At 66.0% G+C, this 52,106-nt stretch carries 61 protein-coding genes and 3 tRNA genes (1 of these 64 running past the window's edge); 40 read left to right on the top strand and 24 right to left on the bottom strand.

Features of this window, described 5'->3' with window-relative positions; all coding sequences use genetic code 11:
- Together AC5O77_RS02880 and AC5O77_RS02875 are read left to right on the top strand one after the other, a co-directional pair.
- A protein-coding gene (locus AC5O77_RS02880; RefSeq protein WP_494506449.1) for a hypothetical protein crosses the window boundary here: on the top strand, window positions 1-870 show its 3' end. It extends 1,188 nt beyond the left edge of the window; only the last 870 of its 2,058 coding nucleotides appear in the window; its start codon lies beyond the left edge, outside the window; the stop codon is at window positions 868-870.
- A 116-nt stretch (window positions 871-986) separates the two neighbouring features.
- The gene (locus AC5O77_RS02875) at window positions 987-2,069 is read left to right on the top strand and encodes a hypothetical protein (RefSeq protein ID WP_494506448.1); all 1,083 of its coding nucleotides are present in this window, start codon (window positions 987-989) and stop codon (window positions 2,067-2,069) included.
- A gap of 35 nt (window positions 2,070-2,104) precedes the next feature.
- Here the strand turns inward: AC5O77_RS02875 and AC5O77_RS02870 are convergent, their stop codons facing one another.
- Window positions 2,105-2,593, bottom strand: a complete 489-nt coding sequence (locus tag AC5O77_RS02870) for a hypothetical protein (RefSeq protein ID WP_494506447.1) — start codon at window positions 2,591-2,593, stop codon at window positions 2,105-2,107.
- 237 nt (window positions 2,594-2,830) lie between these two features.
- Here AC5O77_RS02870 and AC5O77_RS02865 point away from each other — a divergent pair, with 237 nt between their 5' ends.
- The 11 genes from AC5O77_RS02865 to AC5O77_RS02815 all read left to right on the top strand — a co-directional run bounded on the left by AC5O77_RS02865 (window position 2,831) and on the right by AC5O77_RS02815 (window position 14,156).
- Window positions 2,831-3,892, top strand: a complete 1,062-nt coding sequence (locus tag AC5O77_RS02865) for a phage major capsid protein (protein ID WP_494506446.1) — start codon at window positions 2,831-2,833, stop codon at window positions 3,890-3,892.
- A gap of 47 nt (window positions 3,893-3,939) precedes the next feature.
- A complete protein-coding gene (locus AC5O77_RS02860) occupies window positions 3,940-4,251 on the top strand; it encodes a hypothetical protein (RefSeq protein ID WP_249843385.1) in 312 nt (103 codons plus the stop codon).
- Window positions 4,251-4,784: a hypothetical protein gene (locus tag AC5O77_RS02855; protein WP_494506445.1), complete on the top strand. Its 534-nt coding sequence runs from the start codon at window positions 4,251-4,253 to the stop codon at window positions 4,782-4,784. Before AC5O77_RS02860 ends, AC5O77_RS02855 begins: the two co-directional genes overlap by 1 nt.
- 69 nt (window positions 4,785-4,853) lie before the next feature.
- Window positions 4,854-6,266, top strand: a complete 1,413-nt coding sequence (locus AC5O77_RS02850) for a phage adaptor protein (RefSeq protein WP_494506444.1) — start codon at window positions 4,854-4,856, stop codon at window positions 6,264-6,266.
- On the top strand, window positions 6,266-8,746 hold the full coding sequence (locus AC5O77_RS02845; protein WP_494506443.1) for a hypothetical protein: 2,481 nt from the start codon (window positions 6,266-6,268) through the stop codon (window positions 8,744-8,746). The genes AC5O77_RS02850 and AC5O77_RS02845 overlap by 1 nt, the downstream gene beginning before the upstream one ends.
- Before the next feature lie 37 nt (window positions 8,747-8,783).
- The gene (locus tag AC5O77_RS02840; RefSeq protein WP_494506442.1) at window positions 8,784-9,293 is read left to right on the top strand and encodes a hypothetical protein; all 510 of its coding nucleotides are present in this window, start codon (window positions 8,784-8,786) and stop codon (window positions 9,291-9,293) included.
- Entirely contained in the window at window positions 9,293-9,904 is a 612-nt protein-coding gene (locus AC5O77_RS02835) for a hypothetical protein (RefSeq protein WP_494506441.1), read from the top strand. Before AC5O77_RS02840 ends, AC5O77_RS02835 begins: the two co-directional genes overlap by 1 nt.
- Window positions 9,905-9,909: 5 nt before the next feature.
- The gene (locus AC5O77_RS02830; protein ID WP_494506440.1) at window positions 9,910-10,338 is read left to right on the top strand and encodes a hypothetical protein; all 429 of its coding nucleotides are present in this window, start codon (window positions 9,910-9,912) and stop codon (window positions 10,336-10,338) included.
- On the top strand, window positions 10,335-11,009 hold the full coding sequence (locus AC5O77_RS02825) for a hypothetical protein (protein WP_494506439.1): 675 nt from the start codon (window positions 10,335-10,337) through the stop codon (window positions 11,007-11,009). The genes AC5O77_RS02830 and AC5O77_RS02825 overlap by 4 nt, the downstream gene beginning before the upstream one ends.
- Before the next feature lies 1 nt (window position 11,010).
- The gene (locus AC5O77_RS02820; RefSeq protein ID WP_494506438.1) at window positions 11,011-12,045 is read left to right on the top strand and encodes a hypothetical protein; all 1,035 of its coding nucleotides are present in this window, start codon (window positions 11,011-11,013) and stop codon (window positions 12,043-12,045) included.
- Entirely contained in the window at window positions 12,045-14,156 is a 2,112-nt protein-coding gene (locus AC5O77_RS02815; RefSeq protein ID WP_494506437.1) for a hypothetical protein, read from the top strand. The genes AC5O77_RS02820 and AC5O77_RS02815 overlap by 1 nt, the downstream gene beginning before the upstream one ends.
- 163 nt (window positions 14,157-14,319) lie before the next feature.
- On the opposite strand, the gene AC5O77_RS02810 is transcribed toward AC5O77_RS02815, so the two are convergent.
- Together AC5O77_RS02810 and AC5O77_RS02805 are read right to left on the bottom strand one after the other, a co-directional pair.
- The gene (locus AC5O77_RS02810; RefSeq protein WP_494506436.1) at window positions 14,320-14,604 is read right to left on the bottom strand and encodes a hypothetical protein; all 285 of its coding nucleotides are present in this window, start codon (window positions 14,602-14,604) and stop codon (window positions 14,320-14,322) included.
- Window positions 14,605-14,864: 260 nt separating this feature from the next.
- Complete coding sequence (locus tag AC5O77_RS02805; RefSeq protein ID WP_494506435.1) at window positions 14,865-15,344, bottom strand: hypothetical protein; 480 nt, start codon at window positions 15,342-15,344, stop codon at window positions 14,865-14,867.
- 124 nt (window positions 15,345-15,468) lie between these two features.
- On the opposite strand from AC5O77_RS02805, the gene AC5O77_RS02800 reads away from it, so the two are divergent.
- The 9 genes from AC5O77_RS02800 to AC5O77_RS02760 are packed head-to-tail and all read left to right on the top strand — an operon-like array spanning window position 15,469 to window position 22,015.
- Window positions 15,469-16,179 carry an NUMOD3 domain-containing DNA-binding protein gene (locus tag AC5O77_RS02800; protein ID WP_494506434.1) on the top strand — a complete coding sequence of 237 codons (711 nt, stop codon included), beginning with the start codon at window positions 15,469-15,471 and terminating at the stop codon, window positions 16,177-16,179.
- Window positions 16,176-16,676, top strand: a complete 501-nt coding sequence (locus tag AC5O77_RS02795) for a glycoside hydrolase family 24 protein (protein ID WP_494506433.1) — start codon at window positions 16,176-16,178, stop codon at window positions 16,674-16,676. Before AC5O77_RS02800 ends, AC5O77_RS02795 begins: the two co-directional genes overlap by 4 nt.
- On the top strand, window positions 16,673-16,990 hold the full coding sequence (locus tag AC5O77_RS02790; protein ID WP_478487455.1) for a hypothetical protein: 318 nt from the start codon (window positions 16,673-16,675) through the stop codon (window positions 16,988-16,990). Before AC5O77_RS02795 ends, AC5O77_RS02790 begins: the two co-directional genes overlap by 4 nt.
- Window positions 16,987-17,211: a DUF7940 domain-containing protein gene (locus tag AC5O77_RS02785; RefSeq protein WP_478487453.1), complete on the top strand. Its 225-nt coding sequence runs from the start codon at window positions 16,987-16,989 to the stop codon at window positions 17,209-17,211. Before AC5O77_RS02790 ends, AC5O77_RS02785 begins: the two co-directional genes overlap by 4 nt.
- Window positions 17,198-17,632 carry a hypothetical protein gene (locus AC5O77_RS02780; protein ID WP_494506432.1) on the top strand — a complete coding sequence of 145 codons (435 nt, stop codon included), beginning with the start codon at window positions 17,198-17,200 and terminating at the stop codon, window positions 17,630-17,632. The genes AC5O77_RS02785 and AC5O77_RS02780 overlap by 14 nt, the downstream gene beginning before the upstream one ends.
- The gene (locus AC5O77_RS02775; RefSeq protein ID WP_494506431.1) at window positions 17,608-17,895 is read left to right on the top strand and encodes an Rz1-like lysis system protein LysC; all 288 of its coding nucleotides are present in this window, start codon (window positions 17,608-17,610) and stop codon (window positions 17,893-17,895) included. Before AC5O77_RS02780 ends, AC5O77_RS02775 begins: the two co-directional genes overlap by 25 nt.
- Window positions 17,892-18,929 (top strand): hypothetical protein, encoded by a 1,038-nt coding sequence (locus tag AC5O77_RS02770; protein WP_494506430.1) that lies wholly within the window; start codon window positions 17,892-17,894, stop codon window positions 18,927-18,929. Before AC5O77_RS02775 ends, AC5O77_RS02770 begins: the two co-directional genes overlap by 4 nt.
- A gap of 9 nt (window positions 18,930-18,938) precedes the next feature.
- Complete coding sequence (locus AC5O77_RS02765) at window positions 18,939-21,257, top strand: hypothetical protein (protein ID WP_494506429.1); 2,319 nt, start codon at window positions 18,939-18,941, stop codon at window positions 21,255-21,257.
- A gap of 5 nt (window positions 21,258-21,262) precedes the next feature.
- Window positions 21,263-22,015 (top strand): LamG-like jellyroll fold domain-containing protein, encoded by a 753-nt coding sequence (locus AC5O77_RS02760; protein ID WP_494506428.1) that lies wholly within the window; start codon window positions 21,263-21,265, stop codon window positions 22,013-22,015.
- A gap of 32 nt (window positions 22,016-22,047) precedes the next feature.
- On the opposite strand, the gene AC5O77_RS02755 is transcribed toward AC5O77_RS02760, so the two are convergent.
- A complete protein-coding gene (locus AC5O77_RS02755; protein WP_494506427.1) occupies window positions 22,048-22,713 on the bottom strand; it encodes an SOS response-associated peptidase in 666 nt (221 codons plus the stop codon).
- Between the two features lie 244 nt (window positions 22,714-22,957).
- On the opposite strand from AC5O77_RS02755, the gene AC5O77_RS02750 reads away from it, so the two are divergent.
- The 3 genes from AC5O77_RS02750 to AC5O77_RS02740 all read left to right on the top strand — a co-directional run bounded on the left by AC5O77_RS02750 (window position 22,958) and on the right by AC5O77_RS02740 (window position 24,289).
- Window positions 22,958-23,458 carry a hypothetical protein gene (locus AC5O77_RS02750; protein ID WP_494506426.1) on the top strand — a complete coding sequence of 167 codons (501 nt, stop codon included), beginning with the start codon at window positions 22,958-22,960 and terminating at the stop codon, window positions 23,456-23,458.
- 292 nt (window positions 23,459-23,750) lie between these two features.
- Window positions 23,751-23,951 (top strand): hypothetical protein, encoded by a 201-nt coding sequence (locus AC5O77_RS02745; RefSeq protein ID WP_014647847.1) that lies wholly within the window; start codon window positions 23,751-23,753, stop codon window positions 23,949-23,951.
- Window positions 23,948-24,289 carry a low molecular weight protein tyrosine phosphatase family protein gene (locus tag AC5O77_RS02740; protein WP_032128660.1) on the top strand — a complete coding sequence of 114 codons (342 nt, stop codon included), beginning with the start codon at window positions 23,948-23,950 and terminating at the stop codon, window positions 24,287-24,289. The genes AC5O77_RS02745 and AC5O77_RS02740 overlap by 4 nt, the downstream gene beginning before the upstream one ends.
- Here the strand turns inward: AC5O77_RS02740 and AC5O77_RS02735 are convergent.
- Both AC5O77_RS02735 and AC5O77_RS02730 read right to left on the bottom strand, forming a co-directional pair.
- Window positions 24,268-24,705, bottom strand: coding sequence for a GNAT family N-acetyltransferase (locus tag AC5O77_RS02735; protein ID WP_121504556.1), 438 nt, complete (start codon window positions 24,703-24,705; stop codon window positions 24,268-24,270). The two genes, AC5O77_RS02740 and AC5O77_RS02735, sit on opposite strands and share 22 nt — an antisense overlap.
- Before the next feature lie 85 nt (window positions 24,706-24,790).
- On the bottom strand, window positions 24,791-25,300 hold the full coding sequence (locus AC5O77_RS02730; RefSeq protein WP_032128662.1) for a DUF3011 domain-containing protein: 510 nt from the start codon (window positions 25,298-25,300) through the stop codon (window positions 24,791-24,793).
- 240 nt (window positions 25,301-25,540) lie between these two features.
- Here AC5O77_RS02730 and AC5O77_RS02725 point away from each other — a divergent pair, with 240 nt between their 5' ends.
- The gene (locus AC5O77_RS02725) at window positions 25,541-25,936 is read left to right on the top strand and encodes a hypothetical protein (RefSeq protein WP_012511691.1); all 396 of its coding nucleotides are present in this window, start codon (window positions 25,541-25,543) and stop codon (window positions 25,934-25,936) included.
- 24 nt (window positions 25,937-25,960) lie between these two features.
- Here AC5O77_RS02725 and AC5O77_RS02720 read toward each other — a convergent pair whose 3' ends face one another.
- Window positions 25,961-26,653 (bottom strand): aspartate/glutamate racemase family protein, encoded by a 693-nt coding sequence (locus AC5O77_RS02720; protein WP_494506425.1) that lies wholly within the window; start codon window positions 26,651-26,653, stop codon window positions 25,961-25,963.
- Between the two features lie 86 nt (window positions 26,654-26,739).
- Between AC5O77_RS02720 and AC5O77_RS02715 the strand changes: the two genes are divergently transcribed.
- From AC5O77_RS02715 to AC5O77_RS02695, 5 genes are all read left to right on the top strand, one after another.
- Window positions 26,740-27,051, top strand: coding sequence for an ArsR/SmtB family transcription factor (locus tag AC5O77_RS02715; RefSeq protein ID WP_042358872.1), 312 nt, complete (start codon window positions 26,740-26,742; stop codon window positions 27,049-27,051).
- The gene (locus AC5O77_RS02710) at window positions 27,051-27,401 is read left to right on the top strand and encodes an SRPBCC family protein (RefSeq protein WP_049423870.1); all 351 of its coding nucleotides are present in this window, start codon (window positions 27,051-27,053) and stop codon (window positions 27,399-27,401) included. The genes AC5O77_RS02715 and AC5O77_RS02710 overlap by 1 nt, the downstream gene beginning before the upstream one ends.
- Window positions 27,402-27,438: 37 nt before the next feature.
- A complete protein-coding gene (locus AC5O77_RS02705; RefSeq protein WP_032128666.1) occupies window positions 27,439-28,047 on the top strand; it encodes an ATP-dependent Clp protease proteolytic subunit in 609 nt (202 codons plus the stop codon).
- Between the two features lie 98 nt (window positions 28,048-28,145).
- Window positions 28,146-28,787, top strand: a complete 642-nt coding sequence (locus AC5O77_RS02700) for a LysE family translocator (protein WP_032128667.1) — start codon at window positions 28,146-28,148, stop codon at window positions 28,785-28,787.
- 94 nt (window positions 28,788-28,881) lie between these two features.
- Window positions 28,882-29,055 carry a DUF1328 domain-containing protein gene (locus AC5O77_RS02695; RefSeq protein ID WP_006380555.1) on the top strand — a complete coding sequence of 58 codons (174 nt, stop codon included), beginning with the start codon at window positions 28,882-28,884 and terminating at the stop codon, window positions 29,053-29,055.
- A 22-nt stretch (window positions 29,056-29,077) separates the two neighbouring features.
- Here AC5O77_RS02695 and AC5O77_RS02690 read toward each other — a convergent pair whose 3' ends face one another.
- From AC5O77_RS02690 to AC5O77_RS02675, 4 genes are all read right to left on the bottom strand, one after another.
- The gene (locus tag AC5O77_RS02690) at window positions 29,078-29,410 is read right to left on the bottom strand and encodes an SMR family transporter (RefSeq protein WP_005410423.1); all 333 of its coding nucleotides are present in this window, start codon (window positions 29,408-29,410) and stop codon (window positions 29,078-29,080) included.
- Between the two features lie 13 nt (window positions 29,411-29,423).
- A complete protein-coding gene (locus AC5O77_RS02685) occupies window positions 29,424-29,996 on the bottom strand; it encodes a TetR/AcrR family transcriptional regulator (RefSeq protein WP_049401207.1) in 573 nt (190 codons plus the stop codon).
- Window positions 29,997-30,082: 86 nt separating this feature from the next.
- Complete coding sequence (locus AC5O77_RS02680) at window positions 30,083-30,316, bottom strand: DUF1653 domain-containing protein (RefSeq protein WP_049423874.1); 234 nt, start codon at window positions 30,314-30,316, stop codon at window positions 30,083-30,085.
- A 12-nt stretch (window positions 30,317-30,328) separates the two neighbouring features.
- Window positions 30,329-30,613, bottom strand: a complete 285-nt coding sequence (locus AC5O77_RS02675) for a hypothetical protein (RefSeq protein WP_253144734.1) — start codon at window positions 30,611-30,613, stop codon at window positions 30,329-30,331.
- A gap of 404 nt (window positions 30,614-31,017) precedes the next feature.
- Between AC5O77_RS02675 and AC5O77_RS02670 the strand changes: the two genes are divergently transcribed.
- The 3 genes from AC5O77_RS02670 to AC5O77_RS02660 all read left to right on the top strand — a co-directional run bounded on the left by AC5O77_RS02670 (window position 31,018) and on the right by AC5O77_RS02660 (window position 32,291).
- Window positions 31,018-31,224 carry a hypothetical protein gene (locus AC5O77_RS02670; RefSeq protein WP_478056977.1) on the top strand — a complete coding sequence of 69 codons (207 nt, stop codon included), beginning with the start codon at window positions 31,018-31,020 and terminating at the stop codon, window positions 31,222-31,224.
- A gap of 132 nt (window positions 31,225-31,356) precedes the next feature.
- Complete coding sequence (locus tag AC5O77_RS02665; RefSeq protein ID WP_049401711.1) at window positions 31,357-31,920, top strand: DUF3011 domain-containing protein; 564 nt, start codon at window positions 31,357-31,359, stop codon at window positions 31,918-31,920.
- A 167-nt stretch (window positions 31,921-32,087) separates the two neighbouring features.
- Window positions 32,088-32,291: a hypothetical protein gene (locus tag AC5O77_RS02660; protein WP_005417823.1), complete on the top strand. Its 204-nt coding sequence runs from the start codon at window positions 32,088-32,090 to the stop codon at window positions 32,289-32,291.
- Between the two features lie 152 nt (window positions 32,292-32,443).
- Here the strand turns inward: AC5O77_RS02660 and dxs are convergent, their stop codons facing one another.
- The 8 genes from dxs to AC5O77_RS02620 form a co-directional block, all read right to left on the bottom strand.
- Window positions 32,444-34,351, bottom strand: a complete 1,908-nt coding sequence (dxs, locus tag AC5O77_RS02655; protein ID WP_032130306.1) for a 1-deoxy-D-xylulose-5-phosphate synthase — start codon at window positions 34,349-34,351, stop codon at window positions 32,444-32,446.
- A 105-nt stretch (window positions 34,352-34,456) separates the two neighbouring features.
- Window positions 34,457-35,122, bottom strand: a complete 666-nt coding sequence (locus AC5O77_RS02650; protein ID WP_019336875.1) for an HNH endonuclease — start codon at window positions 35,120-35,122, stop codon at window positions 34,457-34,459.
- 521 nt (window positions 35,123-35,643) lie between these two features.
- Window positions 35,644-37,434 (bottom strand): acyl-CoA dehydrogenase C-terminal domain-containing protein, encoded by a 1,791-nt coding sequence (locus tag AC5O77_RS02645; RefSeq protein WP_317218287.1) that lies wholly within the window; start codon window positions 37,432-37,434, stop codon window positions 35,644-35,646.
- Window positions 37,435-37,499: 65 nt separating this feature from the next.
- A complete protein-coding gene (locus AC5O77_RS02640; protein WP_121504553.1) occupies window positions 37,500-37,976 on the bottom strand; it encodes an LEA/WHy family protein in 477 nt (158 codons plus the stop codon).
- 162 nt (window positions 37,977-38,138) lie between these two features.
- A complete protein-coding gene (locus tag AC5O77_RS02635) occupies window positions 38,139-38,690 on the bottom strand; it encodes a lipocalin family protein (RefSeq protein ID WP_032130303.1) in 552 nt (183 codons plus the stop codon).
- 96 nt (window positions 38,691-38,786) lie between these two features.
- Complete coding sequence (locus tag AC5O77_RS02630; protein WP_494506424.1) at window positions 38,787-39,362, bottom strand: hypothetical protein; 576 nt, start codon at window positions 39,360-39,362, stop codon at window positions 38,787-38,789.
- A 100-nt stretch (window positions 39,363-39,462) separates the two neighbouring features.
- Window positions 39,463-39,538 (bottom strand) — tRNA-Phe (locus AC5O77_RS02625).
- A 73-nt stretch (window positions 39,539-39,611) separates the two neighbouring features.
- Window positions 39,612-39,687: transfer RNA gene (locus AC5O77_RS02620), tRNA-Phe, on the bottom strand.
- Window positions 39,688-40,021: 334 nt separating this feature from the next.
- Between AC5O77_RS02620 and curA the strand changes: the two genes are divergently transcribed.
- Window positions 40,022-41,047, top strand: a complete 1,026-nt coding sequence (curA, locus tag AC5O77_RS02615; protein ID WP_032130302.1) for an NADPH-dependent curcumin/dihydrocurcumin reductase — start codon at window positions 40,022-40,024, stop codon at window positions 41,045-41,047.
- 79 nt (window positions 41,048-41,126) lie between these two features.
- On the opposite strand, the gene AC5O77_RS02610 is transcribed toward curA, so the two are convergent.
- Entirely contained in the window at window positions 41,127-41,969 is an 843-nt protein-coding gene (locus AC5O77_RS02610; RefSeq protein WP_285302357.1) for a bifunctional transcriptional activator/DNA repair enzyme AdaA, read from the bottom strand.
- A 132-nt stretch (window positions 41,970-42,101) separates the two neighbouring features.
- Here AC5O77_RS02610 and AC5O77_RS02605 point away from each other — a divergent pair, with 132 nt between their 5' ends.
- Window positions 42,102-42,863, top strand: coding sequence for an SDR family oxidoreductase (locus AC5O77_RS02605; RefSeq protein ID WP_285302358.1), 762 nt, complete (start codon window positions 42,102-42,104; stop codon window positions 42,861-42,863).
- 6 nt (window positions 42,864-42,869) lie between these two features.
- Here AC5O77_RS02605 and AC5O77_RS02600 read toward each other — a convergent pair whose 3' ends face one another.
- Complete coding sequence (locus tag AC5O77_RS02600; RefSeq protein ID WP_478057016.1) at window positions 42,870-43,355, bottom strand: hypothetical protein; 486 nt, start codon at window positions 43,353-43,355, stop codon at window positions 42,870-42,872.
- Window positions 43,356-43,516: 161 nt separating this feature from the next.
- On the opposite strand from AC5O77_RS02600, the gene AC5O77_RS02595 reads away from it, so the two are divergent.
- Window positions 43,517-43,687, top strand: coding sequence for a hypothetical protein (locus AC5O77_RS02595; RefSeq protein ID WP_165929940.1), 171 nt, complete (start codon window positions 43,517-43,519; stop codon window positions 43,685-43,687).
- 62 nt (window positions 43,688-43,749) lie between these two features.
- Here the strand turns inward: AC5O77_RS02595 and AC5O77_RS02590 are convergent.
- Window positions 43,750-43,825: transfer RNA gene (locus AC5O77_RS02590), tRNA-Ala, on the bottom strand.
- Between the two features lie 237 nt (window positions 43,826-44,062).
- On the opposite strand from AC5O77_RS02590, the gene AC5O77_RS02585 reads away from it, so the two are divergent.
- Window positions 44,063-46,393, top strand: a complete 2,331-nt coding sequence (locus AC5O77_RS02585; RefSeq protein WP_494506423.1) for a TonB-dependent receptor — start codon at window positions 44,063-44,065, stop codon at window positions 46,391-46,393.
- Window positions 46,394-46,468: 75 nt separating this feature from the next.
- Here AC5O77_RS02585 and AC5O77_RS02580 read toward each other — a convergent pair whose 3' ends face one another.
- Entirely contained in the window at window positions 46,469-47,542 is a 1,074-nt protein-coding gene (locus tag AC5O77_RS02580; protein WP_032130293.1) for a hypothetical protein, read from the bottom strand.
- A gap of 90 nt (window positions 47,543-47,632) precedes the next feature.
- Window positions 47,633-48,712, bottom strand: a complete 1,080-nt coding sequence (gene rnd, locus AC5O77_RS02575) for a ribonuclease D (RefSeq protein WP_032130292.1) — start codon at window positions 48,710-48,712, stop codon at window positions 47,633-47,635.
- A gap of 84 nt (window positions 48,713-48,796) precedes the next feature.
- On the opposite strand from rnd, the gene AC5O77_RS02570 reads away from it, so the two are divergent.
- Both AC5O77_RS02570 and AC5O77_RS02565 read left to right on the top strand, forming a co-directional pair.
- On the top strand, window positions 48,797-50,683 hold the full coding sequence (locus AC5O77_RS02570; protein WP_317218563.1) for a formylglycine-generating enzyme family protein: 1,887 nt from the start codon (window positions 48,797-48,799) through the stop codon (window positions 50,681-50,683).
- A gap of 89 nt (window positions 50,684-50,772) precedes the next feature.
- Window positions 50,773-51,669, top strand: a complete 897-nt coding sequence (locus AC5O77_RS02565; protein WP_032130290.1) for a M48 family metallopeptidase — start codon at window positions 50,773-50,775, stop codon at window positions 51,667-51,669.
- Window positions 51,670-52,106 lie beyond the last annotated feature (437 nt).

The raw sequence follows: 52,106 nt of genomic DNA, 5'->3' as shown, positions 1-52,106 counted from the left end.
ACCAACTACCGCGAGCATCGCCGCCGCGCGATCCCGAAGCTAGGCTTCGACCGTGGCGCTGTCGAGCCGGACGACGCAGCGAAGTTGGAGGGCGCTGCAGTCGGCGAAATGGTCGGGCTGGACCTGAAGGGCTTGCCCACCACCAGCGTGCTGTTCCCTATCCAGTACAACCAGATCGACGCCGCGCTGTACGACACAGCACCTATCCGCGCCGAACTTGAACTGATCTGGGGCATCCAGGAGGCGCTGTCCTCCAGCATCCAGACCGCGAAGACGGCCACTGAGGCCGACATCCAGCAGCAGGGCACCGAATCCCGCCTGGGCTACAGCCGCGACAGCCTGGACGATGTGCTGGGCGAGGTCGCGCAGTACACCGCCGAGGAAGCCATGTCACCCGCGGGCCTGTCGCCGGAAGAGGTCAGCGACATCGCCGGGCCTGAAGCCCTGTGGTTCAACGCACCGCTGCCTGAGCTGGTCACCGCGCTTTTGAATGTCGCCATCCGCGCTGGTAGCTCGGGCCGCCCGGCTTCCAATCTCCGCCGGCAGCAATGGGCGACCATTCTTCCTCAGATGCAGCAGGCCGCGATGACCATCGGCCAGCTGCGTGGAGCTTCACCATTCGAGATCGCGGACCGGCTGGAGCAGATGCTCGTCGAGTCCGTGGAGCGTTTGGGCGATCCATCGATCGATGCGTACTCGTTCATTCCCCAGACGCCCGAAGCACCCGCCATGGGCATGCCAGGCGTGCCAGGCGCCGCACCTTTGCTACCCGGCCCCCCTGGTGCCGACCCGATGCAAGCCCTTCCGCCGGCCGAAGCGCCGGTACCCACCGCAGCACCCGTGGGCGGCGTTGTCGCGCCGCCTCTCTGACACAGGAGCAGACCATGCGCCGCCACCCCCTGACTCTGGCCATCTGGCGCGCGATCGCCAGCATGGCCCGCTGATCACCAGCACCACGCCATCCCGCCGCCAACTGAGGTTCCACCATGCACATCGAAGACCCGAACACCCCGGCCACGCCGGATGCCACCCCGACCGACGTACAGCCGGGCGACACCGGCGCGCCGCCGGTTGCCGATGGCGGCGATGCGCCGCAGCCGCCTGCTACTGAGCTGGATGCGTTCTCCGCTGGCGTTGAAGCTGCGCGCGAGCAGGAAGCACGCGAGGATGCACTGCCCGGCGACGCCCCGGCAGCAGACGGCCAGCCGCCGCAGGACGGCGCACCGGCCACGCCGGCCGCGACCGACCCGAACGCACCGCCCGCCGGCGAGCAGCCGCCGGCACCGCCCGCGCAGCCGCAGCAGCCGACCGTTGATGACGAGGTCAAGCAGCTGGGCCTGAAGGAACGCGCGGCTGAGCGCTTCCAGGAGCTGCACACGCAGGCCCGCGACGCCCGCGAGCGAGTCAGCCAGTGGGAGGAAACGGTCCAGAGCACTGGCGCCACGCCGGAGCAGTTCGGCGGTGCACTGCGCTACCTGTCCGACATCAACTCCGGCGACCCGAGGCGCATGGCAGACGCCTACGAGCGCATGCAGGGGGAACTGCAGTGGCTGGGCCGGGAGCTGGGCCGCGAGGCACCGGGCTTCGATCCGCTCAGCGCGCACCCGGACCTGGCCGGCCGCGTGAACTCAGGCGACATCACCCGCGACGTGGCGCTGGAACTGGCCCAGCACCGGCAGACCGGCCAGCTGCAGCAGAACCACACCCAGGCGCAGCAGGATCGCCAGCAGCAGGATCTGCAGTACCAGCAGGGGCTCGCGTCGGTGCAGCAGCTGGGCACGCAGCTCCGTGCTGGTGATGCGCAGTTCGACCAGAAAATGGTGCTGCTGACGCCGACGATCGACATTATCCAGCGCACGCTGCCACCGGCGCAGTGGCAGACCGAGATCCACCGCGCCTACCTGGCCCTACCGGCCACCGCGGTCGCCGCGCCAGCTGCAGCGGCACCTGTCGCCCGCAGCGCCCCCAATCCGATCAGGGCGAACTCTGCCGCGCCGGTGGCGCCAAAAATCACTCCCGAGAACGCGTTCGACATTGGTGTGCAAGCAGCCCGGGCACGCGGGCAATAACGGAGAAGGGGCCTTTCGGCCCCTTCTTTTCTGGATCAGTAGATTCGCGGGACCGAAACTACTTCGAACAATGGCTGGTCGCCGATGTCATCACCATCAGGTCCGACCATCCATCCAGACCACTGGGTGAAGCGGCGGCGCGAATCGCTGAGACCACTTCCATCCGACTGGATACCGTCCAGCCCAAAGAATCTGTCGCTTTGGCCGTACTGCGCATAGAGGTAGGGCTTGTCGCCCAGCACCAATGCGGCGTTCCAGTTTTCGCGTTGACCATCGACGGCGTCAGAAATCCATTCGACGCGCGCCTCCACGGTCCATCCGCCGCCGATGTAGGTCGTCACGCCGGCCGGGTTGGGGAGAAACACACCTACTAAATCGCCAGTGAGCTGCACTGCCGACATGTATCCGCCTTGGCCCTGATTTGCATCAACTGAGAGAAACCATTCGCCGTCCTTTAAATAGAAATGACCGGCGGGAACCTCGCGTGCTTCAGCAGCGAAGAATGCTTCTACGGGAAAAATCATTCCATTGCCCCTGTTTGAGATAGCCGGCTTGCCCCGGCTCGCCGAGTGTACCTTCAGCGCCCATTGACGCGCCCACCAGCGCTGGCATCTTGACCACCGAGCGGCACACCAGCCGCCCCGCGTGTGACGTAAGCCGGGTTCGCCGCCGGTAGCGCTGTAACGAGCCTCGCGCCCTCGGAACGCGGAAAGACCCTCAGCCCCTGCGGGCTGGCCATCTTTCCTTCCGAGGCCATTCCTATGCCGCTTACCGCTGCGCAGATGGTGTCTGGTGCAAACACCCAGCTCCAGACCTATGCGACCAACGACCCGATCGATCAGTTCACCACCCAGCGACCGCTGGCCAACTGGCTGATCCAGAACCGCCAGGACTCGATCTTCGGCAACGGTGTCTTCAACGAGAAGATCCGCTACACGAACGACTCGAACTACCAGAACTACACCGGTGACGACCAGGTCACCTACAACCGCAAGAAGACCGTGCGTCTGGCGCCATTCCAGGCGTATGAGGCATTCGACGGCTTCACCCTCAACGAAACCGAGCTGGCCAACAACGGCATCATCCTCACCGATGACCGCAATGCGGTGATGACCGAAGCCGAGAAGATCCAGATCGTCAACATCCTCCAGGAGAACTGGACCACCCTGAAGGATGGTTTCCAGGAGAACTGGGACATCGAAGTGCACCTGGACGGCGCGACCAATCCGAAGGCTGTTCCGGGTCTGGACGCGCTGGTCAGCACTACCCCGACCGTGGGTACCGTCGGCGGCATCGATCGCGCGGCCACCCCGTACTGGCGCAATTGGGCCGACATCGGCATCAGCACCGCCACCGCCGGCAACCTGATCTCGCACCTGGAAACCCTGTGGCGTAAGTCCATCGCCTACGGCAAGTTGGGTGCGCCTGACTTCATCGTGGTCGGCTCGGACATGTACGACGCCATCCAGGCGGACGCGCTGAAGGTCATGAGCCGCCAGATCACGATGGGCACCTCGGCCACCGGTGGCGTCACCTTGGACCCGTCCACCAAGGCCCTGGCCTTCAAGGGCGTGCCGGTGGTATGGGATCCGACCTTCGACGCCCTGGACGACCTGCTGGGCGCCATCGCGGTGCCGTGGAAGAAGCGCGGCTACTTCCTCAACAGCAAGTCGCTGAAGCTGCGCCCGGTGAAGGGCCGCTGGATGGTCCGCCGCACGCCGCCGCGCGTGTACGACCGCCACACCCACTACTTCGGCATGACGGCGCACTACGGCCTGACGCTGAAGAAGGGCAACAGCAACGCGGTCTTCTCGATCGCCTGACCCCACGCAACGCCGGCGGGGGCATGCCTCGCCGGCAGGAGAACGAAATGCCGAACGTGAAGACGCTCCCGACCGGGGGCACCATCGTCAAGCTCAACAAGACCCCGCTGCTGGGCGGCTGGGGCCGCGAAGGCCTGGCCAACCTGGGTGACAACACCACCGTGACCACCGGCGTTCTGCTGCAGGGACATGAAGCGCCGGCCGACGGCAGCACCCCGGCCGCTGGCAGCTCGGGCTGGTTCACCCTGCTGAGCGCAGCCGCCAACCTGGCGCCGGTGGTCGAGATCGCCGACCTGCCGGACTTCATCCGCACCGGTACCGCCGCGACGGCGCCGATTACCCTGGAGGGCGTGCAGTAATGGCCAAGACCGTATCCCTGCTGTTGCTGACGCTGGTCATCGACCGCGACGCGACCACCAAGCTGCCGGTGCAGATCTTCGACTACGAGCTGCCGATCGTGGAAGAGCTGTATCCGCCGGAATCCATAAGCGAGTCGAAGCGCGAGGCTATCGAGGTCAAGGACTTCGACGTGTCGGAAGTCTACGCCGGCCTGCAGAACAAGTACGGCCGCACCGCGGAAGGTGCTGAGGCGCTGAAGCACGCCTACCGCAACGACCGCGAGTTCGCCAAGGCTGTGCAGGCCAGCATCGCCGCGGCGAAGGACGAAGCCGAGCAGGTCGACCAGGACGACGAGGAAGAAGACGACCAGCCGACCGAGCTGGAAGCCCTCGCCGGCAAGACCGTCGCCGAGATCGAGGCGGCGCTGGACAACCTGACCGACGAGGACCTGCACGAGCTGGCGGCGATCGAGAACGCCCGCGAGAAGCCGCGCAAGGGCGTGCTGGATGCCATTGCTGCGGCACTGGGCGACCAGGGCAGCGAAACCGTTTAAGTCCGCTGGCGGCGGGCTGGCGGCCGGCCGGGGCGACTCGGTCGGCCGTTTTTCTTTCTGGAGAACGATATGGGCGGCAACAACGCACCGATCATGGTCAACGGCGGCAACGTCTACGACAGCCCGCTGGGGTATGACGCGCCGATCAACTACGACACCGGCCAGGTGAACCTGTCATCGCTGGGCGTGGAATGGTCCCTGAAGAAGGCACGGCAGGAGGTTATCCGCCGCCTCGGCTTCGTGGTCGAGCCGGTGAAGGTGCAGCGCACGTTCGACCAGCTGCGGCAGACGGTATCGACGGCGCTTGGCTTCACCTACGTGGGCACTCCTGCACCGCGCACGATGGCATCGCTGCGGCTGGACCTGCTGCGCCGGCTTGGATTCTCCGCGCAGGCCACTGCCGATGCCTGGGCACCTGGCGTCAAGGAGCTGCTGACCAACTTCCTTTCCGAAGCGCAGGTGGCGCTGCAGCACCAGTACCGGCTGAGCGTCAGCACGCCGCTGGCACCGTTCCATGACGACGCCGACGTGACCACGCTCGATCCGTGGGCCGTCTTCCTGCTGGCGCTGGCCAACGGCAAGGCCCACCACGGCCAGCAGGACGCGAAGGCCTACTACGACCAGCTGGGCGGCTACATCACCACCGTGGCGAAGTCTGCGGACGTGAACCAGATCATCAACACCGCGCAGGACTCGCTGCTGCAGCGGTATGCAATGGACCGCTACGGCGACGGGAAGGCGCCGCTGGTCGAAGGCGACGACAAGACCCTGATCGACGGCGTGGCCGTGGAAATGCAGGCGATCGCCGATGCGAAGGCAAAGTACGGCCAGAAGGATGCCGAGGCCTACTACAGCCGCCTGCAGGAGATGGCACGGCGTCGGCCGTTCGACCTCGACGCGATGGTCGACAGCTTCATTCGTGACGCGCAGGACCAGCTGTATCAGCAGTACAAGGAACTGCGCACCGAGCGGTGGTGGACCATCCAGTGCGTGCCCGGCGCCAACCTGTACGACGTGCCGCTGGATCTGGATCAGTACCTGGACTTCCGGCGTATCACCTGGGCGGGGATCCAGGACGACGTGCAGTGGACGCCCCTGATCGACGGCATCGACCCTGTGCTGTACACCAGCACCTCGCTGAGCAAGCCGGCGTATTACCGGATCACCGGCTGTATCGAGATCTTCCCGGCACCCGACCGCGCGTACACGATCAAGATCCGCGGCCACCTTGGCCTGAAGTGGCTCACCGGTGACGACGACCTGCTGACGGTCAACAGCCGCGCGGTGTTCCTGCATGCTCTGGCGAACGCGAAGGCGCACTACAAGCAGCCCGACGCCGGCAACTACATGCAGCAGGCCCAGGCCTATGTGCGGCAGCTGATCGCCGGCTCCCACGGCACCCGGCGCTACATCCCCGGCACGCGGCAGATTCCGCCGGCGCGGCGCCCGATTCCCGTTGGCGGCTGGCCGGAGGGCAACTGATGCGCGCCACCTACCTGACCGCCGTAAAGGCCGGCATCACCCGCCTGCGCGACAAGGGCGGCGCGTCGGAGGATGCGCTGTTCGATCTGCTCAACGGCTACGTGACCGCGGCCCGCACCATCCGCATGCGCCAGGCCGCGCGCATCCAGCTGGACCTGCCGCCCGGCACGATCGGCCTGACCTCTTTCAAGGGCGCGTTCGTCGTCTATGCCGACCAGGTGATGCCGGCTGGCCCCGGCTACTCGGTGGTGGTTCTGAAACACCCGAGCAACGGCGCGGCCACGCTGAAGGAGATCCACTACTCGCTGCCGTATCTGGGGTTCCTGTACGTGGTGGCCGAGTTTTCCGATGGGTCGACCTATCACTACTGGCTGGAAGAGGGGAAACCCTGGTCACCCAACACCACGTACCTGCCCGGTGCGCTGGTCAGCCCCACGGCGCCCAACGGCTTGGCCTATACCCTGGTGGATACGGGTGGTGGCCACGCAACATGGGAGGCCTACGCAGCACGCACGGTGGGTAACGTGGTGGTGCCGTCGGCCAACAACGGCTTCAAGTACACGGTCAGCTCGGTGAGCGGTGCCAACGCGCGCTCCGGCGACACCGAACCGCAGTGGCCGGCAACAGCCGGCGGCACCGTGAACGAGGACGTTCCGCTGGAGAACCCGCTGGGGAATGCGGGCAGCGGCACGGCGGGCGGCTCGGTCCCGCAGTGGACTGCTGCCAAGCAGGCGGCAAAGGGCGACCTGATCAGGCCGGTGAACCTGCCCAGTCCCACGGCAACAGCCCCAATCAACGGCGACTTCACTGCGGGTAACACCGGCTGGGATCTGGAAGGCGGTGCGCACATCGTGTCGGGCAAGCTGGAACTGCCCGGGCGCATCAGCGATGGCGCGGCGGTGAATCAGGCGCGCTTTGTGGTCGCCGATGGGGGATCGCTCACGGCGAACTGCCTGATCGAGCAAGGTCCGGCCAAGGCCGGCGCCACGCGCGGCTGGGTGGAGGTCCGGTGGTACGACAAGGACGACGTGATGATCAGCTACACGCAGGGGAACATCGTCAGCAGCGATGCGGCGATCTCCACTGCAGTTTCGCCGAAGCCGGCCGGCGCGTCGTATGCCCGGGGCGTCATCGCTCTGTGGTCGGTTGGAGACCATGACCACGTGACCGGTGCCGATAACCTCTCTGTCAGCGGTGCCGTGAATGGCCTCCCTGCAGGCCTGGTATACCGCGCCGTGCAGGACGTGGTGGCGCATACCGGTGCCACAGAACCGGCGTGGCCGAACATCCTCGGTAAGCGCGTGGTCGATGGCGGGGTGACCTGGGAAGCTGTGGCGATCACCCGCGTCACCTGGACAGCATCCCCGCTGTACGTGAGCGGCGGCAGCGAGCCGGCGTGGCCAACCAACGTGGGCGGCACCGTGGTGGATGGCAGCGTGACCTGGCAGGCCGTGAGCCGCCGGGTAGAGGACCCGAACTGCCCCAACAGCAAGGTAGTGCTGATCGGCGCCTCGAAGGTCTTCGCCGGCAATGGCGACACCGTTCCGTATAGCGCCACCGTGGCGCCGAAGGACTGGAGCAGCGCCAACGATGCCGGGTTCCTGCCCACGGGCCTGCAGAACTACGGCGCAAATCCGGTGGCGGCCATGGGCCTCTACCGCGGCAACCTGACCGTGTTCAATGCCGAGGCATTCCAGCTGTGGCAGATCGATGAAGATCCGGCCAGCATGTCGCTGCTCGACGCGCTGCCGGTTGGCAGCACCCAGCACCGCGCCATTGCGGCAGTGGGCAACGATCTGCTGTTCCTGGCCAGCCAGGGCGTGCGAAGCGTCGGCATCGCTGCCAGCAGCACGAACTTCCAGGCTGGCGACGTAGGCATGCCGATCGACCCGCTGGTGCAGGCATGGCTGGCGCAGCCTTCGGTGGTGCCGCGCGGCCTGTACTTCCCGGCCGCTGGCCAGTACTGGCTGATGTTCGCGAAGGACGGCCAGACAGAGGTTTTCGTTTACACCATGACGCAGATTGGACAGGTGGGCGCCTGGTCGCGGTACGTCTTCCCGTTCGAGGTGCACACCTGGGCGATCCAGGGCGACGCGCTCTACCTGCGTTCGGCCAACCGCATCTATCGCATGGTCGATGGCGCGATCGGGGACGAGCTCTCACCGGGCGTGTTCACCCCGTTTCAAGGTGTCATCCAGTGGCCGTGGCTGGATTTCGGCCCGGCCGGCGTCACGAAGATGCTGTACGGGTTCGAGGTGGTGGGACGGGGCAAGGTCGGTATACAGGTCGGCTTCGACCAGACCAATGGCGGGGCGTTTACCCCTGCATACAAGGTGGACCCGGACACGCTCACCGGTGGCCCGGTGCCAATGTCGATGGCGGCGCCGACGTTCGCTGTGCGGCTGGTGTACGACGGCACCGAGGCGTGGCAATGGAACGCCTTCGGTCTGTATGTGCAGGACTTCCGCCCCATGGCGTGACCATTGATCAAGGGGGGTAGGAAGTCAGCATTTCGGCATGATTTCCCCACGTCTCCCGCGCAATGTTGTTCCCTGTCGGCCACTCCACCTGGTGGTGCTGGCCGACATTCTTCGGCACGAAGAGCAACGACAGTTCCTAGCCGTCCTTGGCGGCAACGCCTACAGCCCTGATACCACCGCGCACGCGTTGGTGAACGCCTGGGCCACTTCTTCCCCGTATGCGCTCACCGTGCTGCGCGCTGATGGGACGCCCGCTGCTGCTGGCGGATTCGAGCCGGTCGGACCGGGCATCTGGCAATCGTGGATGGTCGGCACTGAACAGGGCTGGGCCGAGCAGTGGCGCGCGATGACGAAGGCCAGCCGATGGCTGATCGACCAGCTGTTTGCAGCCGGCGCGCGGCGCCTGCAGGTCAATGCTCTGGCTGACCGCTTGGCGGCCATCGAGTGGTTCGAACGGTCGCTGGGAATGCAGGACGACGGTGTCTGGAGCAGGCAGGGCGCCAACGGCGAGGACATCGCTCACTTTTCACGTATGCGAGGTGCCTGATGGGCGGCAGTAGCGGAAGCAAGGCGGCAAATGCCGCGGCACAGACCGAGGCCTGGCGAACCTCGAACATCAATCGCGCCACAGACCAGGTGAATCGGCTCTACAGCGCACCCTCGCGCCAAGCCGGCTACGACGACTTCCTGGGCGCCACTCGGGATTTCTACGGTGGCGAGCTGGGGCGACAGAAGGAGCAGGCAGACCGAAGCCTGAAGTTCGCCATGGCCCGCAGCGGCCTCGCAGGCGGATCCGCAGCTGTAGACGCCAACCGTCGCCTCGGCGAGGACTATCAGCGCGGCGTGCTGGATGCCGAGCGCCTGGCGCAGGGCGCACTGGCCGACCTGAGGGCATCGGACGAGACCTCGCGCCAGAACCTGCTGTCGCAGGTCGCCGGTGGCATGAGCCTGACCAGCGGCGCAACGCAGTCCGCTCAGGCGCTGCAGGGCAACCTACAGGCCGCGCAGGGCCGACTGCGGGCAGAGAACCTGGGCGACATCTTTAGCGGATTCGCAGACCTGTACAGCCGCAGCCGAGAGGCGGCGCAGGAGCGGCGCGGTGCACGCGACTTCAACACCTTGTTCCAGCCGGGCTTCGGCTATGGCGGTCGCCAATGAACGCGATGCCCGACGTGATCAGCACCATGGCTCGGCTGGTGAGCCAGCCATCGCTTGCTGACATCGTGCAGCTGCAGGACCTGTGCGCGCAGCTGCCGCAGGCGGACATGCCGGTGGAGCACACCTTCCTTCCGGGCCAGTACCTGCGCCGCATGTCGATGCCGGCCGGTGCACTGGTCGTGGGCAAGCGTCACCGCTTCCGGCATGCCCTGATTGTCTCTGGCCACGTCACCCTGCGCACCGCCGACGGCATGGTGGAGCTGCAGGGATTCCACGTCATCGACTCGCCGCCGGGGATGAAGCGGGCCATCTACGCGCACGCACCGAGCGAGCTGGTAACCGTCCACCTCACGGACGAAACGGATCTGGAGCGGATCGAGGCGCTGGTGATCATGCCCGACGACGAGCCGCTGGAATTGGAGGCACAGCCATGACGTGGGTCGCAACGGCCATCGCGGTGATCGGCGCCGCAACGCAGCAGTACACGCAGCACCAAGCTGCCAAGAAGGCCGACAACCAAGCGGCGAACCGCATCTACCAGCAGGCGGCCAACCAGGAGCGCGCCGACTACGCGGTGAACCAGCTGCTGACACAGCGTGCGACGGATGACGGCAGTACCGAGCGTGCAAGCACCGCGCGCAGCATGATGGACCAGTCACGCGCCGCACAGGCCGCTGCCAGTCGTGGCCTCAATCAGGCGGGCGCCGTCAGCGACAGCTATCGCACTGCGTCCAACGACGCCGCCCTGGGCATCAGCGACTACGGCCAACGTGCCGCCAACCTGATGGCTCGGATCGACGCGCCTCAACAGCAGCGCAGGCGCGAGGTGCTGCAGAGTGGGAACCTGGCATCGCAGCTGGGCCTGATCGGCCGAGAGGCGGCCAGCGATGACTTCCTGGCGAAAATGCGCATGCAGGGTATCCAGCCCGATCCGTGGCTGATGGCGGCCGGCCAGCTGGCGCAGGTTGGCGCGCGCGCCTACTCGGCGAACCAGGCGAACAAAGACGCTCCCACCCTTGCTGGCTTGATGGGGAAGGGCTCGAACCGGGGCTTCGGCAACGAGGCGACCAGCTGGTTCAACAATCAATCCCTGTGGGGGCAGTGACATGGCGAACGGATGGGAAAGGCTGGGCGAGGTGTTCGCCGGCACCGCGGCTGGGGGCAACGACTCCTACACGCGCGGTGTTTCGAAGCAAGCCCAGTTGGCACAACTTTTGGCTGGCGCTCAAATCAAGCAAGACGAAGCGATTGCACGCGATGAACTGTTGGGATCGATGATCGCCAACGGCACTGCTCGTCCCGAAGCCGCGATGCTCTCGACAATGCTGCGCATGGGCGCTGATCCCACGAAGATCAGCGGATACCACGGCGACGTGCAGACGCAGGGGTTCCAATCCGAGGCGATGGACGCAGCGCGCAGCGGGAACGTGCCGCTGCTCAACGACATCATGACTGCGATCTCTGGCAAACCTCGCCAAACGGCCACCATGAGCGAAGGGACGCTCTTCGACCCTTATGGCGCCGTCGGCCAGTCCGTAAACGTCACTCCTGTCGGCCAGTCCGCCATCGGACAGCGCAACGCCTCGGCCGCATCCAGCTATGCGACTGCTGCGCGGACAAGGCAGGCGCAGCAGATCGACCTGATGAAGGAAATGCGTGCCGGCGCAGGCGGAACCGCCGCCCCAGGTCAGCCTAAGCCTGCCAGCGCAGCCGACATGAAGGCACAGCAGGCAGTCACCACGAAGGCGGCGCAGTTGGGCAACGTTACGCGCGGGCTTGATCGTATCCAAAGCGCCTTGGGGGGACTATCGGGGGCGCTATTTGATACTGGGCCGCTGGACCAATACGTGATGCGGAACACGCCCGCCGGCCAGGAGCTGGATGCCGCTGTGGGTGCGATCCAGAACTCGATGCTGGCACTGACTCGCGTTCCAGGCGTTGGTTCGCAGTCCGACCTAGAAGCACGCATCGCCGCGTTGCAGTACCCGAGTCTCGGTGTCGCGCCAGAGGTGAACGCGCGAACCATGCGCCAGCTGCGCGACTTCGTGACCGAACTCCAGGGCGTCAGCATTGCCCCAAACGCAGCTCCGCCCGCTGGCGGCGGTGTTGATGACCTTCTCGGCAAGTATGGGGTTCGCTGATGGCCACTCTGGAACAGCTCGAACAGGCCCTGCGCGCCGCCGATGCCGCCGGCAACACTGAGGATGCCCGCCGGCTGGCGCAGGCCTACAAGGCCCAGCGCGATGCGGAGCAAGGTCCCCAAGCGCCAGCTGCCCACCCACCGATCACGGATCTACCAGCTGTGCAGGCCGTGGCGCCTGACGGCTGGGAGTACGGCATGGGGCGTGATGCGGCCTTCGGCCTGCGCTCGATTCTCCAAGGCGGCGGCAGCCTGCTGGGCGCGCTCGGTGGCGATGCCCTGGGCGCGTTGGAAACCAAACTCACCGGACGGCCCGTAGCCAGCTTCCGGGACAACGCTGCGCGGCTGGCCGACGTGCTTGGCCTGCCGCAGGCGCAGACCGCCGGCGACCGCGTGCTGGGCGATGTCGGCGAAGCGCTGACCGGTACCGCACTAACCCTTGGCGGCGGTGCGGCCCTCAATGCGGGGCGTGCAGTGGCGCCCACGCTGACTACAGCTGCCCGTGCACCCACTGCTGTTCCTGGCGTTGCCGAGCGCGCTGGAGAGTTCCTCACTGCACAGCCGGTGCTGCAGGCGATCAGCACGATCGGCAGTTCTGGCGCGGCCGGGCTGGCTCGGGAGAGCGGTGCAGGTCCTGTTGGCCAGCTGGCGGCCGCACTCGCTGGCGGCATCGGCCCGGCGGCTATCATGCAGGGCGGAGCGGCAGCAGTGCGTGGCGCCGTGCGCGGCCGCTCCGGCGAGGCCATGCGGAACACCATTGCCGATTTCGAGGCGTTGGGCACTACCCCATCCGTCGGCCAGGCATCGGGCAACACCAACCTGCAGGGAGTGGAGAACCTGCTGGCGGGGGCGCCGACCAGCTCGGGCGTGATGCGCCGTTTTGCCGAAGGGCAGGGCAGCGACATCGCCAAGAACCTCGGGGAGCGGTCTCGCGCACTGGCGGCAGACCCCACCCGGCAGAACGCTGGCATGGCCATCGAAAAGGGCGTCGCTGCCTTCAAGGGCGACGTCACTGCGCGCCGCCGGGCGTTGTATGACGCCGTCGACCAGCTGGTGCCGTCGGATACTCCAGTGCGCTTGGACCGGACCAATGCCGAGCTGGCGCGGCTGACCGCGGTTGATCCAGGCGCGCCAGCGTCCGCCGCGTCGATGATCCCTGACGAGGTCACGCAGCTGGCGCGCAACATCGCTTCCGACCTGGGCGAAGGTGGCACCGCGCTGCCCTATCAGACCTTCAAGGATCTGCGGTCGAACCTGGGCAACGGCCTGTTCGACTTCACCCTCACACCTGACCGGGCCACCTCGCAGCTGCGCGGCGTATACCGCGCAATGGGCGACGACATCGAAGCTGCTGTGCAGGCGCAGGGTGGCAAGGCCCCCGAGGCTCTGGCGCGGGCGAATGCCTACTTCAAGTCCACGCAGGAACAGCTGAAGCAGCTGGAGCGTGTGGTGAACAAGGCTGGCGGCCCGGAGAAGGTCTACAACGCGGTGATGGCTGGCGCTGGTGAGGGCGGCACCACGCTGAAGCGCGTGATGGAGGCTCTGCCGGATGATGGCAAGAAGTCGCTGACGGCTGCCGTGCTGAACCGGATGGGCCGCCCGACGCCGGGCCAGGCCGGACTGCCGGCCGAGCAATTTAGCCCCGGCACGTTCATGACGAACTGGAGCAAGCTTTCCGATGAGGCGCGGCGGGAGCTGTTCGGCCACTACGGCCCGGGCTTCGCCAAGGATATGGACCAGATCGCCCGGGTGGCCGACAACATCAAGAGCGGGTCGCAGGTGTTCGCCAATCCCAGCGGTACGGGGAATCGCGCTGCAGCGTACACCTATGGCGCCGCGCTGGTGGCGTCGCTGATGGACGTCACCGGGACCACGACCGCCCAGCTGATCGGAGCAGGCTTAGGCGCAAATGGTGGAGCGAGGCTGTTGACCAACCCGCGCTTCGTGAAATGGTTGTCTCGGGCCACTACCGCGCCAGTGGGATCCGTTACCGGTTCGCTGGCTTCGCTCCGAAACATCGCGTTGAGCACTGGGGACCCAGAGCTAAAGGAAATTGCTGAGGAGCTTGGGAAGGCCGAGCAGGAATCCGCCGGCGCAAACGACGACCAGTAGGGCGCATGCAATCAATGCCAGCGCCATCCAACCGCCACCACGGGAGCCGGCTTCGTGCTTGCGCTCCCAGTCCTTGCGCCGGATCTCGCTCCAGGCCTTCTCCGGGTGGAACTGCCCGGCATCCTTGAATCGATCGTCTGTCATGGGGGCCTCGGACTGAACCTCAGTCGGCTCGGTTAACACAGCGGAAGTGGAGGGTAGCGTCGGGCCAGCCGCCGAACGCGCGGGCCTGCTTGGAGTCAGCATTGACGGTTTCCATCACCTTGCCCTTCTGCTGGCAGAAGGCTGCAGCCTGTTGGTAGTTCGCCTGCTGCATCTTCCCGGATGACGAGAATCCGGTACGTCCTCGCGCAGCGATGTGGTAGCCATCGGGGCCATCCGGGACGATGCCGGAGCTGGCAACGCAGCCAGCGAGTGCGGCGCAAGCAGCGATCACAACGAATTTCATATTCCCTCGCATATCGGTCCATCTGGCGGCAGGTTGGTGAGCGGCATCCTACCACCAGCGCCGCCCAGCCCTGCGCCCATTGAAGGGCCGGGGGCCGGGGGTAGGGTGGCCCATACCGATCAGCCCAGAGGCCGCCATGCTGTCAGCCGCCATCGTCGTCACCGGGGAAGGCATGTTCATCGAGTGGCCGGACTGTCCCGGCGACGAGTTCACCGTTCCGCTGCATGCCGATGCCGTCATCTTGTTCCAGCGGGTGGCGTCTAACCCAGCATGTTTTGCAGCAGTGGAAGTGCTCTCTGCCAGTTGTCCAGACCAGCATCCACCAACTTCAGTACAAGGTGTTTGGTGGTCTCGCCGGGCAGCTCTCGAAGCTGATCGAGGAATCGCTGCTTATCGGGCGGAGGCAGATCCGAGCTGAGCACCTTGGCCTCGATGAGTGCCTTCAGCTGGTCATCGTGAAGCTTGATCGTGACGACGCCGAGGATTGCGCCCAGGCCGCCATCGTCAGCCAGGAAGTCCATGCCCTTGGCAGTGATTTTTGCCTGCATCAGCGGGTTTCCCCGATGTGCTGGGCCAAACCATTCGCCCCACAGCAGTTCATGCTCGTGTAGATAGGCGATGTTGACGCCCGCCTTAGCGAATTCCCCCGCCATCAGGGTGCCGGCATCAACTGACTGGGGATAGCTTTCGGCCAGTGTCAGGAGCAGTTGCCGCTGGTATGCCCTGTCAAGTAGTTCCATCTGTCCGTCTCCGGTAGCGGTTGGGTTGGTTGGCGCCGCCAACTCTACCGGAGTACGGATTTCTCCCATTGATCGCCTCCCCCCAGAAGGCACCGTAGGCCCATCAATTCCAAGGGGGCCGACAGTGGCACGAATCACAGCACAGGAGGCGGGCGGCGTAATCTACGCCCTGACCGAGCCAGGCGGCGGGGCCGTCAGGTACGTTGGCCATACCACGAAGCCGTTGGCTGAGCGGCTTGGCGGTCACATCTCGGCAGCAAAGACGGGCACGAGTCGCCCGGTGTGCCTGTGGATCGTCGGGCTGCTCGATGGTGACGAAAGGCCTGGCATCCGAGTGCTGGAAAAGCTCTCCGCGTCCGATGACTGGCAGGAAAGGGAACGGGCATGGATCAGCCAATACAGAAGTGGCGAGTCCCTCCTGAACCTCACCGCCGGCGGCCTTGGCTGGCTGGGCCATAGTCATTCCGCTGAAGAGCGCGCGAAGATCGGAGCAGCGCACCGTGGGAAGACCATCTCGCTACGCCAGCGGCAAAAGCAGTCCGCAGCGATGGTCGGCCGGCACCTGTCCATGGAGACGCGCCAGAAGATCTCGGATGCGATGGCCGGGCGCGAGTTTTCCGCAGAGACCAGAGCGCGCATTAGCACTGCGAAGTTGGGTCGTCCTGTCCCGAGCGCCTCGGGCGCATTGAATCATCGGGCAATCCTCACCGCTGAGGCCGTTAAGGCCATCCGGCTGGGCGAAATCGGACTCCGAGACGCAAAGCAGATGTGGGGCATCTCCAAGTCCCAGTTCTACCGCGTGAAGCGCGGCGAGCAATGGAGGTCGGCAGCATGACGAGCAAGCCTGAAATCTCGCCCCAGGAAGCTGGCGGAGCGAACGTCTGCGCGTTCCTTTCGATGATCGCTTGGTCGGAAGGTACGGACAACGGCCGTCAGCCGACCAGGGACCGCGGCTATGACGTCCTGGTGGGCGGCGGCCTGTTCTCCGACCTCAGCAAGCACCCCGAGAGGCTGGTGCGGCTGAATTCCACGCTCAGCTCCACCGCTGCCGGCCGGTACCAGTTCCTGAAGCGGACTTGGGCCACCTTGCAGGCTCGGCTAAAGCTGCCGGATTTCAGCCCGCTGAGCCAGGACAAGGGCTGCATCGAGCTGATCCGAGGCCGCCGCGCGCTCGATGCGGTGAAGGCCGGCCAGTTCGACCGCGCTGTGGCGCTGTGCGCCAAGGAGTGGGCCAGCCTGCCGGGCGCCAACTACGGCCAGCACGAACAGAGCCTGGAGAAGCTGCGGCAGATCTACAAGAAGGCCGGCGGCACTCTGGGTGGGGGCGTATGAGCATGGAAGCCCAGCCGAGCCAGGACGGCCGCACCCGCATTTCGCTCGGCCCCGTCGAGAAATGGATCGTCGGGGCCTTCGCCGGCTTCATGGTCGCCGGTGGGTACTGGCTGATCAGCTCGATGCAGGCGGTGCTGACCCAGCAGCAGGTCACGAACCAGCAGATGGCCACCGTGCAGCAGCAGCTGCAGACCTTCAACACGCAGCTGGCCGATGTGCCGGCGCTGAAACTCGAACTGGCCAAGCTGGCCGTGCAGGTCGAGCAGAACAAGGCCGACATCAAGGAGCTGAAGCAGCTCAGGGGGCTGAAATGAAGGTCGAGCTGATCGACGGGTGGCGCCGCGCCTGGAAGCTGGCCTCGGTGTGGGTGTTCGGCCTGGTGTGCCTGTTCCCGGACATGTACGACGCGATCGCCGCTATGGGCTGGATGGACGAGCTGCCTGAGCCGGCGAAGTGGTCGATCCGCGCGCTCGGCGCGGTCGGCGTAGTGGCCCGCGTGCTGAAGGCCCGGAGACGCTCCGATGCAAATCCCTGACCCGATCCGGCCGTATGCAGACCTGATCCGCTGGGGCCTTGCGGCGCTGCTGGCTGGCGGTCTGTTCGTGGCCGGCTGCCAGCGAGGCGAGGACCGTCAGGCTGCACAGGACCGGGAGCAGATCGAAGCCGTGCAGCGGCAGCTCGACGGCGCGCGCGCCGAGGCTGCGGAGAACCTGCGTGCGGCCAACGCCGCTGGCGAGCTGCTGCAGGAAGTGAATCGGCAGACCCAGGCATCCATCGATGCGGCCGAGGCAGCCCGAAAGGCCTCCGATGCTGCGGCCCGCCGTGCCGAAAAGGCAGCGGCTGAGGGTCAGCGACGCGCCACTGCCGCGGAGAAGGCCCTGGAGGCCGCCAAGAACACACCGGCTTGCCGGTCCCAACTGGAGATGGCCCTGTGCGATTCCATTCCTTTGCTCTGATCCTGCTGCTGCCTCTGTGTGGCTTCGGCACATGCTCGAAGAAGCCCCAGCGGCCGAACCTGCCGGACACTGTCTACGTTCCGGTGGAGAAGCAGGTGCCCGTCGACTCGCGCCTGACCAAGCCATGCCCGGCCAAGCGCGCCACGTCCCGCACGATTGAGGCTGTGGTGGCCGCCTACAACGCCAACCTGATCGTGCTGCAGGACTGCGACACCCGCATGGGCGAGATCCGCAGCCTGGGCGAGGGGAAGACCCAGCCGTGAGCAAGGTCAAGCTTCAGGACAACCTCGGCCGTGTGGTGAACATCAACCCTGATGCCACCAAGGGCGCGATCGTGGGCGTCAACCTGTACGCGGCCGACGGCAAGACACTGATCGATCCGGCCCAACTCGGCGGTGGCTCCGGCAGCAGCAGCAGCGTGGCGTGGGATAAGGTCACCAACGTTCCGAAGAACCTGGACGCGTTCGCCAAGCTGTCGGGCATGGGGTACCCGGTGCTGGTTGGCCCGGGCGACTGGCGCATGCGCACCTTCCGCTCCGGTGGAGGCATCAACGTCGTCAACGGCAACGGCCGTGAAGGCGATACCGTGGTGCGGCTGGAAGAAGTCGGGAACACCGAAGACGGCCAGGCGCTATTGAAGATCACCCGCGACGTGTACGGCCGCGTCATCGCCACCGCGGCAGCAAGCACCGACGACCTGGCCGAGGGCGGGAGCAATCTGTACTTCACCGCCGCGCGTGCTGATGCTCGGGCCGATGCGCGCATCGCCGCGCAGAAGGGTGCAGCCAACGGCCTGGCGCCGCTCGACGCGGCCAGCAAGATCCCCACGCAGTACCTGCCGGCGCTGGCGATCACGTCCACCTTCGTGGTGAACAGCCAGGCCGCGCAGCTTGCGCTGGATGCGCAGGAGGGCGATGTCGCCGTGCGCACGGACCAGAGCCGCACGTACATCCAGAACGGCGGCAGCGCTGGCACGATGGCCGACTGGACGCTGCTGCAGACGCCGCCCGACCTGGTGCAATCCGTGAACGGTCAGACCGGCACCGTCTCGCTGGACGCCGCAGACGTGGACGCCACCCGTTCCGTGGTGGGCCTGCAGGGCGACGTGACCGCGACCGACATCGCCGACGCCCTCGGCCTCGGCACTGCCGCCACGCGCGCCGCCACCGACTTCGTGGCCATCGCTTCGCTGACCACCCTTCCCAACGCCGTTGATGACGCCGCAGCCGCAACCGCTGGTGTGGCCGTCGGTGCGATGTACCGCAACGGTTCCGTCCTCTGCGTTCGCATCTCCTGAGGTAGCCCGATGACCACGAAATTTCCTGCCGACATCGACCAGTTCGAGAACCCGCGGCCGAACGACAGTCAAGCGCAGGCGCGCACGCACTCAGATCAGCATGGCGACGCAAACGACGCCATCGAGGCTGTGCAGCGCAAGCTGGGAGTGAATGAGTCCGATGACGTCGATTCCATCGACTTTAAGGTGGGAGCGCTGGAAAACCTGACCGAAAGTCTTGGCAGCGCGGCATTCGAACCGACAGATGCTTTCGCATCAGCCGCCCAGGGCAGCCTTGCCGCCAGCGCTGTACAGCCTGCGGTACTGGACGCCTCGGTTGCGGTGATCAATGCGAAGATCGACACGACCAACGCCGCAACCAATGTACGTGTGGACAACTTGGAGGCGGCGCAGTCGAGCGACGCTATCTACACTGCCACTTGGGCCGAGCTGGCAGCATCGTCTGGCACCTTCGCGGGGCAGGGTGCGTTCGTCACCAGCGACAACGGCAACCATACTGACCCTGTTAGTGGCCAGCCGGTGAGCAACTCGGGGCAGTACAAGTGGACCGGCACGGCCTGGCAATGGCTGCGCGCCGATATTCTTGCGCAGAAAGCGGACAAGTCTGCGTTGGAGCCGGTAGCGGCGACCGCACGGGGCCTCGCGGTCGCCCAGCAAGGGGAAGCGCTGCGAAACCTGGAGCGCGATGGAATCACCGGCTTTTCGTTCCCGATTCAAGCGCGCGACGGTCGTGTGGTCGGGTTCAATTCGAAAGGTGGCGTAAACGTTGCAGACGTGGTGGTGCCTGGCACCAACACCGTCCCGTCGCGAGACGGCCCGCGGATGATCGGGGTAGTCGCATCGTCGGTAGATGGGAAAGTGGGTATCGGGTTCGATCCCAGCACCGGCCTCACCTATGTGCTGCCGGACGCAGCCTCCCTCACCTACATCGGCGAGAACATTGCCGGCGCGCCGCCATCACTGCGCGGGGACTGGGGTAGCAACGTCTACAACGTTCGTCACTACGCAAATGCGGCGTACAACACGGCGACGGTGTCAGACCGCGCCGCGCGCACCTACGACGCGCGTCAGCTGATTGCGGGGGCACAGCCCACGCTGATGATGGCCGCACCGTCGAGCCAGCGAATGAAGGTGGTGTTCGTCTACGGCCAGTCCAACGCTGGCCTGGGTGGATCCACCGGTCGGATCGTGTCCGATGCACCTTGGCCGCATTCCACCGTGGGCTTTGCCGGCGTCAACGGCTCTAGTCAGCAGGGCACCGTGCACATGTCGGCGGCGACGCTGAGCGACTTCGTGGCGGCGCTGGATTTCGACCTTGCACAGACGCCTGCGATCTGTTCAAGCTACGGCATCACCCAGTACAACGCATGGGCAGGTCGGCAGGATCCCGGCTACATCGCTGCGACGGCATGGCATGGGTCTCAGCCGATCACCAGCTTCTATCCGAACGCCATCAGCGGATTCTGGAACTACGAGAATGCTGTGACCTTCCTGCAGCGTTCCGTCGCTCTGGCGGCAACCTATGCCCGGACCGCTGAGCTGGACGTGATGCAGTGGATCCAGGGCGAGGCAGGGCCATCCGGGAGGGAGAACTATGCGACCCAGCTCAATGACCTGTTAAATACCGTTCTGCCTGGATTCAAGGCCGCAACCGGCCAGGCCCCAGACGTGAAGGTGGCTATCTGGCAGACGAACATGAGCAAGGCAAGTTCGGGCGAGAATTACGCGAGCCAGGGCCAGTGGGATGTTGCAAATTCGCGCGCCGACTCTTTCCTGGCCGGCCCCATGTACCAGTTCAAGCTTGGGGATGAATCCACAGGGCCCAGCACGGTGCACACCGGACCGGAAGGGCGGCTGATGCTGGGCGAGACCTATGCGGACGTGTATGCGTCGATCGTCGACAAGGGCGCGTGGAAGCCTATCCAGCCTGTTTTGGCGGTGCGCTCGGGGAACATCATCGATGTGACGTTCGAGGGCACCATGCTGGATCGCCCTGGTGCGGCTCTGGCCATCGACGCCGATTGGGTGCCGGCGACGCCCAATCATGGGTTCAGCTACACCGATGATGCCTCGCCGCCAGTAATCACTGCTGTGACGCTGCAAGGCCCGCGAACTGTGCGGATCACCCTCGCGACGGCACCCACCGGCAGCGGCAAGACGCTCCGATATGCGATCGACGCTTTCAGTGACGTTCCCTACTGGCCTACCCGCCGCGGCAATCTGATGGTGAGGACAGACCGCGCGAGCTGGTGGCGCCAGCGGGGAATTGATGTCCCGTCTCATGTGCGCCACTACGCCATCCGCTTTGAAATCCCCGTTACGGAGTAACCCTCATGTCTGGATTCACCTATCCCCAGCCGTTCAATAATCCCGGTATCCCGGTGTACCCGAGCCATGCAAGCGCTCTGCTGGCTGATGCAAGGGTCTCTCACTGGTTCCAAGCGGATGCGCGCTTCACCGAGACCGATACCAGCGGGATTTCCGCTTTCATCAACCGGAAGAACGCCAGCTCGAAGTTCAACAGAAACGGTGCTGCCAACTCGCCGGACCTTTCCCCCAACCAGTTCGCGGGATACAGCGGGGCGGTCTTCAACCCAGCGGATCCCGACTACTGCATCCTTGGCGAGTCAGTGGACCTCACCCAGCCATATACCTGGGCAGGTATTGCCCGGCTCGACAACAACGCGGCGACTGGAAACCTGCTGGCAGTTTTCACGAATAGCAGCACGCGCAGCATTCTCAACGTGAGTGCTGGAACGAGCGTCCTCCGATTCCAGCGAGGGACGTCGACAGCGCAGCTGCCAGTGCAGGTAGGAGTGCCGTTCGCGTTCATCGCGAGCTATGACGGTACCAACATTGCTTTGGCGATCGGGGGGCAGGTGAATACCGCAGCGGCCTCCGGCGCCCCCGGAACTACCAACATTGCCTTGGGCGCGCTGCCCGGCGGGTCTCAGTTCTGGAACGGTGCAATCAGCGACGTGATTTTCTGCAACGGGCTGGGTGCGCTCGATGGCAGCGCCGCAGGGAACGAGGTAGCAGCCAAGTTGCGGAACTACTTCCAGAACGTGTACGGCTTGACTGCTTGACACCTGGCAGGGTCGGGCCAAGCTCGACCCTCTCAGGCAACCGGCTGCAGCAGATCCTCGCGGTTGTTCCGTGGCGTGTTCACCGCGCGGGTGACCCGATAGGCCTCCATCGCCGGCGTCTCGCTGGCCAGCAGCATCGCCATGGCATCGTCCGGGCCAGCTGCCATCCACTCATCGAGCTGGCCGGCCTGCAGCCAGACCGGCATGCGGTCGTGGATGTCGGCCGAGACGCCGCTGCTGTCGCCGGTGATGATGGTGAAGGTGCCCAGGTTGCCGTCGGGCAGCAGGGGGCTGGCATCCTCCCACAGGCCAGCGGCCAGCAGCGGCCCGGCGGCGTGGATGAACCACGGGTCCTTCTTCTCGTCGATCGGGCTGACCGACCACTCGTAGTAGCCAGCCATCGGGATCACGCAGCGGCGCTTTTTGAACGCCGCCCGGAAGGCGGGCTTGGTGGCCACCGTCTCGATGCGGGCGTTGATCGTCGATCCCTGCAGGCCCTTGGCCTTGGCCCAGAACGGCAGCAGGCCCCAGGCCAGACGCGTGACCTGCCGGCCTTCGCCGCGGTCCAGGATCACCGATGCGCGCTGCGTCGGCGCCAGGTTGTAGCTGGGCTGGATCTCGGCCAGGCCGGGGGCAAGGTCAGCCAGCCCCGGCTGGCCGAAGTCGATCACGGGGAGCTGGACGAATCGGCCGCACATGGCCGGAGGGTAGCCCGGCCGGCCGTGCCCGGGGCGTGTAGGGACAGCCCGACCCGACAGGGCGAGGTTGCCCGATGGTATCGACCAGCCAAGGCGGGCATCCTGACCTTGCCGGATCCGGGGCCGCAGGCAGCTCAACCCGGGGGCGCTTGAGCAGCGCCGCGCCGGCACCGATTCCGAACGATTCAGCCACGTGGTCCCCGCGTTCGCAGGATCTGCGACAGCCGGTCGTATCCTTCCGGCCATGCGTTCTTCCCATGGCTTCCGCACCGCCCCAATTCCATCTGGCTGGGTCCAGACCGGTGAGCGCTGGGCGCTCTGGTACAACGCTCGCGAGACGGCCAGCGTCACGCCCGATGGCGGTCCCGGGGTCCGCCTATGGATGGAAGGCCAGAAGATGTGGCACACCAAGGAAGCGCGCGCCGCCAACGTCCGGCAGGCGAAGCGCTATGCCGAGCGCTGGTGCGCGGCGAGGCTGTATCCCGATCTGCCCCTTCGTGAGGCCGTTGCCCGGCTGACCGACAGCACGCCGATCCAGCCGCCGCCGCCACTACCCGGACTGCCGCCGACCCGCGAGCAGCAGCAACAGGCCCGGCGCCTAGCCGAGGCCGGCGCGAAGGAGGTCGAGCGGATCAAGGCAGCGTTGGAGCCGCGCAGGCCGCCGGCCGAGACGAAGCCCCGCCCGAAGGACGCCCGCAAGGCATGGGTGAGGGCAGGGCTGCAGCAGATGCGGCGGGGTGTATAGGCGTGGCGGTCTGCACCCTATCCACGCGTAAGTGATTGATTGGATTGGGGCGCGATCTGCACTTTTGGGAAGGCGTCACTGCACCTTATTCCCTTACGGATCAACAGGATGGGCCTATCTGTAACGATGCCTGGGGGGCAGAGGGTCGTCGGTTCGAATCCGGCCGTCCCGACCACTGTGATGAATCAAGAAGCCTGCGCAGCGATGCGTGGGCTTTTTTGTGCGTGCGGTGTATGCTGCGCGCCACTCGTACTACCGCGGCTGCTGAACCCGGTACTCACGAGAACACATCATGGACTCTGCAAGAAACCGTGCCTGGCGTCGCAGCCAGGCGCGCAACCGTGGTGGCGACCGCGCCACGACCGCCTACAGCTACAAGCCCGAGAAGAACTGGAAGCTGCTGTACACGCGCGATGCCAAGCTCGCGCGCGCACGCCAGCTGGGCTTCACCTATCCGGTGCTCAGCGCCCGCCAATTGCAGGAACAGGAATGATCAACCTGCTGTTCGTCTGCAGCCGCAACCAGCTGCGCAGCCCAACCGCCGAAGCCATGTGGCGACGGCGGCCCGGCTTCACTGCGCTGTCGGCCGGCACCAGCCCGCATGCACGACGCCCCATCGGCCCGGCGGACATCCGCTGGGCCGATGTCATCTTCGTGATGGAGGCCAAGCATCAGCATCGCCTGCAGGCCGCATACGCGCGCCTGCTGGAACACAAGCGCCTGCATTGCCTGGATATCCCGGACGACTATCGCTGCATGGATCCCGTGCTGATGGATCTGCTGGACACCAAGGTGACCGCGTATCTCGATCAGCTGCCGGCAAAGCGGTAGATCAGCTCCGGGTCGCCGTCATCCAGTCCATGCACGATGCCGCTGTCGATGAAGCCCGATGCAACGAGCAGGCGCTGCATGGCGATGTTGGAGGCATTGGTCGAGGTGAACAGCTTGCGCTGTCCACGCTGTGCGATCGCGTGCCGCAGCAGTGCGGCGCCGACGCCCTGGCTGCGCCGCTCGCGCGCGACCATCAGCATTTCGACGAAGCCTTCGCCGAAGAAGTGCTCATGGAGGGTCATGTAGCCAACGATCTCGCGCTCCTGCTCGGCAACATGCACGTTGCCCCGCGCCAACCACTCGCCAATCTGTTCCGCCCGTCGAGGGTCGCTTGCCGCCACGCTGTCGAGTGCGATCAGCGCAGAGGCATCGGCGGGCGTCGCGTCGCGGACGCGCGGCGCAGTCGCAGCGGGCATGGTCGGGCTCCTGACAGGAGGGCTCAGTCTATCGGCTCTGCCGCAGGCGCAGCCGCACCCGCCGCAGCCAGCGCGTGCTCGGCAGTCAATACACGCGGAACTCGGCCCGGCAGCCGTCGCTGACCCACACGCCGCGGCGGTCCCAGCCCCAGTTCTGGTCCTCGATGCAGGCCGTCACCGACTTCTGCTTGATCAGGCGCACCTCGTGGCGCACACGGATACGGCATTCCTTGTCCTTCTTTTCGTAGGACTCGCAGACCAGGCGCTCGCCATCATCGTCACGGTCCCTGCCGCGGCCCGGCCAGCGTCCGCGCCCATAGCCGTCGGCGACGAACTCGGCGCGGCAGCCGTCGGTCACCCACAACGTGCGGCGGCTCTGGCCCCAGTTCTGGTTCTCCACGCACCGGGTCACCGACAGCTGCCTGGCCAGGCGCATGGGGCCTTCGATCGGGCATTGCGCGGTCTTGTTGAACTGCGATTCGCAGCGCAGCGCCGGAATGTGATCGGTGTCGTAGTCCTGTGCGGCCACGGTGGTGGCGGCCAGCAGCAGGGCAAGGGAGGTGCCGGTGATCGTCAGCAGCAGGCGATGGGACATGTGCAGGCTCGGTGGGGATGGGGCGGCAAGAATGGCCCAGTCCGGGGCTGCCGGAACGCTTCGTTCCGAAGATGGCTCAGTGGCGGTTTAGTAGTACGCGCGGGCCCATGCAGAGGCTTACATCCCGTATCATCGCTGCACATCCGATCGCATCGGTTTACACCCTCTTACATGTCTCCCACGCCGGTCGGCACAGCCTGTGGCTGTTGTCACTGGCATGCGGCCGGCGCGTGGAGGAGGATGCGCGGACCACGACGACCACAGGGGGTTGCGTTGATCAGCAGTACCGTCATTCATCGCTCGGCCGACGCAGGTGGCGCCGAGGTGCGGGTCCTGGACACCACGTTCAAGGGCAAGCATGTGTTCATTGCCTGGGGCCTGCGCGGGCCGGAACTGACCCGCAGCGCGGACCCGGCTGCCACCGTGGCCGCACGCAAGGCGCTGCACGCGGTTGCCGGCCACAGCGAGGGGCCGCGCAGCCCGGAAGTGTTCATCGCCAACCAGTCGGCGGTGGCGATCACGGTCTATCGCCTGCTTACCGAGGCGCGCTCCGGCGATGCCATCTTCTTCCTGTGCGATTCACAGGCGGTGGTCGAGTGGCTCATCACCGCGCTGGAAGTGCAGGGCGCGGACTGATTCCGCGCTCCGGCGCGCATCGATTCACGCCAGCGCCGCGTCCACCGCAGCCCGTGCGTGCAGTGCAGTGGTATCGAACAGCGGCACTGCGCTGTCTTCCGGTCGTACCAGCAGCATGATCTCGGTACAGCCCAGGATGATGGCTTCGGCACCGCGCGCCACCAGTCTCGCGATCACGCCGGCGTAGACCTGTCGTGAGTGCTCGCTGACCACACCGGCGATCAGTTCCTGGTAGATGATGTCGTGCACGCTGCGACGATCATTGGCTTCGGGAACCAGCACCTCCAATCCGAAGCGATCCTGCAGCCGGCCGCGGTAGAAGTCCTGTTCCATGGTGAAGGCGGTACCGAGCAGGCCCACCTTGCGTGCGCCTGCCTGCACGATGGCCTGGGCGGTGGGATCGGCGATATGCAGCAGCGGCAGTGGGCAGACCGCCTCGATGCGGTCGGCCAGCTTGTGCATGGTGTTGGTGCAGATCAACAGCAGATCGGCGCCACCGGCCTGCAGGCGCCGTGCAGCGTCGGCCATATGGTCGCCCAGCGCACTCCAGTCGCCGTCATGCTGCAGCTGCTTGATGCCGGCGAAATCCACCGACCACAGCAGCAGCTGCGCCGAATGTGCGCCACCGAGGCGCTGCCGCACGTCCTCGTTGATGAGCCGGTAATACTGCGCCGAGCTTTCCCAGCTCATGCCGCCGATCAGGCCAAGGGTCTTCATGCACAGCTCCATGCCGGGGAGCCGTCATTGCAGCACAGCCGATGTGGGAGTTGCACTACACATTAGTGGTTGCTAATGTGTTGGTCATGATCGAGAACGCCCTCTTCAAAGCGCTGGCCGACCCCACCCGCCGCCACATCTTCGAAAAGCTGGCCGAGGGCGGGCAGCATGCCAGCGCGCTGCGCGAGGGCATGGCGATCAGCCAGTCTGCGATGTCCCAGCACCTGGCGGTGCTGCGCGATGCCGGGCTGGTGAGCGAACAGCGCCAAGGCCGTTTCGTCCACTACGAGGTCGATCCGCGCGGGCTGGCGCACATCGGCAACTGGCTGCAGCGCTACCGGGCCTACTGGCCCGCGCGGATGGATGCCTTGCAGGATCTGCTGAAGGAGATGGACTGATGGACGATGTTCTGAACGAAGCGGCTCCCGCGTTGGTGATGGAGCAGTGGCTACCAGCGCCACCGGAACGGGTCTGGCGCGCACTGTTCGATCCGGCGCTGCGTGAGCGCTGGTTGCCTGCGGCCGATCTTGCCGATCCGCAGCCTTGCCTGTGCGAGGAGGGGCGGGAACTGGGGTTCCACCTGCGCGATGCGCAGCCCCCGCATCTGCACAGCCTGGTGTGTTTCCGGCTGCGCGCGGATGACGGCGGGGGGACGGTGCTGACCATCGTGCATCGGCTCACCGACCTGCGCGCGCTGCTGCCGTTGGCCGCCAACGACGATCATCGCACCATGATGCGCGCGGCCTGAGGCGGCGCCTGGATCGAACGCTACAGGGAGCAGGCACATGCGGGACAGAATGCAGCTGATACCAATGGTGGTGGAACGCAGCGAGCGCGGTGAGCGCTCCCATGACATCTACTCGCGGCTCCTGCGCGAGCGCATCATCTTTCTCAACGGCGAAGTCGATGACACTGTGTCGGCGCTGGTCTGCGCGCAGCTGCTGTTCCTGGAATCGGAAAACCCGGAGAAGCCGATCCATCTGTACATCAACTCGCCGGGTGGGGTGATCTCCAGCGGCCTGGCGATGTACGACACCATGCAATACATCTCGGCCCCGGTGCATACGCTGTGCATGGGCACCGCGCGGTCGATGGGTTCGTTCCTGCTGATGGCCGGCGAGCCCGGTCACCGTGCGGCGTTGGCCAATGCCAGCCTGCATGTGCATCAGCCGCTGGGCGGGGTGCAGGGCCAGGCGTCGGACATCTTCATCCACGCCGAGGAAATGCAGCGCACCAAGCAGCGCATCACCCGGCTGTATGCGCAGCATTGCGGACGCAGTGTCGAGGAGGTCGAGCAGACCCTGGACCGCGATCGTTTCATGAGTGCCGAGCAGGCATGCGAATGGGGCTTGATCGACCAGGTACTGGTACGGCGCGACGCGCTCGCGGCCTGAGCCTGCCTCTGTAACCACCGCATCCATGCTGCGCTGTGTGTGCCGCGCCAGGCCGGCGCACTCTATGCTGGTGGGATCTTCTGAAGTGGATGTCCGATATGGCGCTGCATACCTGGTGGTGGTTCCTCGCCACGGTGTTCGTTCTGTGTGGTACGCCGGGGCCGAACATGCTGCATATCCTCGGTCGCAGCGTCGGGCTCGGCTTTCGCGGTAGCGTGCCGGCGATGGCTGGCTGCCTGCTGGCGATGCTGCTGGTGCTGGCGGCCTCCGCAGCAGGCCTGAGTGCGCTGCTGCATTCCTCGCCGATGCTGTTTGAGGTGCTGCGCTATCTGGGCGTGGCCTATCTGGCCTGGCTGGGCCTGAAGGCATGGCGTGACAGTTGCCGGCCGGCACCACCGGTGACGGTCGATGCCGCGCTGCCGGTTGCGGCGTCGCTGGGCGCGTGGAAGGTGTTCCGTGGTGGCCTTCTGGTGGGCCTGAGCAATCCCAAGCTGCTGCTGTTCGCTGCGGCGTTCCTGCCGCAATTCGTCGACCCGTCGCGTGGCCAGGCGCTGCAGTACAGCGTGCTGGTCGCCACCTTCGCCGGCTGCGAACTGTTCTGGTACGTGATGTATGCCGCCGGTGGCCATGGCCTGCGCCGATGGTTGGCCAAACCCTTCGCGCGGCGCTGGTTCGAGCGGCTGGTGGGTAGCGTGTTCCTGGCCTTCGCGGTGGCCCTGCTGCGTTTCCGCCCGCGCTGATTCACGCCGCGCACGCGGCCTGTTCACGACTGCCGCATCGGCTACGGCCTAGCCTGATCATCCAGTACGCAGTCCCCACGGGGAAAGGTTTGACATGATCAAGTGGGCCATCATCTTCGCCATCATCGGTGTCATTGCGGGCGTGCTCGGCTTCGGCGGCATTGCCGGCGCCGCGGTCGGCATCGCCAAGTTCCTGTTCTGGGCCGGCATCATCATCGCCGTGGTGCTGTTCCTGCTCGGCATGACCGTAGCGAAGAAGGTCAGCTAGCGTTGATCGCGCAGCAGCGTACTCAGTGTGCGCTGCTGCGCGAGAACAGATTGATCACCAGTACGCCAGCACAGATCAGGCCGATGCCGATCAACGCCGGTGCATCCAGGCGCTGCTTGAACACCACCAGCCCGATCAGCGAGATCAGCACGATGCCGACGCCGGACCAGATCGCGTAGGCGATGCCGGTCGGGATCGACTTCATGGTCATCGACAGCAGGTAGAAGCACAGTCCATAGCCGACCAGCGCGCCCAGTGTCGGCGCCAGCCGGCTCATGCCGTCGGATGCCTTCAGCAGCGACGTGGCAATTACTTCCAGCACGATGGCAGCGGCAAGGTAGAGATAGGGATTCATTGAGCGCTCCTGCTCACTGCGGGTCGCATAGTTTCAGGGCCTGTTCGGCCATCGCCAATGCGTTGGCGCGTTCTTCCTCGTCCAGCGGACGCCCATAGGCCGTGGCCCAGTAGCCATCGGCAGCGCAGCGCGCCGCATACAGTCGGGGATCGTTGGCTTCGCCGGCGAACTCGGCCAGCATCGCACGCTTCCAGGTACGCCAATGCGCGAGCAGGGCTGGTTCCATCAGGTTGCCCAGGGTCAGGCCGATGTCGTTGTCCTGTTCCTGCTGCAGCAGATGCTCGAAATTGGCCTGCACATAGGCGCGGCTGAAACGACCATGCCCTTCGGGGTTTTCCTGCAGCAGGGCACGTACCCGCGCTTCGAATTCGCCGATGAGCGCTCCGATGGCTTCATCCACCAGTGCCTGCTTGCTGCTGAAATGATGGAACAGCGCACCCTTGCTGACACCGGCGGCCTGCGCGACGTCCTGCACGGTCAGCGCGGCCAGGCCATTACGGCCGATCACTTCAATGGTGGCCTGCAGCAGTGACTGACGCACGCTGTCGGGCGCCTTGCGGCGCGAACGGGAGGGGGATGCGGACATGGCGGGAAGAAACCGACTGGACGGTACGATTGTAACGCAGGCGCGTGGTGTCACCGCGCTGCCGGCCAGGGCCGGCAGCGGAACCGTCATGCGTCGATGCGGGCGAAACGCGGCTGCGGTCCGTGTTCGCCCGGTACCTGTTCGACGAACATGGCATACGGGCGCACCCACAGGCCGCCTTCGCCATAGAGCGCGCGATACAGCACCAATGGCTCCAGCGTCTCGCTGCTGCGGACGATATCGAGCACTTCGTACTCGCCGCCCTTGAAGTGGCGGTAGCGACCCGGGGCCAGGGTGGGTAGCGGGCTCAGCTCAGCCATGGGGTGCGCGCCTCACTTGCGTGCCGGGCTGGCCGGCTTCGCGCAGTAGGCATCGATGGCCTCGGCGGTATTGGCCAGGCCCTGTGCCTGTGCCAGTTCCCACGGGCGTTCGCAACGCTGGCTGCGCTCGCACCACTGGTAGCCGGCCGAACCAATGCATCCGTGGGCATCGCGATCGCCGCCCACCTTCGGTATCGCAGACGAGGTGGTCGCCGCATCGGCACGTGCGGCGGCGTCGTGCTGGTTGGCGCACGCGGTCAGCACCAGCAGGGCTGGAATCAGAAGAAGCGCTTTCATCGGGCGGGCTCCGTGCCTAAAGCGACAGTGTCTGTCGCAAATAGCCCTCCAGCAAGCGCTCAGTGCATGGCGGCGCGGATCAGCTCTTCAATCAGCACCAGATAGCTGGCGACGAAATAGAACTTCAGCAGCGTCCAGCGCTGCTGCGAGAAGAAGGTGCGCATGTGGAAGGGGCCCCTGTTGGTGACGGTAGTGTGAAGCTCCGTCAACTCCGTGACAAGGGTCACGGAACGCCTTCACTAAACAGCCTCAGGGATGTGAGGGTTGGGAAGCGCCCGACCGAATCCTGAGGCATTTTCGTACAAATCTGATGGGCCATCTCCGACGCGATCGATAGCCTGAGGGTGTACTGGCACGTGGCCCTGCCGCCTGTCACCGCCTCTTTCCTTCCGCAGGAGCTTCTCATGATCTTTACTGTCCAATGCACTGCCCGGCACTGGTCCGTGTTGCATCCGAAGGCGGGTGACGCCACCCGTTACGCCCGCGGTGCCGATGCCTTCGACGCGGCCGCTGCGCTGGCCCTCGAGCACCATCGTCGCACCGGCCAGCGCAGCACGGTCCGGGTCGAGGCGCTCGGCAGCACCGTGGATGCGCTCCATATCGGGGAGTGACGCCACCGGCCGAGGCGCAGTCAGCCACGGTTGAGTTGTTTGAATGGGGAAAAAACCGCCGTGGTGCGCCCCCCTGTGCGCCGCGCCACGAATCCCGGATGCTTGCGCCATCGTATTCATCCGGAGATTCCGATGGGCAAGGCACTCACCTGGCGCACCCTGGCCTGCACGCTGCTGCCGATGCTGGCGGCCGCAGGCGGCGCGCAGGCGCAGAGCTATGGCTACGGTTATGACGACGATCGCTATGGCGGTCGTGATGGCGGCGGCATCGTCCGCTGCGAATCGATCAAGAACCGCAGCAATGAATGCCGCCTGGAAGGCCGTGCCCGGATGATCCGCCAGTTGTCCGGTTCGCCTTGCGTGGAAGGCGAGACCTGGGGGCAATCGCGCTACGGTGTGTGGGTCACCCAGGGCTGCCGTGCCGAGTTCGTTGGCGAGTACCGCCGTGGCGGTGGCTGGGGTGGTGGCCATGGCAACGGCTGGGGCAACGGTGGCAATGGCTGGGGCGGGGGTGAGGTGATCACCTGCCATTCCAACGGCCACCGCCAGGAGTACTGTGATGCCCGCATCCGTCGTGGTGTGCGCCTGGTGCGTCAGGATTCACGCAGCGCCTGCATCGAGGGCCAGACCTGGGGCTGGAACCGTCGTGGCATCTGGGTCAGCGACGGCTGCCGGGCGCAGTTCCAGGTGAATTGAGCTCGCCCATCGAAAATCAGAATAATCTGATACAGCTCACATTTTGAACGTCGTATCTTCTGTGATCAGGGCACCCCTGCGTGCCCCTGATCCGTCGCGATGAAGTCTGCCGTAACCGGCACGCCCGTCCCGCCACCGTCGATACGCTGCCTCAAGGAGTGAGCTGCATGTTGATCCGCCTGCAATGCGAGCAACGCCAATGGCGCGTGCTGCACCCGGACCGGCCGGAACCGATCGAGTTCCGCGATGGTGCCCGGGCCTACGATTTCGCTGAAACCCTTGCACGCCTCCACTTCGTCGACACCGGGCAGCGCGCTGCGGTGCGGGTGGAGGCCAGCGGCGCGTTCGTGGAAGCGGTCAGCTACGGCTGAGGGTTGGGGTTTCCGGCCAGATCATCGTTCCGGAGCCCGCTGTCCACGCACGGCGTGGATCTACTTTGCATCTGTCTCCACGCATGGCGTGGATCGACCCCTGTTCCGCAGTAGATCCACGCCATGCGTGGATCTACTGATGGTGACCGGCCTCAGCCTGCTGCGCTGAGCGGCGGGGTCCCGGCAGCCAGCTGCGGCCAGCGCTTGAGCACCGCCGCGCGGATGCCCGCTGCATCGATACCGGCTTCGGCCAGCAGGTCCTCACGGCTTGCGTGGTGCTGGTAACTGTCTGGCAGGCCCAGGTGCAGGATCGGGCGCAATACGCCTTCGGCGTTGAGCAGTTCGCCGACGCCGGAGCCGGCGCCGCCGGCCACCACATTGTCTTCGATTGTGACCAGGCCCTCGTGCTGGGCGGCCACGGCCAGCACCAGCTCGCGGTCCAGCGGCTTGATGAAGCGCATGTTGACCACGCTCAGACCCAGTTCGCGGCCGACCTGCTCAGCGGCGGCCACGGTGCTGCCGAAGGCGAGCAGCGCGACGCGGCTGCCCTGCAGGCGCAGCTCGCCCTTGCCGATTGGCAGGGTGGACAGGTCGGTACCGGCGGCAACGCCGGTGCCGGTGCCGCGCGGATAGCGCACGGCAGCCGGGCCCGGATGCTGCAGGCCAGTGCTTAGCATCTGCCGGCACTCGGCTTCATTGGACGGAGCCATCACCACCATGTTCGGCACGCAGCGCAGGAAACTCAGGTCGAGGTTGCCGGCATGGGTGGCGCCGTCCGGGCCGACCACGCCGGCGCGGTCGATCGCGAACAGCACGTCCAGGTCCTGGATGGCCACGTCATGCACCAGCTGGTCGTACGCGCGCTGCAGGAAAGTGGAATAGATCGCCACCACCGGCTTGCCGCCCTGGGTGGCCATGCCGGCGGCGAGGGTGACCGCGTGCTGCTCGGCAATTGCCACGTCGAAATAGCGCTGCGGGTATTCCTTGCTGAAACGCACCAGGCCGGAGCCTTCGCGCATCGCCGGGGTGATGCCGTACAGGCGTGGCTCGGCAGCGGCGGCATCGCACAGCCAGTCGCTGAACACATCGGTGTAGGTCGGCTTCTTGGCACCGGCCTTGGCCACCAGGCCCTTGTCCGGATCGAACGGGCCGACGGCGTGGTAACCGATCTGGTCGCCTTCGGCCGGCTCGTAGCCCTTGCCCTTCGTGGTCATCACGTGCAGCAGCTTCGGGCCCTTGGAGGCGCGCAGCGTCTTCAGCGTGGACAGCAGGGCCGGCATGTCGTGGCCGTCGATCGGGCCGGTGTAGTGGAAGCCCATTTCCTCGAACATCGTGGACGGCACGAACATGCCCTTCCAGTGTTCTTCCCAGCGCTTCACGAAGCGCGCCGGGTTGTTCTTCTTGTCGCCGAGGATCTTCTTGCCGCCTTCGCGCAGCGCATTGAGCGTGCGGCTGCCGGTGGCGCGGCCGAGCATCTTGGTCAGACCGCCGACCGCCTCGGAGATCGACATGTTGTTGTCGTTGAGGATCACCAGCAGGTTCGGCTCGGGCTCCATGCCACCGGCGTGCATCAGCGCTTCGAACGCCATGCCGGCGGTCATTGCGCCATCACCGATCACTGCAACGACCTGGCGGTTGTCGCCTTCGGACTGGCGGGCGATGGCCATGCCGAGTGCGGCCGAGATCGAGGTCGAGGAGTGGCCGACGCCGAAGGTGTCGTACTCGCTCTCTTCGCGCTTCGGGAACGGCGCGACGCCGTCCTTCTGCTTGACGGTGTGGATCTCGTCGCGGCGACCGGTCAGGATCTTGTGCGGGTAGGTCTGGTGACCGACGTCCCAGACCAGCTGGTCCTGCGGAGTCTGGTACAGGTAGTGCAGGGCCACGGTGAGTTCGATCACGCCCAGGCCGGCGGCGAAGTGGCCGCCGCTCTTGCCCACCGACTCGATGAGGTAGGCGCGCAGTTCGTCGGCGACCGCCCTCAATTCGGATTCGTCGAACGTGCGCAGGTCATCCGGTGTCTGGATGCGCGCGAGGCGGGGATAGCGGGCAGAGTCGATCATCATGTTCGCACTTGTTCTGAACGCCCATTTTCGCCCTCAAACGGGGGTGGGGCAAGCAAACGCCGCCGCCCGTGACAGGACGGTGAGGGTTGCATTTTCAGCGATTCAGGTGCTCAGTTTTGACCGCTTGGGCAATTGCGCCTTCAGGAAGGCCATCTGGTCGGCCAGGATGTTGCGGTTGGACAGGATCAGGTGCTCGATCCAGCTGGGCCGGTAAGGCACCGCCAGCAACGGCATTCCGGCCTGTTGGGGGGTGCGGTCGCTCTTGCGCGAGTTGCAGTGGAAGCAGGCGGTGACCACGTTTTCCCAGCAGTCCAGGCCACCCTTGGACAGCGGCATGACGTGGTCGCGGGTGAGCGTGGGGCGGTTGAACTGCTGGCCGCAGTACATGCATAGGTGCGCGTCGCGGGCGAACAGGGCCGGGTTGGTCAGGTTCGGCGTGGGGTCGATCGCGCGGGAGCGGGCGTGGCCGCGGGCGGCGATGATCGGGTGCAGGTCCATGCCGCTCTGCAGGCCGCTGAAGCGGTTGGTGCCGCCGTGGATGTGCAGGCAGGGATCGCCGAGTGTCCAGGCGACGGCTTCGCGGGCGTAGAGGCACGCCGCATCCTGCCAGGTGATCCAGTCCAGTACGCGTCCGTGGGCATCAAGCGAGAGCAGCCGGACCGAACCGGGGCGATGCAGCGTCGTGGCGTTGGGCGATGCTTCGGCGCCCGGAGCAGAAAACGGAGCTCCGGCTTCGATCAGACCCAAGCGTGTAGTGTCTGTCTCCATCGGGAGAACAGCTTATACCTGAATCATTGCGATTTGGGTATCGCCCCGAGGGCGATGCCCAAATCGCAATGATTCAGGTCCACGCATTCCTCCTATCCCCCGCACCTGTCGGTGCGCCCCCCCTTAGCAACCCAGCCCGCCGTTGGCGCGCTGGGTTGCCCGCGCATTCTTCCTAATCCCCGCGCCTGTCGGCGCGCCCCCTTTAACAAAAGGGGGCTTTTCTCCAGATGGATTTCGGTGGTTTCCATCCACGCATGGCGTGGATCTACGGTGTCGACCAAGGTCGACACCTACCAGCAGCAGAAATCTGTCGAGGGCGGGGTGGGTCCGGTTGCGGGGGCGTGAGCGCCATGGATGGCGCGACCGAGGCTACAGGGACGTACTTGCGCCGTCCCCCGCAATTGGACCCACCTCGCCACCCCGCAGGAAGCCAGCTCTTGCCGTTGCCGTTGCCGTTGCTGTTGCTGTTGCGGGTGCCGGCCAGCGGCCGGCACTACCGCGGGTGCCGGGCGCCGCCCGGCTCAGGCGCCGAAGCGCTCGTCGTCCATCGCCATCAGCGGGGCGGCGCCGGCCTGGATCGCGGCGGCGTGGGCGAGGGTGCGCGGCAGCACGCGGGCGAAGTAGAACCGTGCGGTCTCGCGCTTGCCCTGCGCGAAAGCGGCGCCGTGCGCGCTGGCATCGGCGGCCGCCACGCTGCGGGCCCACCAGTAAGCCAGCACCACGTAACCCGAATAGAACAGGTAGTCGTAGCTGGCTGCGCCGAGTTCGTCCGGATTGGCGGCCGAACGCTGCAGCACATCCATGGTCAGCTTGCCCCATTCGGCGGCCTTGGCGCGCAGCGGGCCGATGAACTCGGCCAGCGCTTCGTTGCCTTCGTTGGCCTTGGCGAACGCCTCGATCTCGGCCAGCATCAGCTTCAGGCCGGCGCCCTGGCTGGACGCGGTCTTGCGGCCGATCAGGTCCAGCGCCTGGATGCCGGTGGTGCCTTCATACAGCGTGGTGATGCGCGCATCGCGGGCCAGCTGCTCCATGCCGTGTTCGCGGATGTAGCCGTGGCCGCCGAAGCACTGCAGGGCGTTGTAGGTGTTCTCGATACCCCATTCGGTCTGGCAGGCCTTGGAGATCGGGGTCAGGAAGCTCACCAGGGTGTCGGCGCGCTCGCGCTCGGCGGCATCCTCGGCGTGGTGGGCGACGTCGATCAGGGTGGCGGCGTGCAGGGCCAGCAGGCGGCTGCCTTCGACCAGCGACTTCACCGTCAGCAGCATGCGGCGCACATCCGGGTGGACCAGGATCGGGTCGGCCGGCTTGTCCGGGAACTTGGCGCCGCTCAGGGCGCGCGACTGCAGGCGCTCACGGCTGTACTTCAGTGCGTTCTGGTAGGCGCGCTCGGACAGGCCGATGCCCTGCAGGCCGACGCCCAGGCGTGCGGTGTTCATCATGGTGAACATGGCCTGCAGGCCCTTGTGCGGCTGGCCGACCAGGTAGCCCTGCGCACCATCGAAGTTCATCACGCAGGTGACCGACCCCTTGATGCCCATCTTGTGCTCGATCGAGCCGCAGCGCAGCGCGTTGCGCTCGCCGACGTTGCCATCGCGGTCGACCTTGAACTTCGGGGTGACGAACAGCGAGATGCCCTTGGCACCCGGGGGCGCGTCAGGCAGCTTGGCCAGCACCAGGTGCACGATGTTGCCGGTCAGGTCGTGCTCGCCGGCAGTGATGAAGATCTTGGTGCCGGTGATCGAGTAGCTGCCATCGGCATTCGGCTCGGCCTTGGTCTTGAGCAGGCCCAGGTCGGTGCCGCAGTGCGGCTCGGTCAGGCACATGGTGCCGGTCCAACGGCCCTCGATCAGCGGCTTCAGGAAGGCCTCGTGCTGCCAGGCCTCGCCGTGCTGCTTCAGCGCTTCGATGGCGCCGTGCGAGAGCAGCGGGAAGTTGCCCCAGGCCAGGTTGGCGGCGTTGATCATCTCGTTGAGCGGCACGCCCAGGGTGTGCGGCAGGCCCTGGCCGCCCAGCTCCGGCGAGGCGGTCAGGCCGGTCCAGCCGCCATCGACGAACTGGTCGTAGGCCTGCTTGAAGCCGGGCGGGGTGGTCACTTCACCGGTGGCCTGGTCGAGCACGCAGCCGATCTCGTCGCCGACGCTGTTGAGCGGGGCCAGCACGGTGGCGCTGAAGCGGCCGGCTTCTTCCAGCACGGCATCGACCACGTCGGCGGTGGCGTCGGTGAAGCCCAGGCGGGCGAACAGGGGTTCGACCTTGAGCACATCGTGCAGGGCGAAACGGAGGTCGGAAAGCGGGGCGGTGTAGCTGCTCATCGGTACGTCTCGATTTGATCAGGGACAGGGGGAGCGGCGCCGGGCGCCGCGGCGGAAAGCGGGAGTCAGCGCAGCACGCCCGGGAGGCCCGGGGCCTGGTTGAGGGTGCTGCGGCTGCTGATGTCGAAACTGCGCTGCTTCTTTTCCTGCGGCGTGGCTGCCACCGTTCCCTTCAGGCCATAGGCCAGGGTGCGGTTGCTGGCCAGCGCATCGGCCACTACCAGGCGTGCGGCCGAGCTGGGCACCAGATTGACCTGGATGACGTCGGCCGAGGTGCCGCCGATGGAAATGCCCGGCGTGGCCTGCAGGGTGCCGGCGTCGCTGTCGCCGACGGTCAGCGCCAGCGCGACGTCATCGAAGGTCATGGGCATGGAGCTGTAGTTCTGCAGGCGCAGGGCTACGGTCCAGTTGCCGTCGGCGCGCACGGTCAGCTGCTGCAGGCTGGCCGCCGGTTCCGAAACACGCTTGACGATGCCGTTGTTGCAGGCAACAAGGGCGAGGGTGCACAGGACGATCAAGGCGATACGGAAGCGGTGGAGCATGGGCGCAGGTCCTCTGGAGGGGTGCGTTGGATAAGCATACTACGGCGTATGGTCGTTTGGATCGCCTGTGGCGACCCGTCGCAGAGGGTAGCGCGTGAAGATGGCGGCCGGGCGTGCGCGGCGCCGGATGGCGCGCGCGTGGTGCGCCGGATGCGGCGCGGTTCAGTCGGCGGGCGTGTCGCGAATCGGAGCCATCAGGCGCAGTGGGCCGAGGTCGTAGCCCATCGTCTCGGCTTTCTCTTTCAACTGTTCGAACCGGGCGCGATCCATTTCCGGCAGGCGCGAGAGGATCCACAGGTACTTACGGTCCGGCTCACCGACCAACGCCCACTGATAGTCCGGGTCCAGTGCCAGGACCCAGTAGTCCGCCCAGACCAGTGGCACCCAGCTCAGCCAGTCCGGCACGAAGCGCACCTGCAACTGGCCGGGATGGCCGGCAACCGGGCGTGCCACGCCTTCAGCAACCACGCGTTCTCCGTCGCCGTTGCGGCAGGCATTGGTGACACTGATGCGGCCATCGCGGCGCAGCCCGTAGTTGGCGGTGATCTCGCCGACGCACTGCTTCTGGAACGACACCGGAAGATGCGCGATCTCGTGCCACTGGCCTGCGTAGCGGTCGATGTCCAGCGTGTCGACTGCGCGCACCGGTTCGGCGGCGATCACCGGGGAGGCGGCCAGCAGCAGGCAGGCAAGCAGGGTGGGGCGCAGAGGCATCGGCAGGCTCCAGGCAGGAGTCCTGAGCTTAGGCGAGCGGCCACGGGCGCGTGTAAAGGTTCCATGCGCCGGCACCATTGCCGTCGTCAGTTGCGGCTACTGCTCGAACGGGCGTTGACTGCGCTCGTCGCCGTCAAAGGTAAGTGTCCGCGTATGCAACGTGCCGCTGCCCATATCCCATTTGAAGGTGTCCAGCCCTCCGCCGCCAGTTCCCTTGGAATGCAGGCGTACTGTGCCGCGGGTCAGATTGTCGGTCAGCAGCAGTTGCGCGGAGCCGTCGGCGTCCACACGGAGTCCGGCCCGGTCCCGCCACCGGTCCTCGCCCTGTCGCTTCGGGGCGTCCAGAGCAAGAGCGACGCTGTTGTCCTCGAACGTGCTCAGGCCGCCTCGCTCGGCGCCGGAAGCGTCGAAAATCAGGATGCCGGCAGCGCGGCTTCGTCGCCCTTCTTCTACGCTGTCCTGGCCAATCTCCACCCTTACCACGCCGTGCTCGTCGAGTACCTGCAGCTGCCGCGTGCTCAAATGATCGACGTGTAATGGGGCATTGCGCTGCGAAAGCAGCCAAGCCGTGACTGCGGCCAAGCCAAGCAACAATACGGACAGCCCGGCAACCAGCCATTGCAGGCGTCGCAGCGATTGCTGTAGTTGGGACAGGGAAGGGGTGTCATCCATGTCATCAGTGCTCCATGCAGTGAACCAAGAACGGTACTACAGAGACGGCAGGCACGGTCGCGCAAAAAAAAAGACCTGCATTTCTGCAGGTCTCTGAAGATGGTGGCCGAAGACGGAATCGAACCGCCGACACGGGGATTTTCAATCCCCTGCTCTACCAACTGAGCTACTCGGCCAAATTGTGTGGCAACCGTGATCAAACCCGGTTTCCGGAAAAAAAAGACCCGCATTTCTGCAGGCCTTCGAAAGTGGTGGCCGAAGACGGAATCGAACCGCCGACACGGGGATTTTCAATCCCCTGCTCTACCAACTGAGCTACTCGGCCACATGTTTCGTTGCAGCGAGGTCGCTGCCAAGGACGCGTATATTACGGAGGTCGGCTGCCTTCGGCAAGCGTTTTGCCAAGATTTCTTCACATTGCCGTCTGCGCGCTCGCAAGTGCTTGATCCTCCGTTCTGGGGCGGGGCGTGGCCAGTCGATCATCGTCTGCGGTGGAAATCAGCAGATCGCCGCGATCGCCAAAGCTGAAAGGGCAAGGGCTGCGCCGGACCCGCGCCTGTCCGGGTGATGGAACGCTGTTTTCGTGGCCGCCATCGGGGATGGCTGCGGCGTAGTGTCGGCACTCCTTTCCTGATGCTGGCAACAGCAGAGACCTGGCCATGTCCGATCCCTCGACCACCTCCCGCATCGTGCTTGCGTCGCGTCCGCAGGGGGCGCCAAGTGCAGCCAACTTCCGCCTGGAACAGGTTGCGTTGCCGTCATTGGCCGATGGCGAGGTGCTGCTGCGCAACCGCTACCTGTCGCTGGACCCGTACATGCGTGGGCGCATGGACGAGGGCCCCTCGTATGCCGCGCCGGTGGCGGTGGGCGCGGTGATGGAAGGGCAGACCGTGGCCGAGGTGCTGCAGTCCAACGCCGAGGGCGTAGCCGCAGGTGAGCTGGTGCTGGCGCCGGGTGGCTGGCAGACCCACGCGGTGCTGCCGGCCAGGGCACTGGGGCGCCGCCTGGACCCGGCCGGACTGCCGCTGAGTACCGCGCTGGGCGTGTATGGCATGCCCGGCTTCACCGCCTATTCCAGCCTGCATGAAATCGCCCGTTTGAAGCCGGGCGAGACGCTGGTGGTGGCTGCCGCGACCGGGCCGGTGGGCGCGACCGTGGCCCAGCTGGCCAAGCTGCAGGGCGCGCGCGTGGTCGCCATCGCCGGCGGCGAAGCCAAGCGTGCCTATCTTCAGACGCTGGGCGTGGACGTGGCGCTGGATCATCGCGCCGCTGATTTCGCCGCGCAGCTGCGCGCGGCGGTGCCCAGGGGTATCGACGTGTATTTCGAGAACGTGGGCGGGCATGTGCTGGATGCAGTGCTGCCGCTGCTCAACGACTTCGCCCGCATTCCGGTGTGCGGCACCATCGCGACCTACAACGAGCGGGGCGTCGAGCAGCCCGGCCCGGACCGGTTGCCCGCACTGTTCAGCCAGATCCTGCGCCAGCGCCTGACCGTGCGCGGTTTCATCGTGCACGACTTCAACCACCTGTGGCCGGAGTTCGAACGCGAGATGCCGCAGTGGCTGCGCGACGGCCGCATCCAGTACCGCGAGGATGTGGTGGAAGGGCTGGAGAATGCACCGGAGGCGTTCTTCGGGCTGTTGCAGGGGCGCAACTTCGGAAAGCTGGTGGTGAAGCTGGATTGAGCGTTCGCCGGGATTCGCCGGGCATGGCCCGGCGCTACCGCGCGGTGTGCCGACCAAGGTCGGCAGCTACCGGGTTGCATCAGCCGTTGGCTGCCTTTTCCCGGCGCAGCAGTTCGCGCTTGCGCGCTACGCCCCAGGCATAGCCGGACAGGTCGCCATCGCGGCGCACCACGCGGTGGCAGGGCACGGCCACCGCCAACGGATTGCTTGCGCATGCGCGTGCGACGGCACGGCTTGAGCGCGGCGCGCCGATACGCGCGGCGATATCCGCATACGAGGCAGTCTGCCCGCGCGGAATCTGCTGCAGTGCCTGCCACACCCGTTGCTGGAACGCGGTGCCACGGATATCCAGCGGCAGCGTGGCGCCTCGCGAAGGATCCTCGACCAGGCCTACGACCTGCGCCACCAGTTGCTCGTAGCCCTGGTCGGCGCCGACCAGTTCGGCTTGGCGGAAGCGTTGCTGCAACGACTGCAGCAGTGTCTCCGGATCGTCGCCGAGCAGGATCGCGACCACGCCGGTCCCGCTGCTGGCCACCAGCACGCTGCCCAGTGAGCTTTCGGCAAGCGCGAAGTGGATGACTTCGCCGCGCCCCCCTGCGCGCCATTGCTTGGGCGTCATGCCCAGCAATTTCGGTGCGTTCTCGTAGAAGCGTCCACTGGAACCGAAGCCAGCATCGTGGAAGGCGTCGGTGATGCGTTCCTGTTGTTCCAGCCCAGTGCGCAGGCGGTCGGCGCGCAGCGCGGCGGCGTACTGCTTGGGGGTCAGCCCGGTGGACTGCTTGAACAGGCGATGCAGGCGCGTCGGGCTGCAGCCAGCGATATCGGCCAGTTGCTGCAGCGAGGGTTCGTCGAGGCTGGCCTGCAGGTGCCGGCAGACCCGTTCGATGCGGTCATCGAGGGCGGTGGTGGCGGTACTGTCCATGGCCGGATTCTGGCACGTGCCGGTGCTGCGGAAACTCCGTTTCCTGCACTCACCTGTGAGGCCCGGAAACGGAGTGTTGGCGGGCCGAAGGCACGGCATCGTGGCGGCCACTTCACAACCGGTACCACGACCATGCGCCTGAACAACAAGATCGCTCTCATCACCGGTGCCAGCGCCGGTATCGGCCGCGCCAGCGCGCTGCGCTTCGCCGCCGAAGGAGCAAAGCTGGTGCTCAACGCACGGAGGCCGGAGCCGCTGCAGGCGCTGGCCGAGCAGATTCGCGCTGCCGGTGGCGAAGCCGTGGTGCATGCCGCCGACGTGGCCAACCCGGGCACGGCGCAGGCGCTGGTCGATCTGGCCCAGCAGTCATTCGGCGGCCTGGACATCGCGCTCAACAATGCCGGCATGCTCGGCCCGGGCGTGCCGGCGGCGGAGTTTCCGGTGGATGCCTGGCGCGAGGTGATGGCCACCAATCTCGACGCCGCCTTCCATGCGGCACGCGCGCAGCTGCCGGCACTGCTGGCGCGCGGCGGCGGCTCGCTGGTGTTCGTCGGTACCTTCGTCGGCCACACCGTGGGATTCCCGGGCATGGCGGCCTATGCGTCAAGCAAGGCCGGGGTGATCGGCCTGAGCCAGGTGATCGCTGCCGAATACGGTGCGCGCGGTGTGCGCAGCAACGTACTGCTGCCCGGTGGCACCGATACGGAGATGGGCCGGCAGGCCGCACCGACCGGCGATGCCCGCGACTTCGTGCGCTCGCTGCACGCACTCAAGCGCCTCGCCGAGCCGGAGGAAATCGCCAATGCGGCGCTGTTCCTGGCCAGCGATGAGAGCAGTTTCGTTACGGGTACCGCGATGCGCGTGGAGGGTGGGGTGTCGATCACCCGTACCTGAGCGCGGTCACGTGCGTGGTGAGTAGCGAATGCCGCTGCTGGCCATGAAGCCTTTCGGATCGAAACGGGCCCAGGCTTCGCCCCAGTTGAACCGGGCGCAGCCGCCGGCCAGTTTTCGCCCCAATGCCGTGGCCAAGGTGCGGCGCATGAACGCGACTTCGGCATCGATCGCTGCCTGGGTTGGCCAGCCGTCTTCCAGTGTTGCACCGGGTAGATCGACGCCCATCGTCACCATGTCGAGCTGTTGCCCGTGGAAGCACAGGCTGATGCCAGCGGGCGCACCGCCCAGGCTGAGCCGGTGCAGGCTGAGCCAGTGATAGCCGGTGCCGACATCACGCTCCCCACTTACCAAAGCGGTAAAGGCGATGCGCGCTTCATCCAGTGAGAGCGTGGAGCAGATCAAGGCCGGCAGATTGCCGAGCTGGATGCTGCCGTCGGTCGCATCGAGGCGCATCGGCACGGCGTGTGCTGCGTGCTGGACAGAAGAGGGCATGGCATACCGGTGGGCGTGGTGCCTCGGATTCTGGCTGCACGGGGGCCGCAGCGGCAAGCCAGTGCCTGCACATGACGTTGGCACAGGACTGACCTGTGGCTTACCCGGCAACCTCTAGCGTGATGGGCAACGTTGGCGTTCCGCCGGCGAGGGAGATTTCAATGAACGAGCGAGGCAAGGATCAGGACCCGAAGCAGGGCATCCAGGAAAGCCGCCAGGACAGGAAGCAGGACGACGTGGCCAAGCAGCGGCCGGGGCAGCGCGATCAACAGGTGCGCGATACGCACTCGCGCAGCCCGCAGCGCAAGGACGGCGGCGAGGAGCCGGCCTGAGCCGCGGGCGCTGAAAAGAAAAAACCCGCAGATCACGGAGATCTACGGGTTCTTCTGAATAGTGGTGGAGCCAAGGAGGATCGAACTCCTGACCTCGTCATTGCGAACGACGCGCTCTCCCAGCTGAGCTATGGCCCCACGGCAGGGCTTCAGTCTAGCCAAGCGCCTGCCGCTTGCCAAGCCGATCAAAGGAATTCCATGTCGAGACGCGAGGCACATCAGCGGGTGACTGTGCCGAAACCGCTTGTTTCACCGGGTTTGGGTGCTGCGCAACGAAATCGTAACAATTTGGGGGATAATGGCGGCTTGCGCAGTTATCCTCCTTTTTGCCGCCCGGCTCGCGCAGGCCGCACGGACGCCTCCTCAGAGCATTTCATGCCCTCCCATTCCGATTCCCGCCGCCTGTCGGGTATGTCGTCTTCCTTTGTTTCCTTCCGCCGCCATCCGCTGGCCCTGGCCTGTGCCGGCCTGGCCCTGGTCGGCAGCTTCGGCGCCGCCGCACAGGACAGCGCGCCGACCCCGACCGGCCTGGACACGATCACCGTGACCGCCGAACACCGTGAGCAGAACCTGCAGGAAGTGCCGGTCTCGGTGGGCGTGGTGCAGGGCGAGCGCATGCGCGACTTCACCGCCGGCGGCGACGACACCCTGCTGGCGCTGTCCGGCCGCGTGCCGAGCCTGTATGCGGAAACCACCACTGGCCGCATCTTCCCGCGCTTCTACATCCGTGGCCTGGGCAACATCGACTTCTACCTCGGTGCCTCGCAGCCGGTGTCGATCATCCAGGACGACGTGGTGCTGGAACACGTGGTGCTGAAGTCCAACCCGGTCTATGACGTGGACCAGGTGGAAGTGCTGCGCGGCCCGCAGGGCTCGCTGTTCGGCCGCAACACCACCGCGGGCATCATCAAGTTCGACACGCTGAAGCCGACCCAGGACTACACCGGCCGTGTCAGCGCCAGCTACGCGTCCTACAACAGCGTGTCGATCGACGGCGGCTTTGGCGGCCCGATCAACGACATCGCCTCGTTCCGCGTGTCGGCCCTGTACCAGCACCGCGACGACTATGTAGACAACACCTACAAGGGCCCGAGTGCCGACGGCACGGTCAGCCCGAAGAAGAACGCCATGGGCGGCTTCGATGACCGCAACGTGCGCGCGCAGCTGCTGCTGACCCCGAGCGACCAGTTCTCGATCCTGGCCTCGGCCCACGCCCGTGACTACGAAGGCACCTCGACCCTGTTCCTGCGCGGTGCGCTGACCAAGGGCTCGAACAAGACCGACGTGCCGCGCGACAAGGTCGCCTACGACGAAGCCGACAACAACCCGCAGGCCTACAAGACCTACGGCGGTTCGGTGAAGGCGCGTTACGACTTCGGTGCGATCGACTTCACTTCGATCACCGCCTACGAAACCACCTCCGGCTACAGCCGTGGCGACACCGACGGCGGCGCCGCGGTGAACTTCCCGGTCAACGGCGTGCCGAACGGCTACGGCCAGTCGATGGGCCGCATCCGTGACCTGGACCAGTGGACCCAGGAATTCCGCCTGGCCAGCCATGACGACAGCGCCCTGCAGTGGCAGGCCGGTGCGTTCTACTTCAACGGCAGCGACACCACCGACTTCTACCAGCGCGCCTGGTTCCTGCAGGGCGCGGCCCGCAACCCGAACAACTGGGTGCGCCTGCGTAACAAGAACACCTCGTGGGCCGGTTTCGGCCAGCTGAGCTACGCCTTCAGCGACAAGTTCACCGTCACCGCCGGCCTGCGCCAGACCAAGGACGAGAAGCACACCCGCCTGCTGAAGACCGCGGACACCGCTGCCGGCGTGGTCACCTACAAGGGCCGCACCGACGTCAAGATGTCTGACACCACGCCGAGCTGGGATCTGAGCGCGATGTATCAGATCACGCCGGACGTGAGCGTCTACGCCAAGGTTGCGCGTGGCTTCCGCGGCCCGACCATCCAGGGCCGTTCGGCGGTGTTCAATGCCGATTTCACCACCGCCGATTCCGAGACCATCCTGTCCTGGGAAGCGGGCGTGAAGAGCAGCCTGTGGGACAACCGCCTGCGCCTGAACGCCACCGCGTTCACCTACACCGTCAACGACATCCAGCTCAACGGCAACGATTCGGACGGCAATGGCGTGCTGTTCAACGCCGACAAGGCCAAGGCCTACGGTTTCGAAGCGGACATGGAACTGCGCCCGATCCCGAACCTGACCCTGAGCGCCGGCCTGAGCCTGCTGCACAGCGAGATCAAGGACAAGCGCGTGTACGCGCAGGTCTGCGGCCTCAACGGCCAGGTGGTGTGCACCGTCGGCGACCCGACCATCAAGGTCGGTGCCAACACCTTCGCGCAGATCGACGGCAACCCGCTGCCGAACGCGCCGAAGTACAACGTCAACCTGGCGGCCCGCTACGACTTCCCGGTCAGCGACGCTGGCACCATGTTCGTGTCCACCGACTGGAACAAGCAGGGTTACACCAGCTTCGTGCTGTACGACAGCAAGGAGTTCAACTCCAAGGGTGACTTCGAGGGTGGCCTGAAGATCGGCTACTCTGGCAACTACGGTGCCTACGAAGTGGCGCTGTTCGCGCGCAACATCACCAACGAGAAGAACCTCAAGGGTGTGATCGAGAACTACATGGCCGCGGTCTACAACGAGCCGCGCACCGTGGGTGTCTCGCTGAACATGAACTGGTAAGCCTTACCCCGTCGTGTAACGGAAACGGCGCTCATCGAGCGCCGTTTTTCGTTGCTGGCCAGGCATCATCCGTGCTCAAGGCGTGGCGCTGACGCCCTTGCCCAGCGCTGCATCGGACGGCGCACTGGGGCCCAGCACCTGCAGCTGCATCGCCTCCATCCGCTCCAGTACCTTGCGCTGCTTGCCGTTGAGGCCGCGCGAGGTGATTGCGATGTGCTTGCGTGCAGCGTCCAACGGCGCGGGTTGGTAGTGCACCCTGAAGCGGCGCAGGGCGCAGCCCGTCAGCTTGTCGACCGGTGCGCAGTCGTTCGCGTTGAAATCGATATCGCCGTCGGCGGCAACAATGAAGGGGCTGAGCAGGATCTGCCCTTCGTGGGCAGTGAAGGCCAGTGGCGCGTGGGCCTTGGCGATGACCGCCTGGATGCGTACGGCAGGGATGTCTTCAGGGACGATCCTGTCATCCCAGTAGCCTTCGGTCGGGCGCGAGGTTTCGTAGTTCTGGGTGCCCCATGCCACGCAGTTGCCGGAAGCCACGTGCACCGAGATGCAGACCTGCTGGGAGTGCTGATCGGTCAGGACGCCCGGTGGTACCCAGACCTTCTTCCAGGAATAGAAACGGTAATCGACGTCGGCAAGGCGGGTGGCGCCGATGTCCTTCGATACTTCGTCCATCGTCCCCAGCGGCTTCAGCTTGGCCACGCGGGTGTTCAGGCGGTAGTTCTCCGCACCGTTCAGCAGATAGGTGCCCGGCGGAATCAGATGCACCTCGAACACGTCCATCAACACCGTCCGCTGCGGGCCGGTTTCCAGTTCGTTGGTGTTGAACAGCTGCACATAGCCCTGGGAGGGAATGTCCTTGTGCTGGAAGGACACCCGCGTCGAGAACCCGGGCAGGTCGGTCGAGCGGTTGCCCAGATGAAAGCCGGGGACCGGAGAGCCGACGCCTGGCCCGCCGTTGTGCACGACATACGGGGCCGGCACCAGCACGGCAACCAGACCATCGCGGGTGGCACCGTCAATGATGTCCACCAGCTTGGCTGTGTTCTCCTTTTCCTGTGCATAGGAAAGCGGTGCGGCCTGCCCAGCGCATGCCAGGACCAACGGGGTTAGCAGCAGTGCGCAGGCGGTCGCGATCTTGAGGGTCTGCATCGACGTCTCCTTGTCAGTACCGGCAAACCCTAGCACGGCCCCAGCAGGCCTGAGGTGCACGGCGCCGACGTGGTCCGGCGCCTTGTGCCATCAACGTGCCGGCAGCAGCGCCTGCAACCGCGATTCCAGTTCCTGCTGGCGCCAGCCGGCCAGTGCTGCCGGCCATTGGCGGCGTTCCAGATAGCTTTCCAGATGCTTGCGGGAGGCCAGCACGCCATCCGGCAGGCCCAGCTCGCGGCTGCGCTCGGCCACCGCGTCTTGAAGCTTCTTCACCGCCTGCTTGTTGCTGTCGTTGGCGGGTAGTGCCAGCGGTGCCCCGGCCTCATCGGCCAGCGGTGTGGACAGCGCCTGCCAGACCGCGCCGGCCAGCTTGCGCGGTGCCTTCGGGAACTGCTCGAACAGCTTGCCCAGCGCAGCCTCGTCGGCCGGTGGCGTGCGCGCCAGGGTGGCGGCCAGTTCGTTGTCCAGGATCCAGCTTCGCGGGCGGTCGCTGTTGCGTGCCTGTACATCACGCCAGCGCAGCAGGCGCAGCAGGCGGTGCTGTGCGGCCGCGTCGAGGAACTGCGCCGAGCGCATCGCCAGATGCGGCCAGCGGTCTTCGTCATTGGCGACGCTGGCCAGCAGGCGCTCGCCATCGTCGTGCAGCCACTGCTGGCGGCCGAGCGCCTGCAGCTTGGCATCAATGGCGTCATGCAGTGCGAACAGGTGCTCGACATCGTCGGCGGCATACTGCAGCTGCGACTCCGAAAGCGGGCGGCGCATCCAGTCCGAACGGGTTTCGCCCTTGGCCAGGGCGACGCCGGTGATTTCCGCCACCAGCTTCTGGTAGCCCATGCCGCCGCCGATGCCGGCCAGCGCAGCACCGATCTGGGTGTCGAACAGTGGTCGCGGCAGCACGCCGCACGCCCACTTGAAGGCGACCAGGTCTTCGCTGGCGCTGTGCATCACCTTGGTGATGGATTCATCGGCCAGCCACGGCGCCAGCGCCTCGGTCATGCCGGGAATCAGCGGGTCGATCAGCAGGATGTCCTGCCCGACCGCCATCTGCACCAAGGCCAGCTGCGGCCAGAAGGTGCGCTCACGGATGAATTCGGTATCCAGGCCGATGCGGGTCGGGCGCTGCTGGAAGTACGCATCCAGCTCGGCGGGGGTGGTGATCCAGGTTGCCACGGGTCAGGGCCTACTACTCGGGTTTGCTCAGGCAGGGGAGAATAGCCTAACGTCGGTGCGCGTCCGTGCCGAAGGAGGCTCTGCTTGCGTTTTTCGTTGTCGCCCGTGCTGTGCACCGTCCTGGCCTTGGCCCTGGCCGGCTGCACGCCGTCGCCCCCCACGGCAACGGACCGGAGTGCCGGGGAACAGGCGCGCCCGTCCGCGGACGCAGACAGCGACGAGCGCCCGCAGGCCGGGCAGGGCAGCGTGACCATCGCCGGTGAGGATGCCGCCGAGGATGTACAGCAGTGGACGCCGCCGCGGGTGGACCGCCAGGGCCGCAGCCTGGCCCAGTTGCGACGCGCCGCCGAGCAGGCGTTCGCCGAAGGACGGCTCTATGAGGATGCCGATGCCGCCATCCCGCTGTGGCTGGCGGTACAGGAAGAGGATCCGGATGACCGCCAGGCCCGCCAAGGCCTGCAGCGCGCCCGCGAGCGCCTGCAGCAGCAGGCGGATGCGTTGCTGGTGCGGCCGCTGAAGCAGCGCGAGGCGCTGGCCGAGGCCAGCCGCCAGGCGCTGGTGCTGCTGACCCTGGCGCCGAAGGACGAGAAGGTGCGTGCGCTGCAGGGACGGGTGGAGCTTGCCCAGCGGGTCGTGGCCTATAACCGCGCCGGCGAAGAGGACCTGCGCTCGGACCGGATCGGTGAAGATGGGGATGGGGCCATCGGCAACTTCCGTGAGGCACTGGCACTGGATGAGGACAACAGCCGCGCACGGCAGGGACTGGCCGCGGCCGAAAGTGGACTGATCCGCCGCGCCGAAGACGCGGCACGCACGCGTGATTTCGCCAGCGCCGGCACTTGGCTGGCCGAAGCGAGCAAGGTGCGCGACTCGTCGCCCACCATCGCCGACGCGTTCGAGCGCATCGAGCAGATCCGTGCGGCGGCATTGCTGCAGCTGCGCGATGACGGCCTGCGCGACCTGTCCACGCCGCAGGGCCTGAAGCCGGCGCGCGAGAAACTGGCCGAGGCCCTGCGCATCGCCCTGCCGGGAGACGCGGTGGTGGCCCAGCTGCGTGAGCGTATCGACCTGGCCACCCACTACGGCAGCTTCCGCCCTGGACAGGTGTTCAGCGACGCCATGCGCGATGGCGGACGCGGGCCGCAGATGGTGGTGGTGCCGCATGGCGGTTTCCAGATGGGCGCCGGCGATGCCGAGCCGGGCTCGAGCGATGCCGAGCGACCATCGCACTATGTGCGCTTTGATCGAGGCTTTGCGATGGCGATCACCGAGGTCACGGTCAGCGATTTCCAGCGCTACGTGAAGGCGACCAATGCGCGCCCACGGGCGACGCGGCGCGGCCATTCGGTGGTCTATGACGAACGCAGCGGCAACTTCATCCGCCGCAGCGGCGTGGACTGGCGCTCGGATTACGACGGTGGCCGCGCGATGGCCAATTCGCCGGTGATGCACGTCAGCATCCGCGATGCCGAAAACTATGCGGCGTGGTTGTCCGAGCAGACCGGGCGCAGCTACCGGTTGCCCAGTGAAGCAGAGTTCGAGTACGCGCTGCGCGGTGGCAGCAGTGGTCGCTACCCCTGGGGCGATGCCGGCACGCCGCCGCCGGGCAGCGGCAATTTCACCGGCAGCAAGGACGTGTCGCCGTCCGGGCGGCATTGGCACAACGCCTTCATCGGCTATGGCGATGGCTGGTGGGGGCCAGCACCGGTAGGGAGTTTCCAGGCCAATGCCTTCGGCCTGCACGACATGGGCGGCAATCTCAGCGAATGGGTGGCCGATTGCTGGCATGCCAGCTACCGGCGCGCGCCCTCCGATGGCGCCGCCTGGTTCAACCCGGGCTGCCGCGCACGGGTGATCCGGGGTGGCAACTGGGCCAATGCGCCGGAGCAGACCCGTGCCGCCTGGCGGCAATCCCAGGACTCGGATACCACCAACGCGCGCATCGGCTTCCGCCTGGTGCGCGGCATCTGATCGGCGGCCGGCTTCACCCGCTGCTGGCATCGGCGCACTAAGATTGCGCCGTGCCCGCCGGCCGGCGGGGCCCGCTGGAAGCCGACCCGATGCGCAATGATCCCTTCTCCCGCTCGCCGCAAGGCCCGCAACGGCGTGGCCTGTTCGGCAACATCCGCTGGTGGGTGCTGTTGCTGGCCGCCGGCTATGCGGTCTTCTACTGGTTTTCCAACCGCACGGTGGATCCGTATACCGGCGAGAAGGTGATGATCGACAGCAGCCTGGATGCGCGGCAGGAGACCGCTTTGGGGCTGCAGGCCTACCAGCAGATCCTGTCGCAGGAACGGCCGATGGATCCCAATGCGCCGATCGCGCGCGATGTGCGTGACATCGCCCAGCGGCTGATTGCCAAGGTCGATGTGGTGGAGACCGCGCTGGCCCAGGAGCACGGCGTGCAGCCGGCGCATTTCGCGCGGGATTTCCAGTGGGAAGTGAATGTGATCCCGTCCGAGCAGGCCAATGCGTTCTGCCTCCCGGGCGGCAAGATGGCGGTCTACACCGGGCTGGTGCCGGTGGCGCGCACCCGCGATGCGATGGCGGTGGTGATGGGCCATGAGATTGCCCATGCGCTGCTGCGCCACGGTGCACAGCGGATGGCCCAGCAGAAGCTGACCCAGATCGGGCAGGTGGCCGGTGCCGCCAGCGGCATGGATGCGCAGCAGCAACAGATGATGATGTCGGCGATGGGTTATGGGTATCTGCTGCCGTATGCGCGCAGCCACGAGACGCAGGCCGATGAAGTGGGGCTGATGCTGGCCGCAGCGGCGTGCTTCGATCCACGCGAGGCGGTGCCGCTGTGGCAGCGCATGGGCCAGGCCAGCGGTGGCCAGGCGCCGCCGGAATTCTCCTCGACCCATCCCAACCCGGGTACCCGCATCCAGAACCTGCAGGCGCTGATGCCGAAGGCACTCGAATACCGGCAGAAGTTCTGCGAGCAGGCAAAGTAGAGGGTTGTTCGGCAGGGCTGCGCCCTGCACCTGCCGAAGCAACAGCAACAGCGTGCATTCCGTGGGATGGCGGGGTGGGTCCGGTTGCGGGGGCCGCTGCAAGTACGTCCATGTAAGCTCGGTCGCCGCATCCATGCCGCGGACACTCCCGCAACCGGACCCACCCCGCCTTCGACAGATTCTCGCGACCTGCAGTAGATCCACGCCATGCGTGGATGCTCTTCGATCTCAATTCGAAATATTCGACTCCGATGGAGATCCATCCACGCATGGGGTGGATATACCGTGTCGACCAAGGTCGACAACTACCAACAGCCTCCGGAATCTGTCAGAGGTGGGGCGGTGTCGGAGTGCGGGGTGTCAGCCGCATGGATGCGGCTGCCAAGCTTACAGGGACGTACTTGCAGCGTCCCCGCACCTGTCTCTTATACACATCT

Source organism: Stenotrophomonas sp. INTA L402-1, assembly GCF_059295135.1.
Note: the sequence above shows the minus strand (reverse complement) of the source record. Positions and strands in the feature narration are given on the sequence as shown.

What these genes read in the sequence shown, in the direction of transcription:
- AC5O77_RS02670 (WP_478056977.1), top strand. Translation starts at nt 31,018, where the DNA reads ATGATCTTTACTGTCCAATGCACTGCCCGGCACTGGTCCGTGTTGCAT.
- AC5O77_RS02605 (WP_285302358.1), top strand. Translation starts at nt 42,102, where the DNA reads ATGCGCCTGAACAACAAGATCGCTCTCATCACCGGTGCCAGCGCCGGT.
- AC5O77_RS02645 (WP_317218287.1), bottom strand. Translation starts at nt 37,434, where the DNA reads ATGAGCAGCTACACCGCCCCGCTTTCCGACCTCCGTTTCGCCCTGCAC.
- AC5O77_RS02850 (WP_494506444.1), top strand. Translation starts at nt 4,854, where the DNA reads ATGGGCGGCAACAACGCACCGATCATGGTCAACGGCGGCAACGTCTAC.
- curA (WP_032130302.1), top strand. Translation starts at nt 40,022, where the DNA reads ATGTCCGATCCCTCGACCACCTCCCGCATCGTGCTTGCGTCGCGTCCG.
- AC5O77_RS02855 (WP_494506445.1), top strand. Translation starts at nt 4,251, where the DNA reads ATGGCCAAGACCGTATCCCTGCTGTTGCTGACGCTGGTCATCGACCGC.
- AC5O77_RS02745 (WP_014647847.1), top strand. Translation starts at nt 23,751, where the DNA reads ATGGACTCTGCAAGAAACCGTGCCTGGCGTCGCAGCCAGGCGCGCAAC.
- AC5O77_RS02835 (WP_494506441.1), top strand. Translation starts at nt 9,293, where the DNA reads ATGGGCGGCAGTAGCGGAAGCAAGGCGGCAAATGCCGCGGCACAGACC.
- AC5O77_RS02795 (WP_494506433.1), top strand. Translation starts at nt 16,176, where the DNA reads ATGACGAGCAAGCCTGAAATCTCGCCCCAGGAAGCTGGCGGAGCGAAC.
- AC5O77_RS02660 (WP_005417823.1), top strand. Translation starts at nt 32,088, where the DNA reads ATGTTGATCCGCCTGCAATGCGAGCAACGCCAATGGCGCGTGCTGCAC.
- AC5O77_RS02585 (WP_494506423.1), top strand. Translation starts at nt 44,063, where the DNA reads ATGCCCTCCCATTCCGATTCCCGCCGCCTGTCGGGTATGTCGTCTTCC.
- AC5O77_RS02830 (WP_494506440.1), top strand. Translation starts at nt 9,910, where the DNA reads ATGCCCGACGTGATCAGCACCATGGCTCGGCTGGTGAGCCAGCCATCG.
- AC5O77_RS02805 (WP_494506435.1), bottom strand. Translation starts at nt 15,344, where the DNA reads ATGGAACTACTTGACAGGGCATACCAGCGGCAACTGCTCCTGACACTG.
- AC5O77_RS02710 (WP_049423870.1), top strand. Translation starts at nt 27,051, where the DNA reads ATGGACGATGTTCTGAACGAAGCGGCTCCCGCGTTGGTGATGGAGCAG.
- AC5O77_RS02650 (WP_019336875.1), bottom strand. Translation starts at nt 35,122, where the DNA reads ATGGAGACAGACACTACACGCTTGGGTCTGATCGAAGCCGGAGCTCCG.
- AC5O77_RS02765 (WP_494506429.1), top strand. Translation starts at nt 18,939, where the DNA reads ATGACCACGAAATTTCCTGCCGACATCGACCAGTTCGAGAACCCGCGG.
- AC5O77_RS02870 (WP_494506447.1), bottom strand. Translation starts at nt 2,593, where the DNA reads ATGATTTTTCCCGTAGAAGCATTCTTCGCTGCTGAAGCACGCGAGGTT.
- AC5O77_RS02730 (WP_032128662.1), bottom strand. Translation starts at nt 25,300, where the DNA reads ATGTCCCATCGCCTGCTGCTGACGATCACCGGCACCTCCCTTGCCCTG.
- AC5O77_RS02695 (WP_006380555.1), top strand. Translation starts at nt 28,882, where the DNA reads ATGATCAAGTGGGCCATCATCTTCGCCATCATCGGTGTCATTGCGGGC.
- AC5O77_RS02815 (WP_494506437.1), top strand. Translation starts at nt 12,045, where the DNA reads ATGGCCACTCTGGAACAGCTCGAACAGGCCCTGCGCGCCGCCGATGCC.
- AC5O77_RS02740 (WP_032128660.1), top strand. Translation starts at nt 23,948, where the DNA reads ATGATCAACCTGCTGTTCGTCTGCAGCCGCAACCAGCTGCGCAGCCCA.
- AC5O77_RS02640 (WP_121504553.1), bottom strand. Translation starts at nt 37,976, where the DNA reads ATGCTCCACCGCTTCCGTATCGCCTTGATCGTCCTGTGCACCCTCGCC.
- AC5O77_RS02785 (WP_478487453.1), top strand. Translation starts at nt 16,987, where the DNA reads ATGAAGGTCGAGCTGATCGACGGGTGGCGCCGCGCCTGGAAGCTGGCC.
- AC5O77_RS02840 (WP_494506442.1), top strand. Translation starts at nt 8,784, where the DNA reads ATGATTTCCCCACGTCTCCCGCGCAATGTTGTTCCCTGTCGGCCACTC.
- AC5O77_RS02675 (WP_253144734.1), bottom strand. Translation starts at nt 30,613, where the DNA reads ATGAAAGCGCTTCTTCTGATTCCAGCCCTGCTGGTGCTGACCGCGTGC.
- AC5O77_RS02875 (WP_494506448.1), top strand. Translation starts at nt 987, where the DNA reads ATGCACATCGAAGACCCGAACACCCCGGCCACGCCGGATGCCACCCCG.
- AC5O77_RS02595 (WP_165929940.1), top strand. Translation starts at nt 43,517, where the DNA reads ATGAACGAGCGAGGCAAGGATCAGGACCCGAAGCAGGGCATCCAGGAA.
- AC5O77_RS02600 (WP_478057016.1), bottom strand. Translation starts at nt 43,355, where the DNA reads ATGCCCTCTTCTGTCCAGCACGCAGCACACGCCGTGCCGATGCGCCTC.
- AC5O77_RS02705 (WP_032128666.1), top strand. Translation starts at nt 27,439, where the DNA reads ATGCGGGACAGAATGCAGCTGATACCAATGGTGGTGGAACGCAGCGAG.
- AC5O77_RS02780 (WP_494506432.1), top strand. Translation starts at nt 17,198, where the DNA reads ATGCAAATCCCTGACCCGATCCGGCCGTATGCAGACCTGATCCGCTGG.
- AC5O77_RS02820 (WP_494506438.1), top strand. Translation starts at nt 11,011, where the DNA reads ATGGCGAACGGATGGGAAAGGCTGGGCGAGGTGTTCGCCGGCACCGCG.
- dxs (WP_032130306.1), bottom strand. Translation starts at nt 34,351, where the DNA reads ATGATCGACTCTGCCCGCTATCCCCGCCTCGCGCGCATCCAGACACCG.
- AC5O77_RS02690 (WP_005410423.1), bottom strand. Translation starts at nt 29,410, where the DNA reads ATGAATCCCTATCTCTACCTTGCCGCTGCCATCGTGCTGGAAGTAATT.
- AC5O77_RS02860 (WP_249843385.1), top strand. Translation starts at nt 3,940, where the DNA reads ATGCCGAACGTGAAGACGCTCCCGACCGGGGGCACCATCGTCAAGCTC.
- AC5O77_RS02680 (WP_049423874.1), bottom strand. Translation starts at nt 30,316, where the DNA reads ATGGCTGAGCTGAGCCCGCTACCCACCCTGGCCCCGGGTCGCTACCGC.
- AC5O77_RS02735 (WP_121504556.1), bottom strand. Translation starts at nt 24,705, where the DNA reads ATGCCCGCTGCGACTGCGCCGCGCGTCCGCGACGCGACGCCCGCCGAT.
- AC5O77_RS02845 (WP_494506443.1), top strand. Translation starts at nt 6,266, where the DNA reads ATGCGCGCCACCTACCTGACCGCCGTAAAGGCCGGCATCACCCGCCTG.
- AC5O77_RS02865 (WP_494506446.1), top strand. Translation starts at nt 2,831, where the DNA reads ATGCCGCTTACCGCTGCGCAGATGGTGTCTGGTGCAAACACCCAGCTC.
- AC5O77_RS02685 (WP_049401207.1), bottom strand. Translation starts at nt 29,996, where the DNA reads ATGTCCGCATCCCCCTCCCGTTCGCGCCGCAAGGCGCCCGACAGCGTG.
- AC5O77_RS02760 (WP_494506428.1), top strand. Translation starts at nt 21,263, where the DNA reads ATGTCTGGATTCACCTATCCCCAGCCGTTCAATAATCCCGGTATCCCG.
- AC5O77_RS02720 (WP_494506425.1), bottom strand. Translation starts at nt 26,653, where the DNA reads ATGAAGACCCTTGGCCTGATCGGCGGCATGAGCTGGGAAAGCTCGGCG.
- AC5O77_RS02790 (WP_478487455.1), top strand. Translation starts at nt 16,673, where the DNA reads ATGAGCATGGAAGCCCAGCCGAGCCAGGACGGCCGCACCCGCATTTCG.
- AC5O77_RS02580 (WP_032130293.1), bottom strand. Translation starts at nt 47,542, where the DNA reads ATGCAGACCCTCAAGATCGCGACCGCCTGCGCACTGCTGCTAACCCCG.
- AC5O77_RS02610 (WP_285302357.1), bottom strand. Translation starts at nt 41,969, where the DNA reads ATGGACAGTACCGCCACCACCGCCCTCGATGACCGCATCGAACGGGTC.
- AC5O77_RS02665 (WP_049401711.1), top strand. Translation starts at nt 31,357, where the DNA reads ATGGGCAAGGCACTCACCTGGCGCACCCTGGCCTGCACGCTGCTGCCG.
- AC5O77_RS02715 (WP_042358872.1), top strand. Translation starts at nt 26,740, where the DNA reads ATGATCGAGAACGCCCTCTTCAAAGCGCTGGCCGACCCCACCCGCCGC.
- AC5O77_RS02630 (WP_494506424.1), bottom strand. Translation starts at nt 39,362, where the DNA reads ATGGATGACACCCCTTCCCTGTCCCAACTACAGCAATCGCTGCGACGC.
- AC5O77_RS02810 (WP_494506436.1), bottom strand. Translation starts at nt 14,604, where the DNA reads ATGAAATTCGTTGTGATCGCTGCTTGCGCCGCACTCGCTGGCTGCGTT.
- AC5O77_RS02700 (WP_032128667.1), top strand. Translation starts at nt 28,146, where the DNA reads ATGGCGCTGCATACCTGGTGGTGGTTCCTCGCCACGGTGTTCGTTCTG.
- AC5O77_RS02825 (WP_494506439.1), top strand. Translation starts at nt 10,335, where the DNA reads ATGACGTGGGTCGCAACGGCCATCGCGGTGATCGGCGCCGCAACGCAG.
- AC5O77_RS02725 (WP_012511691.1), top strand. Translation starts at nt 25,541, where the DNA reads ATGCGCGGACCACGACGACCACAGGGGGTTGCGTTGATCAGCAGTACC.
- AC5O77_RS02565 (WP_032130290.1), top strand. Translation starts at nt 50,773, where the DNA reads ATGCGCAATGATCCCTTCTCCCGCTCGCCGCAAGGCCCGCAACGGCGT.
- AC5O77_RS02750 (WP_494506426.1), top strand. Translation starts at nt 22,958, where the DNA reads ATGCGTTCTTCCCATGGCTTCCGCACCGCCCCAATTCCATCTGGCTGG.
- AC5O77_RS02755 (WP_494506427.1), bottom strand. Translation starts at nt 22,713, where the DNA reads ATGTGCGGCCGATTCGTCCAGCTCCCCGTGATCGACTTCGGCCAGCCG.
- AC5O77_RS02635 (WP_032130303.1), bottom strand. Translation starts at nt 38,690, where the DNA reads ATGCCTCTGCGCCCCACCCTGCTTGCCTGCCTGCTGCTGGCCGCCTCC.